Origin of the sequence: Vibrio amylolyticus, from assembly GCF_023145695.1 — a bacterium.
Lineage (GTDB): Bacteria > Pseudomonadota > Gammaproteobacteria > Enterobacterales > Vibrionaceae > Vibrio > Vibrio amylolyticus.
This window is the reverse complement of sequence record NZ_JAJHVV010000003.1, coordinates 230,685-288,355: the sequence shown is the minus strand read 5'-3', so window position 1 is coordinate 288,355 and position 57,671 is coordinate 230,685. Positions and strand designations below refer to the sequence as shown.

Here is a 57,671-nt window from a genome sequence, read left to right as displayed (position 1 = left end):
AGCCTATCCAAATAAAATCAGCTACCCTCGTCCCCCTGAGTTTCACGGAACTAGCTTTCTCAAATCGCTGTTAATTGAGTTAACAGATAATGACCCTGCGCTCTCAAAACCAACTACTGAAGCCGACTATGACGCTGTCACAGGTCCTCTTTGGTCTTATCTCGATGATCTACATAAAGTCGCATGGCGAGGGGGAAAGCAATTCCCATCAGGCACAACTGAAACCATTCAACTTCTCGATGACGGTCAACTCGACCTCGCAATAAGCTTTAATCCAAACGCGGTATTTTCGTCTCAAGCAAGTGGAAAACTTGCGCCGACAACCAAAGCCTATGCCATGGATAGCGGCGCTTTATCAAACATTCATTTCTTGGCAATTCCGTGGAATGCGAAAGCGAACGCTGGGGCTCAAGTCGCTATCAACTTTTTGCTAAGCCCAGAGGCTCAGTCTCGCAAGGGTGATTTGTCCGTATGGGGCGATCCTTCTGTGCTGAGTAGCCAATACTTAACAGGGAGTGCTAAAAAGACACAACAATTTAAGTCTGTTTCTGAGCCACACCCGAGTTGGCAAACAGCTCTTGAGGCGTCATGGCTTGAGCGATACGGAAACTAGCCATTATGGTCACTAAATAACAATGTTAAGAGCGCTGTATCCTTTTATCATCCTCATCTGTTTTGCCCCCACTATTCCCGGAATAGTGGGGCTTCTCTCTTCATCTCTTGGTTACCTTCCCGCTATCAACATGCATACGCTATCGTGGGATGGATTTAACTTAGTATTTGAATGGCACGGCGTTTGGCAATCCATTGGGCTGTCTCTTTTTTCTTCCATGTTTAGCAGCTATGTCGCTTTGTTGCTGACCTTTGGCATTTTACTCTCTTGTTGGGGATCGAGGCATTGGAATAAGGTCGAGCTTGCGCTTTCACCGCTTCTAGCCCTTCCTCACGTCGCATTCGCAATCGGTTTTGCTTTTTTGTTCGCGCCGACAGGCCTACTATCCCGAACCTTATTTAGCGCTTTTGGTTATAACGCTAACCACCAATCCGTTAATGACCTGCCTATACTCATTAATGACCCCTATGCCCTTGGGCTTGTCGTTATGCTGGTGCTCAAAGAGATCCCTTTTCTCCTACTAATGAGTATGGCAATTCTAAAACAACTGAACATTCAGAAAATCGAAAAGGTCGCGTCGTCTCTAGGCTATAACCGTACTCAAATGTGGTGGAAAGTCGTCTTTCCACAATGGTTGAATAAAATGCGTTTTCCTATTCTTGCCGTTATCGCTTATAGCCTATCTGTTGTTGATATTGCCTTAATCATTGGACCGACAAACCCACCTACTTTCGCGGTACTCGTTTGGCAATGGTTCAGCGAGCCTGAATTAACGTTGTTACCTAGAGCGGCGGCTGGTGCCATGGTGCTATTTTTATTAGCATCCCTATTAATGGTTACGGCTCGACTAATAGAATGGCTGCTCATTCAAGGGATGCGATCGTGGCAAGTATCGGGACGCTACGGTAGAGCCATTGCAGGACGCGCTACTTTAGCCTCTGTAATTTTTGTTTCTATTATAATTTTTCCATTAATGATGGTCTGGAGTTTCGCTCAACGTTGGCGCTTCCCTGATTTAATTCCAAGCCAATTCACCATAAGGTACTGGCAATATGAGTGGTCAGCACTATTTAGCAATATACAACATAGCCTTTCTCTTGCTATCGCCAGCGCATCGATTGCCCTTATCTTGGCTATCGTAGCTCACGAGTATCGACTTAAACATCGTTGGGCACTTCCGGATTATTTAATAGCGCTTCCCATGTTACTGCCTCAATTGTCTATTCTGTTTGGCATTCAAGTTGCGACGCTCTATATCAACCAAAGTAGCTACTACTTATGGACGTTATGGGCTCACGTGTTCTTTGCTTTTCCATTTGTCTATTTAGCACTTGATGGCCCTTGGCGAAGCTACGATATGAATTTAACTAAGTCAGCGCTCAGTCTAGGCAAAAGTCCATTGCTCGTTTGGTGGAAAATCAAAATGCCAATACTGTCTTTAAGCATCGCGTTTGCTTGGGCGATTGGTGCTAGTGTCAGCCTTGCTCAGTACTTACCGACACTCATGCTGGGTGGGGGGCGAATATCCACCATCACAACTGAAGCCGTTGCTCTGTCGAGTGGTTTTGACAGACGTGTCACCGCTATCTATGCACTTTGGCAAGCTATCTTACCGCTGTTAATTTTTTCCTTTGCTATCGCTATAGGCCGACTGAACCTTCGCTCTCGACAACTTTCTATTAAGGGTCTAATTACTAATGAGTCTTTGCCTCAAAAACCTTTCCATTCACAACCGTAACGGTGACTCACTGTTTCCGTCTTTGACTATTTCAATAGACAATGGCGAGATAGTTACTCTTATGGGGCCAAGTGGATGCGGTAAATCGACACTACTCGATCTGATTGCGGGCCACCTTGCTGATGATTTTGAATACAGTGGAGAGTTGTCTCTAAATGACGTCGATATTTCTAAGCTAGAGGCCCATAAACGTCAAGTCGGTATTTTGTTTCAAGATGACCTGTTATTCCCACATCTCAATATATGGGAGAACTTAGCTTTCGCACTGCCGAATGAAGTAAAAGGAAAACAAAGAAAGCTAAAAGCGATGGAGGCACTTAAAGCAATCTCTCTATCTAAGATTGCTGACTCTTTCCCGCAACAAATATCTGGCGGTCAGCGCGCCCGTATCAGTCTAACTCGCATGCTACTTGCAAAGCCAAAGCTGGCACTGCTCGACGAACCTTTTAGTAAATTAGATAAAGAGCTACGAAGCCAGTTTCGTGACTGGGTAGCCGCAGAGCTTAAAGCGGCCAACATACCAGCCTTAATGGTCACTCACGACAAAGAAGATATGCCTATAAATGGTAGAGTATTAAACTGGCCTTGGAGTGGTAATCATGCTTGATCGAATTAGTATAAAGGTCATTCGTTGGCCTCTCGCCAAAGTTGCAACAGGATTAGACGCTCTGGGTCTTACAGCCAATCAAATTACCCTGTTTGGTTTTGTGATGGGTTGTTTAGCTTTACCAGCTCTTGTGCTTGAACAATACACATGGGCACTATTTTTCATCTTACTCAATCGTAGTTGTGACGGTTTGGATGGCGCACTTGCTAGAATCCAAGGCATCTCCGATGCGGGTGGCTTTCTAGACATTAGCCTAGATTTTATTTTCTACTCGCTGATCCCCTTTGGCTTTGTGTTAGCCAATCCAGATCAAAATGCCATTGCTGGCGCGTTTCTAATTTTTACGTTTGTCGGAACGGGAACAAGCTTTTTAGCCTTTGCTGTAATGGCAGGGAAACAAGGTATTGAGAACCCCGTTTATAAGCATAAGTCTTTGTATTATATGAGCGGGTTAACCGAAGGAACTGAAACGATAGGGTGCTTCATACTGTTCTGTTTATTCCCTATGCACTTTGCAATTATTGCTTATTTATTTGCTGCTGCCTGCTGGTTTACCACCGCCACCCGTATCTATTCGGGGTTTCAAACCTTGAAAGCCACACATAAAAAAGTAGAGCCTTAAAGCTCTACTTTTGGTTAATTCATAATGAAATAGGATTACTTAAAGACTAACGCTTTCAAGCTCGCTTCAGGATCGGTATCAATAAACTCTGGTGGATTATCCAAGCGGTACTGGAAGCTCAAAGAAGGCGCTTCTTCTTTCATGCTATCGATTAAAAACTCACTATGAACAACCGGAGAGTTGACGCAAGCCAACACTTCGCCACCTTCAGTCAGTAGGTCTGGCAATCGACGAAGAATCTTTTTGTAGTCTTTGGTTAATGCAAAGCTGCCTTTTTGGAATGATGGCGGATCAATAATGATGAGGTCGTATTGCCCCATCTTTTTAATCTTGCCCCATGACTTAAAGATGTCGTGTCCTAGGTAGTTCACTTTACGGGAATCATGCTCATTTAACTTGTGGTTCTCTCTTCCTTTGCTCAGTGAAGACTTAGCCATGTCAACGTTAACCACTTTATCAGCGCCACCTTCAACCGCAGCGACAGAAAAACCGCAAGTGTAGGCAAATAGATTTAGTACGTTCTTTCCTTCAGCTCGCTCTTTAACCCAATCACGACCTAACCGCATATCAAGGAATAAACCAAAGTTCTGGTTGCGGCCAATATCGAGTTGGTATTTCAAACCATTTTCTTCAACAACTGGGCGCGTATTTAGCTCACCAATTAACACTTCAGACGGAGCACCTTCTGCATAGCGGTGTTGAATAACGATACAACTACCCTGCTTTTCTAGCCAGCAGCTAAGGTTTGTTAATTTGATAAGGCCATCTTTTAGCTCTGAAAGAAACGTTTCATCGACCTCTTTAAATAGATTGACGATCATTTGTCCTTGCAGCCAATCACACGTTAGCTGTTCAAGCCCTGGCCAGTGATGTCCTCGACCATGAAACAGACGTCGAAGCTCATTGGGAACCTGGTCTAGTTCTGATTCGATATGTTCAAAAAACAGGGGTAATTGAGATGCTACCATTTCTTATTCTTCTCTATGATTTGTTAAGTTTAGGCCAAGCTAAAGTGTGAGGTTCTAGCCAAACGTCAATGCCTTCACTGACCTGCTGCTCTTGCCATTTGCAGCCTAACGCTGGGTAATCACGAGGGTCACAAATAAACTGATGTTTCTCGTGATTAAATGAGAATCCAATTGCAAATGCATGAAGATACCCACGATCGGCGTCGCTGCTTGGGCTATATATCGGATCACCTACGATACTCGAGCCTATCGAGTTCAATGCGACTCTTATTTGATGCGTTTTTCCAGTATGAGGCTTGCATAAAAACAACCTCTCGCCAGGTGTCGCTGACAAAGAAATAAACTGAGTGATGGCAGGGTTGTTTTGCGACTTAATCAGCTTCCAACTAGAACGGCGAGAACGCTCCATATCACCGCTAATGAGGCCTTGTTTTTTCTTAGGCTTCTTAGTTCCTATGGATAAATAGTATTTCTCTACATCGCGATTCGCAAATGCCTGAGATAGACGACTTGCAGCTTCATGGTTACGCGCCAACAGTAGAATACCCGACGTCATTTTATCTAAACGATGCACTAGGTAGAGCTGGCTATCACCACTCACTTTCGCTACTTCTTGAAGCAGCATGGTATCTCCATCATCTTTATGTACCGATACATTGGGGTGTTTATTGATCACTAAAAAGTCAGGGGATGTATGAAGAATATCGAACATGAGTGCGCTCCGTTATAGAGCGAAGGAGTATACCGTTTCTTAGTAGATATTCCACTCTCCTACCTATTCAACATCACCAAATAACTATCGATTCGAATAGGTAGGAGAATCTGATTTATGACAGCTTGAATTTACTGATCAGTTGCTCAAGCTCTGTAACACGGGTATTCAGACCACTGGTACTTTCCGAGCTTCGATTTGCCAGCGCTAATGATTGCTCTGAAATATCACTGATAGCGGTAATATCAGCGGCAATTTCTTTCGTTACCGCAGTTTGTTCTTCTGCCGCCGTTGCTATCGAATTGACCATGCTCTGCACATTTGCCGCTCCTGATACAATTTCTTCCAGCGCTGTCACCGCACCGGAGCTTTGTTTTACCCCTATTTCAACAAGCTGACAATTCTCTTCGGTAAAGGTTACTGCCTCTTTCGTACCCGATTGAATCGACTGAATGATGCCAGAAACCTCTTGAGTCGCGTTTGTGGTTCTTTCAGCAAGTGCTCTCACTTCATCCGCAACTACTGCAAACCCTCGGCCAAATTCACCAGCACGGGCCGCTTCTATCGCTGCATTTAAGGCTAACAAATTGGTTTGCTCTGCGATGTCTTCGATAACCTTGATAACGCTTCCTATTTGCTCACCATGCGATCCAAGTGTATTCATCTGGGTCGACATGTCACTCATTTGGTTTGAGACTTGTTGGATACTCTCCACCATCTCAACGATCACACTTCGTCCTTCCTCAGCGGATTTTTCAGACCTTTGTGCTTCCTCAAAGGTTGAGTTCCCTTGCTGAGCGACTTCCGAAATAGTCAAACTTAACTCTTCAGCAGCCGTGGCGATTAATGATGCCTTATCGGCTTGAGATGACGCGCCTGAGACAATATCGTTACTTATCTGGAAGAGATCAGAAGTGACCATTTTGACTTCCGTACTAACAGTAGAGATTGAACCCAGCAAACTCACTAAAGAGGCTTGCATTTTATTGACTGATTTCGCCAAGTTACCAAGCTCATCGCTCGATGCGTCTTCAATTTCCGCGGCAGTTAAGTCTCCATTCGCCACTCTAACCGCGACTTCATCTAGGCGCGTTAAACGAGTCGTAATCGAATGTGACAAAAAGTAGGCAACAGCAGATGAAGATAAGATGGCAATAATGGTGAGAATAAAAATGGTGCTATTGATTGCAGTGAATGAATCATTAAGTGTAAGTAAAGCTTTTTCAGCTTCTGCACTTTCAGACAATGACGCTTCATCCAACAAGTTTTCTACCATGACAAGGTGCTTATCATAGAGTTGATCAAGCTCTCGAAACAGTGCGTCAGAGTCTTGCGAAGGATTAACTTGGGGTAGTACGTTTCGCTCAAACTCACTGGTGTAAAGGTTAAACAATGCCTCTATTTTTTTTAAACGTTCATTATCTACTGCACTGCTTTTCTCTAATGCGACAATTTTCGTATATGCGTCTCTAAATTCGGTTTTATTAGATTCATAATCACGTCTAGCACCGGGGGTATTAGCCACTATCTTAAGTGAATCTCGGTACACATCACCGACTTCATCTATCAATATTAAATAAAGCTCAACGCCTGGGACATCGTCTACACGTATTTCTGTCGCGACATCGTGTGACTCTTCAACTTCCCACCAAATGACCCCCATCGCGATCATAACAACGGCTAAAATACTGGCAAATCCACTGTATAACTTGTTTCTTACCGACATATAACTCCCCTTACCTATTAGGCAAATCGACACAATTAAATACGGCAAGAGAAACAGCCGTTGCATCCTGATGCTGTGTTATTGGCTCTTAGCTTGGTAAGTATGGGAGATATTTAAGAAAGTGAGAGAATAAAAAAGGCGAGAAACTCATAAGTTTCTCGCCTTTACAATAATTATCGTTAGTCGGTATATACTAAGTTATTGATCTATTTATAGCTTCTTAGAGATAATACCTGAAACAGCTATCACACCAAGACCAACCAACATGATTTCACCTTTTCCAGATTCAAATCCAGAGTAAACGCCTGCAATCGCAACGATTGCTACAGCAAAAGGAATCACGTATTTAACTAGGTTGTACCAAAGACCGAACAGTGGGAACTTGATGTCGCCATCGTTAGTGATCTCTTTCTCAAGCTCTTCACGATTTAGTCTCCAACCAGCGAAGATACACACAAGCATACCGCCAACCGCTAGGAAGATCTTATCAGTTAGTAGGTCGAATACATCAAATGCACCCGTACCGAACAGTTGTGGACCTAGACCACCTAGAGAGATAGAAGAGAACACACATAGTACGCCCATTACTGTTGCAGCAAGAGCTACAGCTGTCGAACGCTTCAAGCCTTTCTCATCAATCAGGTACGATACAACAACTTCCAGTAGAGATACTGAAGACGTTAGAGCCGCAACACTTAGGCCAACGAAGAACATCAGAGCGAACATTAGGCCAATAGCGCCCATTTCAGCGAATAGCTGAGGAACAACAACGAAGACTAGACCCGGACCAGCAGCAGGTGCCATGCCGAATGCGAACATTGCAGGGAACATTGCTAGACCAGCAAGGATGGCAACACTGGTATCCATTGCTGTTACCATTGCAGTCGTTTGAACTAGGTTCTCTTTTTTCTTCAGGTAGCTACCGTATGTGATCATACAACCCATACCTAAACTTAGTGAGAAGAACGCTTGACCTAGCGCCGCTAGAACTACACCACTATCCACTTGAGAGAAGTCAGGTTTAAATAGGAACTCTAGACCTGCGCTTGCACCCGGAAGCATCATACCTTTGATAGATACGATGATAAGGATAATGAACAGCATAGGCATTAGAACTTTACCCGCTTTCTCGATACCACCAGAGATACCGCGAGCAACAATGGCGATATTCAATAGTAGGTAAAGACCCATCCACATAAGTGGTTCAATTGGGTTAGAGATAAAGCTACCAAAGCTATCACCGATAGCTTCTGGTGCACTCAATAGTCCCGTTGCCAGTTTGTAGATATAAGCAATTGCCCAACCACCTACAACTGGATAGAAACCCATGATCAATAGACCACTGAATACCCCAATAACGCCGACGAACGACCAACGGCGGTCGGTTTTCTTAAACGCACCTACTGCAGAAACGCCTGTCTTACGACCAACAGCGAATTCAGTCAGCATTACACTAAAACCAATAAAAATAACAAACAGTAGATAAATAAGAACGAACGCACCGCCGCCACTTTCACCTGCTGTATACGGGAATTTCCAAATGTTACCTAAACCTACAGCTGAGCCAGCTGCGGCCATTACGAATCCAAGTTTCGAACCCCAGGTATCACGGGGTTGTGTGGTTGTACTGCTAGTCGCCACGGTGTATCTCCAAAATTTATGTTGTGTTTATCTGAGCTGCATCTGTGTACTTATTTGCATCGTGCACTGGGCGTCTAAAGGGTTGAGTGTAAATACAAACTGTAAAGTTTACCTTACACCTTATAGTGTTTTAGTGACGCTCATGTATGGTAAGTAAACCAGTTTACGATTAAAATTGAAACCCCGCATAGTATATATTTCGGTCAAACCTCAATATTTCCAGTTCATTTGTTTCATTTATGTACAAATCGTTACATTCACAGCTAGAAAATATGACTATCTAGCAATTATCTACTGTTACTAATTTCATATATATCGAATAATCCGTTCCTAAATCGCTCGATTCCCATTACTATCCTAATTCCACCTTTTTACTTTTGTCTGCCTATATGGATAAGTTCTACCACTTCCTTACTCTAGTAAGTATCGGGCTTTATTGGTTTCTAGTTGCCGGGGTCACGCTACGAATAGTACTTAAAAGAAGAGCCGTTAGTGTTTCTTTAGCATGGCTAATGATCATCTACATCGTCCCTGTTGTTGGTGTCGGTTGTTATTTCCTTTTTGGCGAGCTCAATCTAGGTCGAAAACGAGCAGAAAGAGCAAGAGAGATGTTTGGCCCATTTCAGCAATGGTTTAGGCAGCTGAATCATTGTCAAGCCCACATACCCGATGCCTTGGGTGGTCACATATCTAAAATTGATGACCTTTGTAATAATCGAATGAGTATTCCGGCCCTTAGTGGTAATTCTCTTTCATTACAAAACTCTACTGACGAAATCCTACGCTCCATTATTCAAGATATCGAAAAAGCCGAGCACAGTATCAGCATGGTATTTTATATTTGGCACCCTGGCGGTCTTGCAGATTCAGTAGCGAGCGCTCTGATTCAAGCTTCCAAACGAGGAGTAAAAGTTAAACTACTGCTCGATTCAGCAGGTAGCCCACGATTTTTCAGGAGTTCGTGGTACCAAATGATGAAGAACTCTGGTATCGAAGTCGTTCAAGCATTAGAAGTGAGTCCTTGGCGTATTTTCTTACGTCGACTCGATCTTCGTCAACATAGAAAAATTATTGTTATTGATGATGCTATTGCTTATACCGGTTCGATGAACCTTGTCGACCCTGCTTATTTCAAACAGAACTCAGATGTAGGCCAATGGATAGATATCATGGTTCGAATTACTGGACCTACCGTAAATGTTTTGTCCGCCATTCATAGTTGGGATTGGGAAGTTGAAACGGGTCAGCGCCACTTGCCTAAACTCCCAGAGTGCCAGATCGATCCTTCCGAACAACAGCACCCAATTCAAGTTGTTCCGTCAGGTCCAGGTATGCCAGAAAACTTGATTTTACAAGTTCTCGCACTCGCTATGCACCAAGCAAACCACTCTGTAAAAATAACCACACCCTACTTTGTACCAAGTAATGACTTACTAGAAACGATTAAGTTAACGGCTCAACGTGGCGTCGCAGTGGATATTATTATCCCTCATAAGAATGACTCCTTAATGGTAAAATGGGCATCAAGAGCTTTTTATGGTGACCTTCTTTCCGCAGGTGTAAAAATTCACGAGTTTCATGGTGGACTACTTCATACGAAATCGGTCGTTATCGATGACCACTTCTGCCTTGTTGGAACCGTTAATATGGATATGCGTAGTTTGTGGCTTAACTTCGAAGTTACCTTGGCAGTAGAAGACCAAGCCTTCACACAAGAAATGCTCTGGCTACAACAACAATACATCGATCAGTCTTACCCAGTGAATAAAGAACAATGGAAATCACGCCCGATTCGTCACCGTTTTTTAGAAAGGGCCTTCTTTTTATTCAACCCACTTTTATGACAAAAAAACTTCTTTACATATAAATGCCTTCAAGGGGTTGAAACTAACCACAACTCCATGCTTTAAATAGGTATATCTCAAGTTAGTAGACAAGGAAATTCTATGTCGGAAGGCAAAAAGACTCGGCTGATCACGGCCGGACGTGATAAAAAGTGGACCAATGGTGTGGTTAACCCACCCGTTCAAAGAGCATCAACTATCGTTTTTGATACTGTGGCCGAAAAGAATGCCGCTATGCTAAAACGCGCTGATAAAACTCTTTTTTATGGTCGCCGTGGGACCAACACACACTTTGCATTCCAAGACGCGATGGTCGAACTCGAAGGCGGAGCAGGCTGTGCACTATATCCATGTGGTACTGCCGCCATTTCGAACGCAATATTGTCATTTATTGAAACGGGTGATCATATCTTAATGGTCGATACCTGTTACGAACCTACACGAGACTTTTGTGACTCGATCATGAAGAAAATGGGCGTTGAGACCACCTATTATGATCCAATGATTGGGGAAGGTCTCCGAGATCTTATCAAGCCAAATACTAAAATTTTGTTCACCGAGTCACCTGGCTCAGTCACAATGGAAGTACAAGATATCCCTACCTTGTCTCGAATTGCACACGAGAACGAGATTATCGTTATGCTCGATAATACATGGGCGGCTGGTGTGAACTTCTCTCCGTTTGATTTTGGTGTCGACATTTCTATTCAAGCCGCAACTAAGTACATTGTTGGCCACTCTGATGTCATGCTAGGAACTGCTGTTGCAACAGAAAAGTACTGGCCTCAATTAAGAGAGCAAAGTTACCTTATGGGGCAGTGTGTCTCTCCTGATGATGCGTATTTAGGTTTACGTGGTATTCGTACTCTCGATGTTAGGCTTAGCCAACACGCGGAAAATAGTTTAAAAGTCGCTAAGTGGCTAGAAACGCGCCCAGAAGTGGACCATGTCCGTCACCCTGCCCTAGAAAGCTGTCCTGGACATGAGTTTTTCGCTAGGGACTTCACTGGTGGCAATGGCTTGTTTTCTTTCGTTTTAAAAGAGTCTCACCCTAAAGCAACAACAGAGCTGCTTGATGGAATGAACCATTTCAGCATGGGTTATTCGTGGGGTGGATTTGAAAGCTTAATTTTAGCCAATGAACCAAGGAGCTTTAATAGCCTTAGAACCGTCGCTAACCCTAACTTCTCAGGTACGCTTATTCGTGTTCATATCGGGTTAGAAGATGTTGACGATCTTATCGCAGACCTAGACTCTGGCCTTGAAAGATATAATGAGGCTGTCAAAACCACCTCTAAATAATAACGATTAATAGATTAAAAAATGCCAATCCTCATTGGCATTTTTTAATTCTAAACTCACTAAGCCGTATGTTTTATTTCCGATTGTAGGATTTGGTGTTTTTGTAGGTATTTGAATCATAATCTGGATAGGCTGCACTTCTCATTACCGTTGCAATCGTGTGATATATTTTCACCCAAGCATTACGGGTTCGATCATCAAAGCTATCGCCCAAACCTGTCTTTAATGTATAAATCAGAGCGTTACCCACCGGTGTATAATCATCCGCTTTAACCCCGTAACTTACATGCTGTACAGCAAGGTTTTGCAGCACTGGGACTAACGACTCAAGGTTATCTAACCCTTTTACCGCAACACCTAACGTGCTCATTAACTTACGTCCTTGAGTGCTCATGTCGCCTTTAAATAACACTTTTAACGAAGGGTCATACTCAAACAGCTTTGCATAAAATATCTCCGCTGCTTTATCTGCAATTGGCGCAACTTTAGCAAAGCTATCTTGTATTAATTTCTTTTCAATAACCGTAATAGACATATTACTCCCTAATCTTTGACGTTCTAGATTAATAGTAGAACGTCAATGTAGACTCGCCCAACTTTTATTGATTCGTAAAGTATTTTGGGCAATCAATAAGATGATCATTAACCATGCCAGTGGCTTGCATAAATGCATAGCAAATAGTTTCCCCAACAAATTTAAAGCCTTTCTTTTTTAAAAATTTGCTCATCTCTTTCGATATTTTTGTCGAAGCAGGGACTTGATCCATCGAAGACCAGCTATTAATGACTGGACGATCACCCACAAACTGCCACAAGGCGATAGATAGACTTCCAAACTCTTTCTGTAGCTCTATTGCAGCCCGAGCATTACCGTATACCGACGCAATTTTTCCTTTATGCCTAACAATGTCAAAGTTTTCGATTATGTTAGGTACATCCGTTTCATCTAACTTAGCCAGTTTCTCCAAATCATAATTCAGAAAAGCCAAGCGATAACCTTCTCGTTTCTTTAATATTGTAATCCAGCTCAATCCTGCTTGAGCCCCTTCTAACGTTAAAAACTCAAATAGGGTTTGATCATCATAAACAGGCACGCCCCACTCACTATCGTGGTAGGAACGCTCCAATGGGTGTTTCATCGCCCATGCACATGTTGTTTCCGTCATATTCTTTCTCCTTAAAAGTGAGCCGTAACATGAAAGGTGTGCTTCACCTAGAAAACGCCCCTGAATTATCAGAGGCGTTTCCACAGAGTTAAAACCTGTAATCACTTGTGATTGAAATAGGCCTGTTACTGCTGTGGTATTTTCAGACCGTGGAACAGTCTGTATAAAACAGGAACCACGATAAGAGTTAACACCGTTGCAAACCCCAAACCAAACATGATGGTAACCGCCATTGGCTTAAAGAAAATATCCGGCAATAGCGGAATCATACCCAATATGGTTGTAATTGCTGCCATACACACAGGTCGAACACGACTTAGCGCAGCATCGACTACCGCCACATAAGGCTCTTTACCCGATTTCATTTCAATCTCAATTTGATCGAGAAGAACAATCCCGTTTTTCAACAGCATTCCAGAGAGACTTAAGAAACCCAATAGAGCCATAAAACCAAACGGTGTATTTAAGGCAAGGAGACCCGTAGTAACCCCCATAATAGCAAGAGGCACCGTTAACCAGACAATGAGAGGTTCCTTCACAGAGTTAAATAGGAACACTGTGATTAAGAACATAAATAGGTAACCCAATGGCATTGTAGTAAAGAGTGACTCTTGTGCATCTCGAGAAGACTCATACTCTCCGCCCCATTCTAAAGAGTAACCCGGTGGCATCTCAATCGCGTCAATTTGTGGCATTAAGCGTTTTTGTAACGTCGATGCCGTTTCCTCACCAAGTAAGTCTGGATCAGCAAATACCGTTAAAACACGCTTGCGATTTTTACGGACGATAATAGGGTCTTCCCATTGAAGTTCATAACCAAGAGTAACCTGCTGCAATGGAATATATTCGCTAAGTACAGGACTCCACATCTTCATCCCTTCAATATTACGAATATCGACCCGTTCTCCTTCTGGCAATCGTGCAATGATAGGCATCAACGTTGTACCATCACGATAGACACCCACTGACTTACCAGAGAAAGACATCGATAGGAAATCATCAACATCAGATTTAGTGATACCGTAACGTCTTGCTTGGCTCTCGTTAAACTGAGGCTCTAACACCTTTGTTCTTTCACGCCAATCGTGACGAATATTCGTCGCATTAGGATCGTCCTTCATTACATCAACAATTTGAGAGGCAATACCTCTTAAAATCGTCGGGTCTGAACCAATTACTCGAGCTTCAATCTTAGCGCCCCCGCCTGGGCCTAATTCAATCTGCTTAAGCTTATAGTTCACTTCTGGAAAGTTCTCTTCCACGTGAACTCTAAACTTCGCCATTAAATCATGTAAGGCGGCATAGTCGTCTACTCGGGTTGTAATCTCTCCATAGCCAGCGTAACTCTTCTCGGGCGCATACGTCAGCATGAAACGCTGCAAGCCTTTACCAGCCGTAGTAGTGACGTGCTCCACGTGGTTTTGCTCTGAAATCCACGTTTCTAACGCCTTGAGCTTCGTATTCGTCGCCCTAATATCGGTCCCTTCTGGTAGCCAAATATCAGCTTGGAACATTGGTGTAATCGACGATGGGAAAAATGACTGTTTTACTAAGGTAAATCCATACAAGCTTACCCCTAGGCCAACCACTAAAACGATAACCGTTAACCACGCTCGGTTCATACAAAACTGTAAGAAGTTTTTGTAGATGACGAACACAGCCCCTTTATACGGGTCACTATCATCACCGCCTTCTGGCTGCTTTTGTCCTTTAAAGAACATATCAGCAAAGAAAGGAGTAAGAGATATAGCCGTAAACCAACTGAGCATCAAAGAAATGAGAAGCACCGTAAACAGTGTTCCACAATATTCACCAGTGGCATCTTCTGATAACCCAATTGGTGCAAACGCGGTAACAGCAATAACAGTGGCGCCTAGTAAGGGCCATTTCGTTTGAGTAACGATATCTGTTGCGGCTTGTGTCCGAGTTCGCCCTTTTTGTGTTCCTATTAGTATCCCTTCAACGACGACAATGGCATTATCCACCAGCATCCCTAGTGCGATAACCAGTGCCCCCAGTGAGATTCGTTGTAGGTCGATTTTGAAGTACTGCATGAAGATGAAGGTACCAAATACCGTCAACAACAAGATGAGGCCGATCAGTAATCCAGAACGTAAGCCCATGAAGAATAGTAGAACGATAATAACGATGGCAACGGCTTGTCCTAAACTCACGACGAAGCCGCTTACTGACTTATCGACTTCTTTAGGTTGGCTATAAACTTCAGATATCTCAATACCAATTGGCTGCTGAAACTTCAACTCAGCTAAACGTCTATCAAAACGCTCACCCACTTCAACAACGTTCACACCACTAGCAAATGAAACGCCAACATTTAGCGCTAAATCACCGTTAAAACTAATAATGTTACTTGGAACTTCCTGATAACCACGTGTTATTTCAGCGACATCCCGTAAATAAATAAGCCCAGAAGCGCCGCTTTCATTAATGATCAGATCCCCAAGCTGATCAACATTTTCAAACTCGCCTGTGGGATGTATTCGAATATATTCATCGCCAATTCTCACGGCTCCAGCGTCAGAGACTAGGTTCTGTGTGGCAAGCAAATTAAATACGGTTGTCGGCGCGAGGCCAAGGCTGCTCAACCTTTTCATTGATATTTCAATAAAAACTTGTTCTTGTTGCTGCCCTGATACTGAAATTTTACTAACACCATCGATTAGTTCGAGTTCACGCCTTAAGTAATCGACATAATCCAATAGCTGCTTATATTCGTAACCGTCACCAGTAATCGCAAGTAAAATTCCATAGACATCGCCAAAGTCATCGATGACTTTAGGAGTACCAACACCCGGAGACAAAGAACCAGCTGTGTCGTTCACTTTCCGTCTTAGTTCATCCCATATCTGAGGGAGATCATCTGGACCATAGTTGTTTTTCATCGTCACCGTGATCTGCGAGAGGCCTCGACTCGATATTGAGTTAACTTCATCAACATAAGTCAGCTGTTGAATCACTTTCTCAAGGGGATAAGTCACTTCCTCTTCCACTTGCTGTGGGGTTGCTCCTGGATATTGAGTCACAACCATCGCATCTTTGATTGTAAACGCAGGGTCTTCTAATCGCCCCAAACCAAAGAACGCTGACACCCCCCCTATCAAAAAAATCAAAGCAATCATCCAGCTGATCACTCGGTTCTTTATAAAATAGACGGCAATGCCTTTCTCTTCAGCATCATTGGCTTGTGGAAGAGTGTTATTAGAATCATTCATTAACGGCTACCTCTGAAATCACTTCCACTTTCATTCCTTCTTTCAAATTAGAAAGCCCAGCTACAACAACGACATTACTACTATCAACGCCATCCAATACCTTAAAAGAATCAGATAACGCTTTTCCTAACACCACTTTTTGCTTTCTAACCGTATTATCTTGGTTAAGTACCCAAACATATTTATTGGCTTGATCTAAACTGTCGCCATCCGCATTAAATACCGCTTCAATTGGCACCGTTGCGCCACCAGCTAATCCTCGTCCAATGGTTGTTCCTCTTGCGGTTACCTCAACGGCCATACCATCAAGAATAAACTCATCATCAGGCATCGGTAGTGAAAGCGTCACTGTATATGTCCCTGTGGCTGGATCCGGCTCTGTCGTAAACTCTTTCACCTGTGCAGGGTAAGTATTACCACTTGGCACACGAACAATAGTTTGAATAGCATCAGCCATATTCCTTGTCGGCTGACTAACGTACAAGCGATCTGGAAGTTGAATCAAAACTTCGACGCTATCGACACTATGAATATTAACGATCTGTTGCCCAACTTGAATATTTTCAAACTGATCAATACTGACTCGTGAGATAATTCCATCAACAGGGGCTTCGAGTTTCGTAAATGAGAGCCTTAGCTTAGCGAGTTCCAGCTCTGATAATGCAATCATGCGTTGCGCTGCTATTTCGTCAAACTGGGACTTTGCTAGTAAACCTTTTTTAACAAGAGGCTTTGAACGGCGGAACTGGCTATTAATAACCGAATAGCGCGCAGACGCGTTATCGACCTCTAGCTGATAGTCTGTTGGGTCAATTTGAGCAATAACTTGACCTTTTTTGACTTGATCACCTTCTTTAACCAATAAGTGACTTATCTCTCCACTAACTCGGAAACTCAAATGAGAGCGTTCCGCTGCATTTGCGATGGCTGGAAAATATAAACTATCTCTAACTTGTCTAACGGATAAATCGGCAACCTTTACTCGAGCGGTGGTTTGGACTGACTCCACAGGAGCCTTACCACAAGCGGTCAACAAAACGGCTAACGCTAAGAGACCAACACTTAAAGACTGTTTCATATTAAAGCCCCCTTTCCTTAACCCACTCACGAACTTTGATGCCAGCTTCGATGCCACCAACCCCTGATATAACTATCTGGTCTCCATCATTCAAACCTGATAACACTTGCTGCTGTTCGTTGAGTTTAATCACCACTTTTTCAATCGCTCCTTTAGAGCCAACTCGCCAAACATTTGAGTTTCCATTTTCTTCAAACAACGCTGATGAAGGAATTTTGGTTGCATTCCCTGCATCTACCGTTGCATGAACACTGCCCGCCATTCCAGGTAAAATACCGGTATCTTCTGGTCGCTCCATCACCATGGTGACTTTATATGAACCTGTTTTTGGATCAGCTTCTGTATCAATCTCTTGGAAAAGCAGTGGGTAGCTCGCTTCAGGGAAAGCATCAAATGTCATCGTTACCGTCGGGTTACGATTTTGAGCAAAGCGATTAAGCAGATGATCGGGAAGTTGAAAGACGACTTTTAATAACTGATTCGTTTGAATATTCATGACGCCAACTTTATCGCCAACAAATTCAAAATTTTGCGCAGGAAGTAACGATATGGTTCCATCATACGGAGCGAGTAATTTGGTGTAATTTAGGTTCGCATTCGCTTGGGACAGGACCGCAATGGCGGAGTTATGATTCGCTTTCGCTTGGTCAAACTCTTGCTCTGAAACCACTTTATCTTTATGAAGCTTTTTATAACGTTCGTATTGAACATCAGCCAGTAGAAATTTAGCTTTTGCTTGTTTGGCCAGTAGGGCATATTCATCGGGGTTTAGGGAGGCTAATTGATCGCCTTTATTCACCATTTGACCGGCATTAACGTCAATAGTTTGCAATTGACCTGGCACTCTAAAGGTTAAAACGGCTTTATCGCCAGCCTCACTTGTCGCAGGAAAACTACGTTCAAACTGATTATTCCCTACCGATACGGTGAATAGCTTTGCAGGGCGAGACTCGGGTTCCGGTACGGGAGGAAGATCTTTACCACAACCGGTTAAAATTGCACTAAAGACAACTAGATGTGCAAACTTTTTCATGCGCTCAATCCATTTGTATCATTTAGTTACAAAGATAGATTAATGCTAGCCTTCAATCCAGTTAATATTAAGTTAATTATTTGAATTTAAATGAATAGAGAGCGACATTTGATGCCGCTCTCATTCTTGAGCCAAATAACTAAGTTCATTAGAGGTTTTTAAATTCACGGTTAACTTTAAACGCTTCAGATGTCACGTAAGCTTCCATTTTTTCCAATTTCCCGCCCATTGAATCAAAATCCTTCTCCAGTGTTTTAAGCAGTTCACTGGCTGACTGACCTTGCTGCCAAGGCTTACTTTTTAGTTTGTGTTCTTGCTTAGCTTTCAAATCTTCACTGTAGTTGAACGGCTGTTTCTCGAGCATTAGAGTCATCGCGACATAAGCTAAGATAACCAAAAAGCTACCGCCGAGTAACGCCGCCGAAATCACCAAAATTCGAACCAACCACACTTCAACACTGAAATAGTTCGCAAGCCCAGCACAAACACCAGTCAGTTTACTATTCTGTGTATCTCTGAATAACTCTCGATTAGTCATACGACGATCTCCAGTTTGGCGACTCTGCATCGAGTATTCTCTCTAATGTCACAACTCGTGACTGAAGCTTTTCCGCTTGCTCAGATAAGTTTTGTACCCGTTGATTGTCTTCCCTAGATAACCCGTTACCAGAATTACGCTTGCCTCGATAATGTAAAAACAACCATAGTGGTGCAACAAAGATTAAGAAGACCATTAATGGTCCTGCAATCAAAAACGATGACATAGTTTTCTCCTATTCCTTATCTTTTAGTTGTTGCTTCAGTTTATCTAGCTCTTGCTCTATTTCATCTTGTGCTTGAAGCTCTGCAAACTCTTGATCCAGAGATTTCGCATTACCACTTTTCGCATAAACATCCGCCTCTGCCTCAAGCTCATCTACCTTACGCGAATACTGTTCAAATTTCGCCATCGCTTCGTGAGTTCGACTTGTATGCAGATGTTTTTGCACGTCACGTCGACTTGTTGCGGTTTGATTTCGAATAGCAAGGGCTTGTTGCTTTCCTCGGGTTTCGAGGATCTTGCTCTCGAGCTTACCGACCTCTCCACCAAGCTTTTCAATTGTGTCTTCCACAAGTACTCGCTCTGTTTGAAGGCCTTTCATCATATCTTGTAGCTTTTGTTTTTCAATTAACGCTGCTCTTGCAAGATCTTCACGCTGCTTAGTTATAGCAAGTGTCGCTTTTTGCTGCCAATCGAGTATCTGATCTTCCATCGACTCAATTTTACGTACTAAATCTTTCTTATCAGCCAATGCTCTAGCAGAATTAGTTCTCACTTCTACTAAGGTGTCTTCCATCTCCTGAATAATGAGGCGAATCATTTTTTCAGGATCTTCAGCCTTGTCGAGTAACGAGCTAATGTTTGAATTGACGATATCTGCGAAACGAGAAAAAACACCCATGATAAATCTCCTATTAAACGATTGAAGTGCGCGACTTTTCACGCAATGACTCTTTTACTGTGTAAATAGATAACCAAGATGCGTGCCAACTTTTAAATACTAATAATCAATTACTTAACGAAACGCCAATCAATTCTCTAACTGTGTTATGATGAAAATAACCTACAGTTGGTAATTTTAACCTAATCTTTAAAGCTATGATCACCAACCAATGCAATGCGCTATCAACGGAGCCTACTCTATGCGTCAGAATTTGATCGGCGAATCTCCTGCTTTTCTTTCCGTACTGGACAAAGTCTCTCGCCTTGCTCCGATAGAAAGGCCTGTATTGATTATCGGAGAACGAGGGACTGGTAAGGAATTAATTGCTCAGCGGTTGCATTATCTGTCTAAACGATGGGAGCAAAGCTTAGTCTCTTTAAACTGCGCCACTCTTAGTGAAGGACTGATCGATTCCGAACTTTTTGGGCACGAGTCTGGCTCATTTACAGGCGCTAAGGGCCGTCATCAAGGGCGATTTGAACGAGCTGAAGGTGGAACTCTATTTTTAGATGAGTTAGCGACAGCTCCATTATCCGTCCAAGAGAAATTACTTCGCGTCATTGAATATGGACAATATGAACGAGTGGGCGGACAAAAAACACTGAATGCCAATGTCCGGTTAGTTTGCGCCACCAACGCGAATCTCCCTCAGTTGGCGAAGCAAAACAAGTTTCGAGCAGACCTATTAGATAGGCTAGCCTTCGATGTCATTCACATCCCACCACTTCGAGAGCGAAAGGAAGATATCCCGCTATTAGCTGAACATTACGCAATAAAAATGTGTCGAGAGCTTGAGCTTGAATATTTTGCAGGGTTTACCGAGAATGCAATGGAGCAACTGATTACGTACCCTTGGTTAGGAAATATAAGGGAACTTAAAAACGTTATCGAACGCGCTATTTACCAGCAAAATTCAGTTGAAGAGCCAATTGACTCCTTAATCTTTAATCCATTTGAAAACACCTGGGACGAAATCGACTCACCCTCGAACCTATCAAGTCCCGCTAACCAAACTCCCCCACTCTCAGATGACAATTTAAGTGTGACTACCAGCAGTCATGGACCGTTCGAAAAACCTGAAGACACCAGGAGTCTCTTGGTTGATTTCCCGATTGACTATAAGCAGTGGCAAGAGAAGCAAGATATTGACTTGTTAACATTGGCCCTAAAGGAAGCGCAATACAACCAACGTAAAGCGGCTGACTTATTAGGCTTGAGCTATCATCAATTAAGGGGCATGGTTCGAAAATACGACCTTATTGGACAAAATGAACAATAACCTCCTGGATTCAACTGTTTTCAGTTGGTTTGAGTCAATAAAAAATGGTAAATTGTTAAGATCTTACGGCAAATCATCGACATTAAATTGCCTTATTACCTCAACAAAGTTCTTTCTATGAAAGCTTTCTTACGACTTACATTTGGTTTCTTCAGCTTAAGCTTGTTAATTGGCTGCGGAGAAGACGTTGATCACGATAAAATCAGACAAAGCGGTTTTATTTTCTGTGGGCAAGGCAGTCTAACGACATTGAACCCGCAGCTTGTGGACAGTGGTATTACCTCTGAAGCCTTGAGCCCACAAGTATTTGATACTTTAGTGACGCTTCATCCAAAAACCCACCAACCAACTCCAAGTATCGCTTCTACTTGGTCTGTGAATAAATCACGTACCGAGTATATTTTTGATCTCAAAAAGAACGTTCAATTTCAAAGTACTCATTGGTTTACGCCTAGCCGAGCATTAAACGCAGACGATGTCGCCTTTAGTTTTCGTCGTATTATCGACCCTACTCACCCATACCATTATGTTGGGAATGCACAATACCCATGGTTTACCGGTATCGATTTCCACAACCTTCTAGTCGATGTACAAGCGTTGTCCGATCATAAAGTAAAGTTCACATTAAGCCGCCCTGATAATACGTTCTTATCAAATATTGCGACCAGCCACGCGGTCATTCACTCACTCGAATACGCAACAGAGCTAGAAAAGAACGACAATAAGCACCAAATAGATACGCTACCAATAGGTACTGGCCCCTTCTATTTTGATGAGCACCAAGTTAATGATTTAGTTCGTCTTAGAAGACACAATGAATATTGGAATGGCCCAGCTAAGCTTGAACAAGTTGTCTTTGACATTTCTCACCGAGGTACAGGGACATTTGCGAAGTTGCTTCGTAACGAATGTGACGTATTAAGCTCTCCGCTTTCGAGCCAAATTCCCATTATTCAACAGCAGGAATCGTTGGTGTTAACCGCTAAGCCCGCCATAAATGTCGCTTATATTGCCGTTAATACACTTCATCCAGCCCTAACCGATGTTCGAGTTCGTAAAGCACTCAACTTTTCAATAAATAGACAAAATATTCTCGATTCTGTCTATTATGGCACCGGCTCTTTAGCCTATACAATTTTGCCACCCACTTCATGGGCTTATCAAAAAGACAGCATTCAAATTCGTTATGACCGTAACTATGCCATTGCATTGCTTCGTGAAGCCGGCTATGAATCCGGGCTTGAGCTAACGATGGCAGTACCACTCGAGAGCAAGGCCTACAATCCAAGTCCGAGAAAAACGGCGGAACTGATTCAGGCAAACCTCGCTGATATTGGTATTACACTTCGCTTGATCACTGAAGATCGATTCAACCGCAGTGACGCAAGTAAGAAAAGTAACATCGACCTCTTCTTAACAGGGTGGTTTGGCGTGACTGGCGATCCTGACGGTTTTCTAAGACCTTTGCTCTCTTGTGACTCTGAACGAGCGGGACTCAACATGTCGATGTGGTGTAACCCTGACTTTGATTTCTTACTCGACTTAGCCCTTGAAGTAGACAAGCCACGATATCGAACAAACTTGTACAAACAAGCCCAAAATATTTTGAATGAAGAATTCCCAGTCATACCGATAGCTCATGGCATGCAATTTCATGTCTATCATAACTCATTAAAAGGACTTAAATTCAGCCCTTTTAATGTACCGCCGTTTAATGAAGTAGAGAGGGTGCGATAATGTTTTTATATACCCTTCGTCGGCTCAATCTATTTTTCATTACCTTACTATTGTTAACCATCATTGGATTTAGCATCGTGCGACTCGATTCTTTATCCCCGTGGGCTCATCTGGATTTTTGGAGTGGTTGGTTTAGTTATTTGGGCGAGCTGTCAAAACTAAACTTTGGTGTTAATCGAAATGGCGTAGAGATCATTGATGAATTGATCGTTGTGTTCCCCGCGACGATAGAGCTTTGTCTCATCGCCTTTTTAATTGCCATGTTTATTGGAATTCCCCTTGGAACCATTGCAGGGATGAGACAAGGAAAGTGGGTTGACACCATCATTTCTTTCACGTCTATGACTGGCTATTCAGCACCACTTTTCTGGGTCGCACTCATTCTTATTATGGTGTTCTCTTTACACTACCAAGTGCTGCCTATTTCAGGCCGATATGATCTGCTTTATCAGGTTGAACATGTTACTGGCTTTGCACTCATCGATGCCTTTTTCGTAGAAGGAAAATACCGAGCACATACCGTACAAAGTGTTCTAGAACACATGATTTTGCCATGTTTGGTTCTCGCTCTTGCTCCAACAACTCAAGTTATTCGTCTAATGAGAACCTCTGTGGCGGAAGTCATGACACAAAACTACATCCGAGCCGCTCGAATCAAAGGTCTATCCATCTTTGAGATCGTCATACAGCATGTTTTAAGAAATGCTATCCCTCCAATTATTCCAAAGATTGGCGTTCAGCTTTCCAGTATGCTCACCCTCGCCATAATTACCGAATCCATCTTTAACTGGCCTGGAATCGGGCGTTGGTTACTCGACGCGCTAGCTAACCAAGATTATGCGGCCATTCAAGCTGGTGTAATGGTCGTTGCTACACTTGTCTTAACCGCGAATATTGTCTCTGATTTATTCGGTGCGATGATAAACCCACTGGTGAGAAAGGATTGGTATGCTAACAAATAACGTTTATCAGGAAGAGCATATTCCCACTCAGTTTGAGCGTTTTTGGCGAAGCTTTCGTTCAAATAACCTCGCTATGTTTGGCCTGTGGTGTTTGATTCTGCTGCTGTTAATTACAATAGCCGCTCCGTTTATTACGCCGCACGACCCACAAGCTCAGTCGAGCCACCTTTTAATTCCACCTTCTTGGAATCCATCCGGAACCGTAGAGTATTTTTTAGGTACTGATGATTTAGGACGAGACATCCTTTCTAGACTGATAAAAGGTTCTCAACTAACGTTTGGCTCGGCCATCATTATTACGCTCATTGCCGCTTTGATTGGTTGTGTTATTGGGATTCTAGCGGGAATGACTAAAGGACTACTTTCAAGTACGTTAAATCACCTACTTGATACCATAATGTCGATTCCTTCACTGCTCCTTGCGATTATTTTTGTGGCGTTCCTAGGTTTTGGCGAATTCAATATTCTGTTGGCGATTTGTCTCGCGCTTATTCCACGGTTTATACGCTCCGTTTATATCGCTGTGCACAATGAGATCGAGAAAGATTATATTATGGCGGCACGGCTTGATGGTGCGAACGACTTCTATCTGCTTTGGAACTCTATATTGCCCAATATTCTTATTGTTATCGCCACCGAATTAACCTTCGCACTCTCAATTGCCATACTCGATATTACAGCGCTTGGTTTTCTAGGGTTAGGCGCACAAGCACCGAGCTCTGAATGGGGGGCGATTCTAGGTGATTCCGTCGAGCTTATCTACTTAGCACCATGGACAGTAACCTTACCGGGCTTAGCCATTATGGTCGCAGTAGTTATTGTCAATTTAGTCGGTGAAGGCGTTCAAGATGCGCTTAATGCGGGGACTGAATAATGCCCTTACTCGATATTCGTCATTTAACGATTGAAATCGACACGCCTCAAGGGCTTGTTAAAGCTGTAGATCGTATGAGTTTGACCCTAAATGAGGGTGAAATACGCGGTTTAGTAGGTGAATCAGGTTCAGGCAAAAGTCTTGTTGCGAAAGCCATTATTGGTGTTTGTAAAGAGAACTGGAACGTTACCGCAGATAGAATGCGTTACGGCAACATCGACCTATTGCAATTGACTCCGAGAGAGAGGCGTAAAGTGATCGCTCGTGAAATTGCGATGATATTTCAAGAGCCTTCCACTTGTCTTGACCCGTCAGAGAAAGTAGGCAATCAACTCATTGAATCCATTCCTTCAAAGTCCTTTACCGGGAGGTGGTGGGAACGATTGAAATGGCGTAAGAAGCAAGCTCAAGCGTTACTGCATAAAGTAGGTATTAAAGACCACAAAAGCCTGATGGAAAGCTACCCTTATGAGCTTACCGATGGAGAGTGTCAAAAGGTAATGATTGCGATGGCTATAGCGACCAAGCCCAAAATCCTAATCGCAGATGAACCCACCAATGACCTTGACCCTATTACTCAATCTCAGATTTTACGCTTATTAAGCCGAATGAATCAGGTTAATAACACAACTATCCTACTTGTAGGACATGACTTGACCACGATTACACAGTGGGCAAGCCGTATTACCGTCATGTATTGTGGTCAATCTGTAGAGTCTGCAAGCACGAAGAAAATCATGTGTGCGCCAAAGCACCCTTATACAGCTGCACTGCTTAAGGCGGTTCCTGACTTTAGTGACTGGATTCCTCATAAACAAAAACTGCAGTCTCTACCGGGTTCAATTCCTCCACTCCAACACTTACCAATTGGCTGTCGACTTGGCCCTAGGTGCCCTTATGCACAGAAGCAATGTGTCGAAATGCCACAGAGCCAAAGAGTTAAGCAACATAAATTTGCTTGTCACTTCCCTCTCAACATGGAGAAAAAGTCATGAGTTCTTTATTAGAAGTCAATGGACTTAAAAAGGACTTTGTGACTCGCTCAGGGTTCTTTAACAAGAAAATTCAACATGCCGTTAAGCCTGTCAGCTTTTCACTGGATGCCGGGCAGACTATCGGATTTATCGGAAAAAATGGTTCCGGTAAGTCAACATTAGCTCGAATGCTGTCAGGTATGGTAGAGCCCACGGCTGGTACTATCAGAGTTAATGGGGAGTTACTCGAACATAAAGATTACACAACACGTTGTAAGCTCATACGGATGATCTTCCAAGACCCTAATACCTCTTTAAACCCTAGAATTCAGGTTGGACGTATTTTAGAAGGGCCACTAAAGAGAAATACTAATATGCCGCCTGAAGCGCGCATGAAGCGAGTTAAAGAGACGCTAAGGCGTGTAGGCCTACTTCCTGAGCACGCGTATTTTTACCCTCAAATGCTCGCTACAGGTCAAAAACAACGTGTTTGCTTAGCTAGGGCGCTTATCCTCCAACCATCAATTATCGTCGCTGACGAAGCACTGAATGGTTTAGATATGGCAATGAGATCACAAATCATTAATCTTTTTCTAGAGCTTCAAGAAGAGATGGGGGTGTCGTTTGTCTATGTATCCCAACATATTGGGATCATTAAGCATATTACCGATAAGATAATGGTCATGCATGAAGGGAGTGTTGTTGAATCGGGGGATACGCAAAAAGTACTTGGTAACCCGCAACATCAGATAACTCAGCGCATGATCGAAAGCCACTTTAATAAAGCGCCTTGTTTTAAGTAATTAAAATATCACGGAGAACACAAGTTATGCGTTCTCCGTGATAAAAACTTTCAGCTTTTACTAACGCTTCGCAGCCTGTTTCTTCAGTTCGAAATCAAACTCATCAGGGAAGACGATAACGCCCTCTTCTTTCTCATTTGGAAATACTACGATCGAAAGCTCGTCATCTTCCAACCCTTGCGTCCAGCGGCTATGCCACTTATTGATTGAAATCGATTCAGCTTTACACTCTTTCCAATCGTCTGTTGCCCAAGCCGTTGCGAACTCTTCGTTCGGCCATACTGGTACACAATCGTCTTCTTCTGTATTCAACATCACACAACCATGTTCATCGGTCAGGATCCAGACTTGTCGATTCGATACGATCTCTTTGATGCAATAGTTAAAACGTTTCTCATCGTTATAGCTGTTGATCGTCGAGATTTGATCGGCGCTTAGAGCTGTCGTCATATTTTATTCCTCAGCTTTACTTTACTAATTTTGTTTTTAGCAATAAAAACGCCCACAGAAAAAATCTGCGGGCGCCTAATTTTATCGAATTCGATTACACTAATTCAGCTTGTAGCCAAGGCCAGCCTTGCTTCTTACGACTTAGTGTATTTTCCATCATTAGGAAGCCATCTTTTTCATGCTTCACTAATTTCTCAGCCCACTCACCTTTGTAAAGAAGACGAGTTTGAGCCGTTGTGATGTCAGTTAACATAACAGCAGCGAAAGCTAGGCCATCTTTCTCACAACGAGCTTCAAGGTCTGCTTCAAGTGCTTCAATCATGCCATCAACTTGATCTAGAGTTGCTAATTCAACTTGACCAACAACAACGTCACGACCGTTGAATGGGTAGCCTTTAAGGTCTTTCTCTACTAATTCAGCAGCAGATAAGCCTTCAATGTTCGTTTTTGCAATCAGAAGATCTTTAATGAATGCATCAACATCTTGTACGTCAGCGATTTCTGCAAGCTCAGCAACTGCATCTTTATCTTTTTGAGTACAGGTTGGAGAAGCAAAGCCTACTGTGTCAGAAAGGATTGCTGACATCATTAGCTTAGCGATCTGTTGAGAGATTGAGTGACCTTCAATCTTAAACATGTTGAATAGAACTGTGTTTGTACAACCGACAGGCCAGATCCAAGCTTCCATTGGGTTAACTGTCATCACATCACCTAGACGGTGGTGATCAACAATACCTAGAATCTCAGCATCTGCTACATCGTCAGGTGCTTGAGCTAGATCAGAGTAGTCTACTAGCCAGATCTTTTCACCAGCGACAGATGTGCGTAATTCTGGAGATTCAGCATCAGCAACTTCTAGAATATGTTGAGTTTCGCGGTTAATTTCACCTTGGCGAATTGGCATCGCTTCAAGGCCACGAGACTTTAGTAGCTCAGTTGCTACTAGCGCACTACAAATACTATCACTATCTGGGTTCTTATGACCGACAACTAGAATCATCTTTCTTCCTGTACATTTAGTTTATTCACCCTTCATTGGGTGAGATTGCTCACAAAGGCGTTACTTTACCTGAATTTTAGAATTTGTCATTCCTTAACCGCTTAAACCCCGAGTGATTCCACTTTGTACTTCGTTGCAAATCGTATCATTTATCCGTCAAACGTTTATTTTATCGTCTAAACTAAGAAGGTTTTCAAGGAGATCTCTATGACAGTGCGTCTAATTTTACTGGCTCTTTGTTTTATTTCATTTAGTTCTCTCGCTTCCAATAAAGTCATCTTCGCAACCCAAGCTATTTGGCCTCCTTATGTGTTCAATAATCCTAATTCAGGATTAGCTGTGGATATTGTAAAGGCAGCCTACGAATCCCAAGGCTATCACCTCGATTTGCAAGTCAAACCATGGTTAAGGGCCTTGAAAGAGGTTAATACCAAGCATAAAGATGCACTCATATCAATCTGGTGGGCAGACTCTCGTACCGAGAATTTAGCATTTAGCGTGCCTTACCTTTTGGTGCAGTTAAAGTTTATTGTTTTGAAAGAAAACAAATTTCACTATTCAGGCCTATCATCACTCAATGGGATGAAAGTAGGCGTCATTGAAGATCATGGATACGATACTGAATTTACTCAATCAACGGACTTTAGACGTATCGCCGAGCCTAATCTAGAAACAAACATTCGCAAACTGAAAGCAAAAAGAGTAGATACAATACTCGCTGATGAACGAGCCGCTAGGTACACCATTAAAACGCTAGGTTTAGACATTGACGATTTTCATTTTGTTGACCTTAGTTTGATCATTAAACCGATTCACCTTGCTATCAGTAAACAACACCCTGATAAGGATAGGTTGCTGGTTACGTTCATGATTGGCCTACATACAATAAAGCAAAATGGCATTTACGATTCGCTATTGGAAAAGTACTACTAACGCTGTATTTCCAAAAACACAGTTGATAATGATTATCATTTGCATATAATGAGAATTATTATCAACTACTGGGCCTTTGCCATGAATACTTCTAGCGCTCTTATTAAATACCCCTCTTGGCTCTCTAGCTCTCAATTTCGTCTGGCTTATAAACGGCTCATACTACCTATCGCTCTTATTGCTCTGATCGCATCAAGCACGACCAGAGAAATCACCGTGACTACGTTATCCGACGCGTTCTGGGCTGTCTCTTGCTATGTTGCATTCACCCTTGCGATTTACCATTACCTATCAAGCTATATGAGTAAAGGAAATGCGCTTGTTAAGCTTTACGCTCGCTCTCGTACCCACCAAGTGTTCTTTGCCTCACTACTAGGTGCCCTACCCGGTTGTGGTGGTGCAATCGTCGTGACGACACAATTCATAAGTGGTCGCGTTGGTTTCGGAGCAATCGTTGCTGTTTTAACCTCAACAATGGGAGATGCCGCCTTCCTTCTACTTGCTAGTAAGCCAGATGTGGGGTTCAGTGTCATCTTGCTCGGAATTGCGGTTGGATGTCTGTCTGGCTGGGTAGTTAATAAATTTCATGCTGATGACTTTTTGAGACCGAAGGTATCAGACTCAGACGATGTGGCTGTTTGTTCAGGAGAGGTAGAAATACAGCGGTTAAATACAAACACCATTGAGAAAAAAGCAATTAACTTACAAGGGATATTTTGGAAACTGTTACTGATTCCGGCTATTGCCATTGCAGCTCTTGGCTCTTTTCAAGTCGACATTAATGAGTTGTTTTCACTTCCTTCAATGACCATCGAATGGCTAGGAACCGGATTGATTCTATTAAGTATGTTCTTGTGGTCGTTAACCAAAGAGCTTAAAGATTATCAATCGACGGTTTCTGAGGATCAAAAGTATTCAGGCTCTCACCCTATTCAAAAAGCCGCGCAAGATACAAACTTCGTTACCGCATGGGTTATTGTTGCTTTCCTCTTTTTTGAACTTACAACCTTCTTTGCTGAGATTGATATCTCTCAATTGGTTTCGGGTTGGGGGATGTGGATGCCATTGGTTGGACTGGCCGTCGGAATACTACCCGGCTGTGGGCCGCAGATACTGATCACCAGCCTATATATTTCAGGTACAGTACCGTTATCAACACAGTTGGCCAATTCAATTTCAAATGACGGTGACGCCCTATTCCCAGCAATAGCGCTAGCCCCTAAAGCAGCGCTGGTTGCTACGCTCTATTCCGTCATTCCCGCTTTCTTTGTCGGTTATGGCTACTACTTCTTATTTGAGTAACGCCAATTTCTCTCTCAATACTACAAAGTAGTGCGATTAACTTGCCGTAATAATCGCCCTACTGCTTAACCCTTTTTCTAAACTGACTTCAAGAAGCAGAACGGGTTCTGGAGTCAGTTTCTGCCCTGTCCAATAATCGTACCAATAAACGGGCCGGTTTGAAGTGAGCGTTATGTCTTTTTCATCGTCTTGGTAGTTAAACAAGCAATGAAGATCATTTCTCGCTGTAATGGGCAGAAACGCATGAGATAAGGACAGTGATGTAAATTTTGCCGCGTGCTGATTGTGTTTCTGTCGCAGCACCAATTTTGTCAGGCTCGACTTAGCAAACGGCGTGATCTCAGGTAAAGGGTCACCTGAAAGTAAAAGCCCACCACTAGCCAATAGCGCCGTTCGATGAAACTCATAATATTGGCGTTCTGTAGATTGATTCGCCAGTGAAACAAAAGTCGCGCAGTCTGGATCGATATGCCATAACTTACGATGCTGCCAACTTCGGAAAAATGTCTCTTTTGCTATTTGATTAAAACGATCTGGCGAACGTTCCACATCATCCGAAACTCTCATCGCGTCGACTAAACCGAGAGACGGCCACATTGGCGCATTACAGCCTAAGACCCAAGCATCGCCTGCTCCTTTAGTAATAGCTTCCATACCCATCCGATACGCTTGCACACCCGTCACACCAGATTGAAAGCGTTGGCCTCTTAAACATCCCCAGTAATTGGCATCAAGTTTAAACAGTTCAACACCCCACTCTTCTCTCATGGTTCGTATGACCGACGTTAAATGTTCTTGCACTTCTGGGTTCGACGCATCCAGAATATACCATGGAGTACAGCGCCATCCGCCGTAGGTTATATCTTCAGCCTTTAATAGCTCACCCGAACCATGCCTAACAAACCACTCAGGGTGTTGCTTAAAGACCTGAGATTCCGCTTGTGCAATAAAAGGGGCGATCCAAATAGCCGGCTTTTTCCCTTGTTTCAAGATATCCTGAATTAGAGGTTTTATACCGCCAGAGAATTTTTTTGATGGTGTTAGCCAGTCTCCCATGAACGCTTGATAGCCATCGTCCAATAGCACCCACTCTAGGTACTGTAGGTCGTCTTGCATCGACAAAAGATTGCGTCGAATATTGTCTTCAGTTACATCCGCATAGTAGGCGTACCATGAGCACCAACCTATTGGAGATTTTTGATGCAAAGTATTTTTAACGGGATGATGGGTAGAAATTAACTGGGTGTATTCTTCAAACAGCAGAGACAACGATGGGCCACTTAATACCGCAACAGATTCTAGTCTCTGGCTATCCCATTCTAATGGGTAGGTATTTTCTCCATCGATATTAGCGACAATCTTACGCTGTTCCTCTTCTTCAACAATAATGAAGTAGCCTGCGAAGCGGTGACAACTCGTGAAGCCAAGCAGGGTGTAACCTGTCGACTCCTCGATAACTAAATAGTTGTAATAACGTTTAACATCGGTTTGAGGGTAAATACGATAACTTGAATCATTATCTGAGCATCGCCCGATATCTGTAGGATCATCGCAGTTGCCCGATGTTTGCGAGAGCATTTGAAAGCCATCACCCACTAAGGTTGCGGATAGTTCAAAATCAAAGGGCATGGTGAACAGGCGGTATTCAGTCGGTATCTCGTTGTTGTGTATACCGATAAAGCGAAATGTTAGCTCTTGATTGGCGAGTGAAACCGACAAGTCTTTGTTCAATACCGATACTTCACGATGACAAGCCAATGTAATAAGTTGTGGCATAGTGACGACTTAGCCTCTCTCGTTGTCGTGATAAGACCTCTCATCACCAATCAAAATTACTATCTACTTGGATTTTAATACAAAAATGCCAATCCTGTTGGATTGGCATTCAATTATTTCGGTTCTGTAAGCAATTAACTCACTTCAATCGGCCCACCGAACGACGTTACTGGTGGTACTTTACCAGTGAACTTCTCGAAGTCGACTTGACAGGTATTCGCTGACGTTGCCTGAGCAAGCTCTGACGTTGGAATATCCTGAGTCAATGTATTCGGATCACCATAAGTATCCAGCGCACCTACTTTCTCGTTCATTGGGCCATACCAAGCCCCCTCTTCGATACGAACAACGCCTGGTGCGTAGCTATCCATTAATACTGCGCCCGCTAACAACTGACCTCGGTCATTGAAGACTCGAACTATATCACCATCTTTAATGCCTTTTTTCTTCGCATCAGTCGGGTTGATATAAATAGGCTCACGGCCTTTCACAGTATAAGTAGCACGGAACTCTTCCGATTCACACATCTGTGAGTGCAAGCGCTTGTCTGGGTGACATGATTGCAGCCAGTAAGGGTGTTTATCTGAACCTGGACCGCCATGTGAACGCTCTGATTTTTCAAACCACATCGGGTGATTCTGACACTTTTCATATCCCATATTACCGATGGTACGGCTAGAGATCTCGATAAAGCCAGATGGTGTACCTAATGCATTGATTTCTGGGTCTTCACGGAATGCAGCATGACGCGTCCATGGTTTTCCTTTACCAAAGTCAAGGAAGCCTTTTTCCCAAAACTCGTCAAACTCAGGCATTTCAAATGCGCCTTCATTCGCTTTGCGGCAATCATCGTACAAAGAGCGTACCCATTGCATTTCATCCATACCACGTGTGTAGTCATCATGACGGCCCCAACGGCGAGTTAGGTTTCTCATGATGTCAAAGTCAGATTTTGACTGGAACAGTGGGTCCACCAACTTCTGCATTGCGATTAAACCACGACCTGAGTATGAACCATAGCCATCGATATCGTTACGTTCCCACTGCGTACAGGCAGGAAGTACAATATCAGAGTGACGACACGTTGCTGTCCACGCAAAGTCTACGGCAACAACCGTTTGCAGTGCTTTAAACGCTTTACGCATCTTGTTGCGGTCTTGGTGGTGATGCCAAGGGTTATTACCACTAAACACCATCATCTTGATGTCTGGCAGTGTCACTGTCGAACCATTGGATTTGATCTTTTTACCTGGCTCTATCAAGCTATCTACCCAGCGAGCAACAGGGATAACTCGGCTATAACCATTAAAGTCATTGTTCGTGTACTTAGGCTGTTGTCCTTGATCGATATTCAGCGGGAACGAACCCGGTGCGCCGAAACCAGTCGAAGAGACACCGATACCAGAATAATGGTGACCGTAAGAGATACCACCGCCCGGTAGACCAATCTGACCTACCATTGCTGCGAGTACTGCACACATCCAGTATGGTTGCTCACCGTGCTCTTGGCGTTGAATACTCCAACCCACCATAATTTGAGTACGGCCATTAACCAACATATGTGCGAATTCACGGATTTTCTCAGGGCTAGCACCACAAATCTTCGCTGCCCATTCCGGTGTTTTTTCAACTTTATCTTTCGTTTCGCCTTGTACGTACTGAATAAAGTCATCAAAACCTAAGCAGTAAGTATCAATGAACTTTTGATCATGTAAGCCTTCGTTATAAAGGACATGAGCAACACCCAGCATGAAAGGAACATCAGTTTGCGGGTTAATGTACATCTGATCGCTATCAAGGAAGCGGCCTGTTTTATTTTGAACAGGGTCAACAGAAATGACATTAATCTCTTTTTTCGCGACTTTTTCTTTTAGCTGCTCTAGATATTCAAATGACTCATGCGTTTCACAGTTCCAGCCAACCTGAAGGTTTTTAACTGGATCGTTACCCCACATGATGATGTTGTCACTGTTCTCTAAAATCAGTTCCCAAGACGTGCCTTGAGCATAAACTTCCGTTGAACCCAATACGTAAGGAAGAATTGTTTGACCAGCACCCGTAGAGTAGTCACCAATTTTCTTCACAGAATTACCATGCAAACCCATTGCACGCATCATATGGTTAGTACAGCTGTGGAACTGACCCGTTTGACGCCAACCAGTTTGACCTGTATGGAGAGCCCAAGGACCATAATCTTTCTGTACACGCTCTAGTTCGCGATAAACAAGATCGAGTGCTTCATCCCATGTAACACGTACAAAACGATTATTACCACGTGTGTCGGCACTGTATTTATGCTTCTTCAGCCAATCAAGACGTACCATTGGGTAACGAACGCGTGAAGGACTATAGATGATCCCTTTAATACCGTTAATCATCTCGGTTGGGTGCTTATCAAGCTCTAGCGGTTTAATCTCTTGTACTTTACCCGCATAAACTCGAGCTCGGAACGCCCCCCAGTGAGAACCAGAAACACGCCAAGTACCTTCTGTTTCAGCCGCCATTGCAGACGTTGAGGCCAGCAAGCTCGGGCCGATAACAGAAGCTGCACTCGTTGTTGCGACGCCTTTTAGAAAACTTCTTCTTGAAATTGCCATTTTAATACTCCAATTGACGTCGATTAGTGGTGATCATCAGAAAAATCTGAAGAGTGCTTCTGTAGGTACTTAAGCACAAGGGCTTCTGTATCTGTATCGAAGTTTACGAACGCGATCATACCATCAAGCATACCTACCCAACCGTTAGCACTAAAGTGTGCTTCTTCAGGCTGTGAGTGACACGTTGAACAGTTACTTGTGTAAGCACCTTCAGCAGCGCTCCAGATTGGCGTGAAGTCTGAAACCATTGACTCTTTCTTCATCCAAAGTGATAGGCTCACTTCTTCCCAAGGTAGACCCGTTAGCTCATCTTCTTTCTTCTCACCAACGGTAATGACGTCGCTTTGAGACACTTCACGAGTAAGAATGGCTGTAGAGATGTTCATACCGAAATCTTCTTGAATAACTCGACCAAAGCCTTTTGCTTTACGCCAGCCATCAATCTGAATCTCAATCATATCGCCGCGCTCAGCAATAATTGAAACTTCACTTGCAGGGCTAAGTAGGCCCGCTTCTGTTTCTGCAGTTTGATCGGTGTAAAGTGGTAAGTGACGAATCGAAATGACATCGCTACCATTCGAGTAACGAGTACTATTCGCTATTTGCTCTAGATCACCTACGATACCGCTTGCTGCTGCCATATCTTGTGGTAAGTGGTGTGCAATACCTTTATGACAATCAACACAACTTTGGTCACGTTCTGCGGCTTGCTTCATTTGAATACGTGCCGTTGGTGACATTTGCTCAAAGTCCATCGACTCGTAAGCGTGACAGTTTTTACATTCTAGTGATCCATTTGCCGAGAATCGATCCCACTCATGACGAGCTAACTCAAGTCGACGAGCTTCAAATTTCTCAGGCGTACCCAGGTCACCAAATATTTGAGCGAAAACTTCTTTAGACGCTTGCATCTTACGCGCTATTTTTGCCGTCCATTCATGTGGAACGTGACAGTCAGGACAAGTTGCTCGAACACCTGAGCTATTTTTCCAGTGCGCCGTTTCTTGCAGTTCAACGTACACATTTTCACTCATGGTATGACAGCCAATACAGAACTCTTCCGTATTGGTCGCTTCTAAGGCTGTATTGAATCCACCCCAAAAGATCACACCAGCAATGAAACCGCCCATTGTCAGCACACCTAGGCTGATATGGACTGCAGGGCGAGTCATGGTCCGCCACAGTTTAGTAATCGTAGATTTCATGTTTTGCTCTCTTAAAATTCTAATCAAAAGTTGGTTGCGAGGTTTTATCGTTAGCCGTGAACACCAGGAGGTCCAAGGAAAAAGACTTGAAGCATCCAAACAATGAATCCATAGCCACCTACGAAGGCGACACTTAAGACTGGAAAGAGGATTACCGTAATAAATAGGAATGACTTCCACTCCATCGTGCGTTTTTCGACGCCTTGATTGCTATTAACATCACTCATACATTTACCTGCATTTTATTCGTTAATTTTTAGTTGCTCGGTTTTAGACTGACTTAAAACCTACTTTTGTTATGGGCAATTTTAGTCGATATTTTTGCTCCAATTCAACGAGAACGGCCCTTTATCTTCGATTAATCAACACTTTCTTGCGCTCATCCAGAGATGTGATTGATTAACAATCCATGTATAAAATTATGAACAAATATGACAACTTGTACATGTTGCGATCAAGTTAATTTTACACAATGCGATTACATTATTACTTTTGGGATGCAAAAATCGGTGAGGTTTGGGGGATTGGGAAGACTGGTTTAGGCTATCGGAGAGATGAAAGATGTCTTAACGGAATACGAGTTGATGGTTCTGATGTACAATCATTGGGAATTCTTAGGAGCGACACATGGACTCAATCGTTGATATAACGCTTTGGCATCTCACACTATTTAGTACGATACTCATGATTCCATTTGCGATTAACCACTACTATCGCTTAGCGCTTGGAAAAGAGATAACGATCGCTATAGGTCGAATGTCGTTGCAGCTGATGGCCATCGGTCTTTATCTTGAGTACTTGTTTTATTTGAACAGCCTGCTGATAAACTTAGTGTGGATTGGTTTAATGATCCTGATTGGAACACTGTCGATCATTAACAAAGCAAAACTGCCCTATCGCAATTTATTCGCGCCTGTATTCACAGGCCTCTTTATCGGTTTATTACCTCTCTTGGTACTTATTTGTCTTACTTTGATTCAACCGACTCCTCTGTATAACGCTCAATATCTTATTCCATTGGCAGGAATGCTTCTTGGCAATAGTCTCAGTGGGAATATTGTCGCATTACAGAATCTCTTTTCAGCTTATGAAGACCGTAAATCAGAATACGAAGGCGCTATCTCATTAGGTGCTTCGCCTGTCTATGCGTCAATGCCTTTTTTTAGAGAAGCGATACAAAAGTCGTTTGCCCCGATCCTCGCTTCAATGGTAACCACAGGGCTCGTCACTCTACCAGGCATGATGACCGGGCAAATACTGGGTGGTGTGGCGCCGTTCGTCGCGATTAAATATCAACTGATGATAATGATAGCGATTTTCGTCATGATGAGTATATCCGTCACACTTTCCCTTAGGCTGACCTTAAATAAAGCCATTAACCCGCAAGGACGTGTCTTAGTGAGTAAGGCGAAATAACGTTCATCGAATATAGCACCTTACAGAGAAATTACTCAATTCAGTGGGTTAGAAACACTTTATCCACAGAAAATGTGGATAACCTGAACTTTGAATATGAAACTCTCACCCTATTGCATACTTCATTCATCTTCTTCGAAAGAATCGTTTAATCTCTCAAATAGATCAGCCAGTACCACATTCCAACAAAAACACCGCCACCAATGATATTCCCTATTGTCACGGGAAGCAGATTATTGACGATAAAATCAACCAAATTAAGATCAGCGTAATCGGCGATACTGGCCCCCGTTATCTGCCAAAACTCCGTAGGAGCGAAGGTTTTAATCCCGATTGCTAACGGAACTTGGAACATATTAGCGATACAGTGTTCAAACCCTGCAGAAACAAACATGGCAACCGGTAGGATCATCACTATGATTTTATCCGTGAGTGTTCTTCCGCTAAATGTCATCCACACAGCAATACAAACTAGGACATTACACATAATGCCGAGCGCGATCGCTTGAAAAAAACCATGGTGCATTTTGTGCTGAGAGATAGCCATGGCATTGAGCCCGACCTGACCGCCATCAAACATGTATTGCTTGGTGATCAACATACAGATAACCAGCAAAATGGCACCGACGAGATTCCCTAAATAAACCACACCCCAGTGTTTAATCAGCATCAGCCAAGAAATTTTACCTCCTGCTTTCGCCACTAGCGTTAACACAGAGCTAGTGAATAACTCTCCTCCAGTAATAATGACTAAGATAAGCCCTAAACTAAAAGCAAGCCCTCCAATCAATCTCACTATGCCCCACGCCATGTCTTCGGTACCTGTTGTTACCGTTGTATAAAAGACAAAAGCGATACCAATATGGATGCCAGCGGAGATCGCCAGTAAAAATGATTTCATCGGATCTTTTGTCGCTTTTCCAACACCGATTTCAGCGGCACGCTCCGCCATTTGTGGCGGTAAAAGAGAGTCAAATTGATTTAGGTTCATTGTGGTTATAATTTGTTACATTTAAGAGGGGCTGAATATTCCTCCTAATTCCTTATCTATTCAAGGGATAATTTTAATAGTAACGAAATTTATTGATAAAGAGATCTAGAGCGAGACCTTTCTAGGTGCGAAACTTTTCATCGAGATGGAGCCTAGTCAGAAACGACCAAAGATTACGAGGAAGTTACACAGTAAGAATTTTACATTGGCGTAACCTCATATTGAATAAAAATAAGCCAATTTGGTTCTATATAACACTTCTTACCATCGTTGTTTGCAGTGCTAGGAATGCTTGCTTAATGTGTAGCAAAGAGCACGATAAAGGATAATATGATGAAATACTCTCAAGAACACTTAGCCGAACTTAACCTTCTCCTTCAGTTTGATATCAGTAGCTCAGCAACTGGAATCAAAGTTCATCAAGATGCCTCTGAAGATGTGCAAAGTGCAGTTAGCCGTTTATACGAAAAAGGGCTATGCACTCAACCTGATGGCGGGTATCTCACTGACGAGGGAATTGAAACAGCAGAGAAAGTAGATAAGGTTATCCGCGTACTTAACGCTTAATATCAAACCAGCGGCATATTAAAAGTCGATGAAAAATATAACCATTATTGGAGCGGGCTGGCTCGGTCAACCTCTCGCCACAACGCTCCTTTCTAAAGGCTACCGTGTTTTCGCCAGTAAAACGTCTCAAGCCAATTGCCAATCACTCCATCAGCTTGGCATTAAGGCGTTTCAATGCAACTTACTTCACCCTAAAACTCTCGAAACTGATCTAATAGAGCAGCAACCAGATATTGTCATTGGCTGTTTTCCTCCCGGTTTCCGCCGTGGGCTGACCGATGAATACCAATTGATGTGGAAATCGATCACACAAGCAGCCCTAAACTCCAAAGTCAAAAAGATCATTATGATCAATTCGACGGCCGTCTATCCTTCAACATTACCTGATTTAGCACTACCTGAATTAATAATGACAGAGGAAAAAGCCAGCTATAGTCTCGCTCTCGAGAACAGCCAATTTACGGACAATGCTAAAGTATTACTACGTGCAGAGAAGCACATTATTGACTCTGGAATCGACTTTTCTATTCTTCGTTTTAGTGGATTAATTGGACCAAATCGACACCCGGCTCGTTTTGTCAGTAAGTTAAAGCAAATCAGTCAATCGGCTCCGGCTAACATGCTTCATCTAGATGATGCAATAGGTTCCGTTATCTTCGCCATTGAACAATTAGATAACCAGATCGTTAATGTCACGACACCGGATGTTATGTCTAAGCAGCAGTTTTATCAGATGGCTTTAGAAAGTGCCAACCTTCCCTCTTCACTGCTACCAAGTGTTGTCGATTTGCCTGATAAAAAGATCGAGACAACTAAGCTTGTCGCGGCAGGCTACCAGTACCAATATCAAACGCTAAAGCAAGCGCTCAACGCAATCCAATTTGACCTACCACTTGTTTAACCTAATTTTAAGCGTCTATCTATGACAATCAGTAATGTGCAAAAAAGACTCTACCAACACTTAGAAACGTTATGGGCCTATATGCAAATGGGACATAAGCCTGCAGCCTCTGACATCATTTTCGTATTATGCAGCAACGACCTGCGTGTCGCCTCACATGCTGCCGATCTGTATCATCAAGGGCTTGGTTCAATTATCTTGTTTTCAGGCGGTATAGGGCGGTTCACAGACGGTCTGTTCGAAACAAGTGAGGCGGAGGCCTTTGGATCTATCGCAAAGGATTGTGGCGTGCCGTCTGAGGCGATTTTTTTAGAAACCAAAGCGACCAATACTGGCGAGAACATCACGTGTGGTTACGACGTAATCAAGCAGCTTGGTCTACCACATCAAAAAATTCTTTTGGTTCAAAAGCCATTTATGGAAAGACGAAGCTACGCCACGTTCATGCAACAGTGGCCTGTTTCTTGTGACCAAGTTTTAGTCAGTTCTTCAGGTGAAAACCTTTTTGATTACATCAGTGAAGAAATGCCCTTAGATATGGTGATCCTGGCATTGATGGAAGACTATGAGCGAATTAAAAAATACCCCGACCTAGGGTTTCAAACCGAACAAGTCATTCCAGACGACGTTGAGCTCTCTTATCAATATTTAATAAAGCACTACGTATCAAAACACAAATAATGCCGCAAATAATGTGCAAATAACACTCCAATAACGCGGTCGTCGTTATGGGTAAACCTACGGTTCTTATCCTGAAAAAGAAAAACCAGAGCTAAATGCTCTGGTTTTTTATAGTGCTTAAAAAGACTTAACGGTAGATGGTGACATCAACACATCCAGCTAAATCGATTAATGAAGTGCTTCTTCTTTCTCGGCTAGGTAGTTAAATGAGATAGCGTCTTTCTTCAAACCAACTTTCACCGTCCCGCCGTTCACCAATGAACCAAACAACAGTTCATTCGCTAATGGTTTCTTCAATTGCTCTTGGATGACACGTCCCATAGGACGGGCTCCCATCGCTTTATCGTAACCTTTAGCCGCTAACCAGTGTCGAGCGTCTTCAGAGACTTCTAAAGACACGCCACGAGCATCGAGCTGCGCTTGAAGCTCGACAATAAACTTATCAACGACTTGGTGAATAACCTCTTCATCTAAGCTATTAAACCAAATAATGTTATCTAAACGGTTTCTAAACTCTGGCGTGAAGACTTTCTTAATAACCGCCATCGCATCAGGCGCATTATCTTGCTGAATCAGACCAATCGATTTTCTTTCAGTTTCCTGAACACCGGCATTGGTCGTCATGACTAAAATAACATTTCTGAAATCCGCTTTTCGTCCATTGTTATCTGTTAAGGTTCCGTTATCCATCACCTGCAGAAGTAGGTTAAAGATATCTGGATGCGCTTTCTCAATTTCATCGAGTAAAACAACGGCATGTGGGTGCTTAAGAACCGCGTCAGTTAGTAGTCCGCCTTGGTCATAGCCAACATAACCTGGAGGTGCACCGATCAAACGACTCACAGAGTGACGCTCACCGTATTCAGACATATCGAATCTAAGTAGCTCAATACCCATCAGTTTTGATAGCTGTACGGTCACTTCTGTTTTACCAACGCCAGTTGGACCGGCAAATAAGAATGAACCGACTGGCTTGTTATCAGCGCCAAGCCCTGCACGAGTTAACTTAATCGCCTCGCTCAGTACATCGATAGCTGGGTCTTGCCCAAATACCAACATCTTCATCTTATCATCGAGGTTTTGCAGAATATCTTTATCTGACGATGATACTGACTTCTCAGGAATACGTGCCATTTTTGCAACCATAGACTCAATATCGGCAACACCAACGGTTTTCTTACGTCGACTTGCAGGGGCTAAACGACTACGCGCGCCGGCCTCATCGATAACATCTATCGCTTTGTCAGGTAGGTGACGCTCATTAATGTATTTGGCTGAAAGCTCTACTGCAGCTCGAAGTGCTTTATTGGTATAACGCACTTCATGGTGAGCTTCATATTTTGGTTTCAGGCCAATAAGAATTTTGGTTGTATCATCAAGTGAAGGCTCTACAACATCAATTTTTTGGAAACGGCGAGAAAGCGCTCGCTCCTTTTCAAAAATGTTGCTGTATTCTTGATAAGTCGTCGAACCGATACAACGAAGCTTGCCGCTGCTGAGTAGCGGCTTAATTAAATTCGCTGCGTCAACTTGACCGCCTGATGCCGCCCCTGCGCCGATGATGGTATGTACTTCATCGATAAACAGAATCGCGTCATCTTCTTTTTCTAGCTGTTTTAAAATCGCTTTAAAGCGTTTCTCGAAATCACCACGATATTTGGTGCCCGCAAGCAGTGAGCCAATATCTAATGAATAAATAACGCTGTCTTGAATGACCTCAGGTACTTGCCCTTCAACAATTCTCCACGCCAAGCCTTCGGCAATCGCCGTTTTACCCACACCCGCTTCACCAACAAGTAGAGGGTTATTTTTTCTGCGTCGACATAGCACTTGAATAGTACGCTCAAGTTCTTTGTCACGACCAATTAATGGATCGATATGACCTTGCTTCGCCACTTGATTCAAGTTGGTTGCAAAGCTTTCTAGACGCTCTTCAGAGTTTGGTTCTTCCGCGTTTTCAGAGCCAAAAGATTCAGAAGAGGAATCATCATTTGAGCTAGAAGATTTAGTAATGCCATGAGAGATGAAGTTCACGATATCGAGTCGGCTGATATCATTTTTCTTCAAGAGGTAAGCAGCATGAGATTCTTGTTCGCTAAATATCGCAACGAGAACATTTGCTCCAGTAACTTCACTGCGTCCTGAAGACTGAACATGGAAAACGGCGCGTTGAAGTACTCGTTGAAAACTTAAAGTAGGTTGTGTTTCGCGAGTTTCATCATTTTCAGGAATAAGAGGTGTGGTTTGATCAATGAATATATCGAGCTCTTGCCTCAATGATTCGAGGTCAGCCTGACACGCAGACAACGCCTCTTTCGCTGCATCATTCTCTAATAATGCAAGTAGGAGGTGTTCGACAGTCATAAATTCATGTCGTTTATCTCGGGCACGAGCAAATGCACCATTTAGACTCGTCTCTAATTCTTTATTAAGCATAAGTACCTCCTAAAAGAACAACCGGGTTGTTCATGCAAGCGCTACGCTTGCTCTAATGTGCAAAGCAGTGGATGCTCATTTTCCTTGGAATACATCGTGACTTGCGCCACTTTTGTTTCAGCTACTTCGGCGGTAAACGTTCCGCATATTGCTTTTCCTTCGTAATGCACCTGAAGCATAACCTGCGTTGCTCTATCTATATCCATAGAAAAAAAACGCTCAAGGATCTCTATCACAAAGTCCATCGGCGTGTAATCGTCGTTATTTAACAGAACGTGATACATCGCAGGTGGTTTGATGCTTGTTTTCTCTTTCTCCAGTAAATCTGAGTCTGGAGTTACCCATTCAAAGTTTCGGCCCATGATCCATTCAATATTTCAAGATTTCTAAATTCAATTTTACCACTTTGTACAGGTAATGTTTTAGATTTATCTCTTACGCTGATAAGAAAAATTGTGACCAGAAAAACATCTCTTACTTAGAGACTATGCCACCAATTCAATCGCTGCAAATAAAAGATGATGTTCATTAGAGATGAATTATCTAATTGATTAAAAAGCAAACAGTTTCGTAAGTTTCATGAATCAAATTCAACAAACGGTAACTTGTCAAGTTGCAGAAATGTAAATCTCAAAAGTGATTTGTTTGCAAATATGTAGCATATTAGACCTTTTGACTATTGACTGTCGCCAATCATTGGCTACATTGGTCAATTAGTGAATGAATATTTATAACCGCATGAATTAAAAGTCACTAACAGATAGGTGTCATCATTAAGATGTAACCTTCTTAACACAACATCAGTATTAAATGCATGAGGGATGTATAGCATGGCTACAGGTACAGTAAAATGGTTTAACAATGCCAAAGGATTTGGTTTTATCTGTCCGGAAGGTGAAGACGGAGATATTTTCGCTCATTACTCTACAATTCAAATGGACGGCTATCGAACGCTCAAAGCTGGGCAGCAAGTCGCCTATGAAATAGAGCAAGGACCAAAAGGCTCTCATGCAAGCTCTGTCGTACCCATAGAAGCACAGATGGCGAAATAACCATTAGGCTTCAAAATAGCTAGTCTCAAAGTAATACGACATTTCTAAAGAATAAAAAATAACCCCGCCATTTAGGCGGGGTTTTTATATTATCTAGTACTTAATAAGCAACTATGCGTTGATCACATTGTTTAGCGTTTGGCTTGGTCTCATTAGTGCAGACACTTTGTCGTCATTAAGTGCGTAGTAGCCACCTAAATCTCCAGCAACGCCTTGTGCATCATTTAGTTCAGCCACAATCGTTGCTTCGTTTTCAGATAACGCTTTCGCAATTGGAGCAAACTCTGCAGAAAGCTCAGCATCAGCTGATTGCTCTGCTAGTGCCTTTGCCCAGTAACTTGCTAGGTAAAAATGGCTACCACGGTTATCAAGCTCATTCACTTTACGTGATGGTGACTTATTCTCGTCTAGGAACTCGCCCGTCGCTTTATCCAGTGCATCAGCAAGAACCTGCGCTTTTGCGTTACCTGTTACCGTGCTTAAGTGCTCCAGAGAAGCCGCTAGAGCCAAGAACTCACCTAAAGAGTCCCAACGTAGGTGGTTTTCTTTTTCTACCTGTTGAACGTGCTTAGGCGCTGAACCACCTGCTCCCGTTTCAAATAGACCGCCACCATTCATTAGCGGAACCACTGACAGCATTTTCGCTGACGTGCCTAGTTCAAGAATTGGGAATAGATCCGTTAGGTAATCACGAAGAACGTTACCCGTTACAGAGATAGTATCTAGACCTTCTTTAATGCGCTCTAGTGAGAACTGACACGCTTCTAGCGGAGCTAAGATCTTAATCTCTAAACCTGCTGTATCGTGATTAGGCAAGTAAGCATTAACTTTTTCGATCAGTTGAGCATCGTGAGCACGATTGCTGTCTAGCCAGAATACCGCTGGTACGCCCGTTGCACGAGCACGCGTTACCGCTAGCTTAACCCAATCCTGAATAGGCGCATCTTTCACCTGACACATACGGAAGATATCGCCCGCTTCTACTGATTGCTCAAGCAACGTAGCGCCTGATGCGTCAACAACACGTACTGTACCCGTTGCATCTAGAGTAAACGTTTTATCATGCGAACCATACTCTTCAGCTTTTTGAGCCATTAGACCAACGTTAGGCACACTACCCATTGTCGTTGGGTCAAAGGCACCGTTCTTTTTACAGAACTCGATAACCGCTTGGTAGATGCTTGCATAGCTGCGATCAGGAATCATTGCTTTAGTATCTTGCAGCTTACCTTCTGGGTTCCACATTTGACCAGAAGAACGCAGCATTGCTGGCATAGAAGCATCGACAATCACGTCACTTGGTACGTGAAGGTTAGTAATACCGCGATCTGAATCAACCATCGCTAGAGCTGGTTGAGTTTCGTAAACCGCTAGAATTGCCGCTTCAATCTCTTCTTTTTGTGCTTGTGGTAGCGATTCAATTTTTGCGTAGACATCGCCAAGGCCGTTATTTACATCAACGCCTAGTTTTTCAAATACGTCACCGTATTTAGCGAATACATCTTTATAGTACACCTTAACCGCATGACCAAAGATGATTGGGTCTGACACTTTCATCATTGTCGCTTTCAAGTGCAGTGACAATAAAACGCCTTGTTTTTTAGCGTCTGCAATCTCGTTTTCAAAGAATGCTACTAACGCTGATTTATTGAGTACAGAGCAATCGATAATCTCTTTATCAAGCAGAGGGAATGCTTTCTTCAATACTTTTACTGAACCGTCAGCCGCAACAAACTCAATTTTAACGTCTGTATCACCAGAAATAGTGGTGGATTTCTCACTACCGAAAAAGTCTTTTTCAGACATGCTTGCAACATGAGATTGAGACTCTGAAGACCAAGCTCCCATTGAATGTGGGTTTTTCTTTGCGTAGTTCTTAACGGAAAGTGGTGCTCGACGGTCTGAGTTCCCTTCACGTAGCACTGGGTTTACCGCACTACCTTTGATTTTGTCGTACGTTGCTTTAATGGCTTCTTGTTCGTAAGTGCTAGGCTCTTCAGGGTAATCTGGAAGGTCGTACCCTTTTGCTTGAAGCTCTGCAACCGCTGCTTTTAACTGCGGGATTGATGCCGATACATTTGGCAACTTAATGATATTTGCTTCTGGCGTCTTAGCCAATTCACCTAGTTCAGCAAGTGCGTCTTCGATTCGCTGATCTTCTTTTAAATGCTCAGGAAAGTTTGCAATGATGCGTCCTGCAAGTGAGATATCACGAGTGTCTACATTGATGCCTGAAGAAGCAGTAAATGATTGAATGATCGGAAGTAGCGAGTAAGTCGCTAGCGCTGGAGCTTCGTCAGTAATGGTATAAATAATCGTCGGTTTTTCTGTAGGCATGAAATTTCCCTATTGTTCTAAACAGCGTCTATTCTCTCAATAGTGCTGTGTGAATGTCCGCATCCTATTTGATACGATTTTATCACTCTTTTAAACTTCTTAGGTTAATCACGTTGAGTAGTGATCTCCTAAGTCCTTGAGTGTTGATACTTATAATTAAACAAAATCGCGAGAATAGTCTATTATCTTGTGCGTTATTCTGTTTTTGGGCGCGCAAATAATAGCTCATTTACGAAATTGACAAAACTTTTTAACACTCTTTATTTACATTTTTGCAAGGTAGTTAACATGCAGCCGCGTTCTCGTGATAAGCAAGGTCAGCGTTCGTCCACCAAGTCCAGTTCTCATTTTAAACAGCGTGATACTTCTAAGAGTGCGAAAAACAGACGCGTTAATCGTAAAGATGATGCAAGCAAAACCAAACGAATTCGGCCAGAAGATCGTAAAGTCATCATCTTCAACAAGCCCTACGATACATTGAGCCAATTTACTGATGGGGACGGCCGAAAAACACTGGCTGATTATATTCCGGTAAAGGAAGTGTATGCCGCAGGGCGCCTTGACCGAGATAGTGAAGGTCTAATGATTTTGACTAACGATGGTATTTTGCAAGCCCGATTGACACAACCGAGTTCGAAGTCACCTAAAACCTATTGGGTTCAAGTTGACGGCGCACCAACAGAAGAGAGCCTACAAAAGCTAAGAGACGGTGTAGAGCTAAAAGATGGCCCGACCCTCCCCGCAAAAGTAGAAGTCATGCAAGCACCTTCAGTATGGGATAGAACGCCCCCTGTACGCGTACGCGCTAAAATCCCAACCACATGGTTATCCATTACAATTATTGAGGGTCGAAATCGACAAGTGCGACGTATGACGGCGAATATTGGTCACCCTACCCTGCGTCTTATACGCTATTCAATGGGAGACACTCAACTTGGCGATCTTCAACCCGGTCAATGGCGTGAAATCACCTTGTAGCCCTCCTAGTCTTTCTTAGAATTCGAACAAATAAAAAGGTCAGTGCATGAATACACTGACCTTTTATGTTCCTAACGAACCTTTGTTTCAATAGTAACGGGGATCTAAATCTATTTATGGCGCTCTTTTAGCTTATTGACCACATCATTCATGGATAAGCCTTGATCTTGCAGTAACACCATCAAGTGATAGATAAGGTCTGCCGATTCACACACTAACTCCGCCTTATCGCCCGACGTTGCCGCAAGCGCGACTTCAACGCCCTCTTCGCCAACTTTCTGCGAAATACGCTTTGTGCCACGAGCGTATAAGCTAGCAGTGTAAGAGGACTCTGGATCGGCGTCCTTGCGGGCAGCCAGTAGCTGCTCAAGTTGATGAAGCCACACCATCTGCGACTCCTCTTGCTTGTCTGCATCCCAGCACGTTGTCGTACCTGTATGGCACGTTGGGCCAATAGGGTTGACCTTAATCAGTAGCGTATCGTTATCGCAATCTAGTGAAGCGTTCACAAACTGAAGTACGTTGCCAGATGTCTCACCTTTGGTCCATAAGCGCTCTTTGGTACGCGAGTAAAACGTCACTTGCTGCGTTTCTGCTGTTTTTTGCAGAGCGGCTGGATTCATATAGCCCATCATAAGCACTTGGCTTGATTGAAAATCTTGTACAACTGCAGGAACTAAACCATCTACTTTTTCCCAGTCGATACGCTCAGATAAGCTTGTTACATCTGATACATTAAAACTCATATTCTTACCTCAACACCTTCTGATTCTAGGTACTGTTTCAATTCACCAATATTGATGACCTGCTTATGAAATACCGATGCAGCGAGTGCGCCATCGACATTGGTTTTTTTATACGCTTCAGAGAAGTGCTCCATGGCACCCGCGCCACCTGACGCAATCAAAGGTACATGGCATACTTCTCGAACCATATTCAGCTGTTCAATATCGTAACCATTACGTACACCATCTTGGTTCATCATATTCAATACGATTTCACCCGCACCACGTTTTTGTACCTCTTGAACCCAATCTTTGGTTTCCCATTTGGTCGCTTTCGTGCGCTCTTCATCACCCGTAAACTGATAAACCTGATATTTCCCAGTCTCTTTGTCGTGGTATGAGTCGATTCCGACCACGATACACTGAACACCAAACTTATCGGCTAAGTCAGTGATGAGCTGCGGATTCGCCAGTGCTGGTGAGTTAATTGATACTTTGTCTGCACCAAACTCTAAAATACGTGCTGCGTCTTCAGCAGATTTAATGCCCCCAGCGACACAGAAGGGAATATCAATGACTTCCGCTACGCGAGCAACCCAGCTTTTATCGACAACTCGACCATCGCTTGATGCGGTAATATCGTAAAACACTAGCTCATCTGCACCTTCTTCAGCGTAACGCTGAGCCAATGGAACGATATCACCAATAATTTCATGGTTACGAAACTGGACGCCTTTAACGACTTGCCCATCACGTACGTCAAGACAAGGAATTATTCGCTTTGCCAACATGCAAATGCCTCCTCTGCAGTAAATTTGCCATCAAGCAGTGCTCGCCCGACAATAACGCCCGCAACACCACTGCCTTTCAGCGCTTCAATATCCGCTAAGCTGCCAATACCGCCTGACGATTGAAATTGCACTTGAGGGTACTGCTTACAAAGGTCGATATACAACTCGACGTTTGAACCTTCTAAAGTACCGTCACGTGAGATATCAGTACACAGGACATGCTTAAGGCCCACGGTTAGATAGTCATCCACCAAGGCTTCGATGGTGACACCCGAATCTTCTTGCCACCCGGAAATAGCGACACGTCGAACGCCTTGCGCATCAATGTTGATGTCTAATGCTAGAACGATCTTTTCTGCACCGTATTTTTCCATCCAACCTTTTACAAGGTCTGGTTGTTTTACTGCGGTAGAGCCGACAACAACGCGCTGAGCACCTGCTTCTAACAAATCAACTACGTCTTGCTCATTACGCACACCGCCACCAATTTGAATGCTTGCCGGTGTGCTTTCTAATAACTTGGCAATCAAATCAAGCTGACGTGCCGTCGTATCTTTCGCTCCGGTTAAGTCCACTAAGTGCAACCAGTTAGCACCCGCTTGGTGGTAAAGGTTAAACTGCTCAGCAGGGTCTACTTTATATTCGGTTACCTGACCATAATCACCTTGAAACAGTCGAACCACTTGACCTTCAATTAAATCTAATGCTGGAATAATCACGATAAATTCCTTTTCTCTTTCGTATGAGCCGCTTGCTACAGCTCTAAGAAGTTCTGAATAAGTTTTGAACCTGCTTTACTAGAGCGTTCTGGGTGAAATTGAACGCCATAATAGTTGTCACTTTGTAGTGCCGCAGTAAATGGGTTGCCGTAGTCACATTGACCTATCGTGTAATCACCTACGGGCATAGCGAAACTATGAACGAAATAAAAATACTCGTTCATCTCAATGTCTTTAAACAGTGGATGCCCTGAAGCGGCTTCAACCGTGTTCCAACCCATATGAGGTAGAGGTAAATCGCCTGTTTCCATGCGTTTTACCTCACCATCACAAAGACCTAAACACTCAACAAGAGAGTCCGCTTTTTGGCCCTTCTCTTGTGATGCTTTGCCTAGTAGTTGCATACCTAAGCAAATACCCAGTAAGGGTTTATCAACCTTTTTCACCAAGTCGATAAGCTCACGCTGCTCTAAGTTTTTCATCGCTTCGCTCGCCGTTCCAACGCCTGGCAGAAACAGTTTGTCGGCGGCCAAGACAATCTCAGGATCTTTTGAAATGGCGACTGTATAGCCCAGACGCTCAATAGCAAACTTCACCGAAGAGACGTTGGCACATCCAGTATCGATAATAACGACTTTTTGATCTGACATGGAGCTTCCCTTCTAAAGTACGCCTTTGCTGCTTGGCAATTCAGTTCCTTCCACTTTAATCGCCTGACGTACGGTACGTCCGAACGCTTTAAACAGACTTTCAATGATGTGGTGATCGTTGTTGCCAGAAGATGATAAGTGCAGCGTACAAGCTAGCGTATCCGTCAGTGAGCGGAAGAAGTGCACAACCATTTCTGTTGATAAGTCGCCAACCTGCTCTCGTGAAAATTCAGCATCGAACTTCAAGTAAGGACGACCTGATAAATCGAGCGCACACTGAGCTAGACATTCATCCATTGGTAGACTGAAACCAAAACGGCCAATACCGCGTTTATCACCCAGTGCTTCTTTTAGCGCTTCGCCCAGTGCTAAAGCGGTATCTTCAATCGTGTGGTGATCATCAATGTGAAGATCCCCTTTCACGTTAAGCTTTAATTGGAAGCCACCGTGCGTTGCGATTTGGTCTAACATGTGGTCAAAGAAACCCATGCCAGTATCAATTGTATTTCCACCTGTTTCATCAAGATTAACAAATACATTGATATCCGTTTCTTTGGTTGTACGTACGACTTGAGCAGTGCGCGCATTCACGGTGAGATCTTTAAGGATCTGTTTCCAATCCATTGCTTCAGGGTTGTACTGAATACCACGAATTGCCATGTTCTCAGCCAGCTGAAGATCTGTTTCTCTGTCTCCAATCACAACTGATTTAGCAAAATCAACTTTGCCACCTTGAAGGTATTCTTTCACCATCCCCAGTTTTGGTTTGCGGCAAGAGCAGTTGTCTTCATCGAAATGCGGACAGATAAGAACGTCATCGAAGATCACACCTTGAGATTCAAATATCCCCATCATCATATTGTGCGGCGCATCGAACTCATCTTGAGGGTAGCTATCGGTTCCAAGACCATCTTGATTTGTCACCATCACTAGGCGGTAGCCTGCATCTTGGAGTGATAATAAGCTTGGGATAACAAATGGTTCTAATTTCAGCTTATCTAAACGGTCAACTTGAAAGTCGACAGGAGGCTCAACAATTAAGGTGCCATCACGGTCGATAAATAGTATTTTTTGTTGCTTACTCACACGAACTTCCTTTTAAAAATAGTAATAAGGCGAAAGCGTCTCGCCTCAAAATTGTCTTAAGCGAATGGGTTGGGGCTATGAATAATAATTTCTTATAAAGCCCAGTGTTTTCTCACACTCTTCGCGATTACCAATACTAATACGAACGCAGTCTTCGATAGGTGAATTACGTAAAATAATGCCACTATTCCATGCTGCTTTAAATAGTGCATCGCCATCAGGGAACTTCACTAACAAGTAGTTTCCCCAACCTTCAAAGATGGTTAATTGCGGAATAACCGATAAACCTGCCTGCAAATAAGCTCTATTCGCACTGAGATCCAATACTTGATATTTCGCTCTTGCAAGCCCAGCTTCCGAAAGCGCTTGTTGTGCAATTTCTGCTACAGGAACAGGCACTGGATAAGGCGCAATAACTTTAAGTAGAACATCGATAATAGATTGATTTGCCAACGTAAATCCACAACGTAACCCGGCCAATGCAAAAGCTTTCGACAAGGTACGCAGTATCGCTAGATTTGGGTACTGTTCAAGCAAGTCAACCGTCGACGCTTCAGGACAAAAATCGATATAGGCTTCATCCATCACGACAATCGCACGATCTTTCGTCATTTCTAGCAAAGAGATAATATCCTCTCTTTTTACCAAATTACCCGTCGGGTTATTTGGGCTACAAACAAAGACTAATTTTACATTGTCTAAGCTCTGCTTAATACTCTCAAGGTCCAACTGCCATTCGTCAGTTAGTGGCACAACCTTACGGTCAACACCAATCGTTTCAGCACTGATTGAGTACATTCCGTATGTTGGAGGACAGTAGAGAATCGCATCTTCATTTGGTTCACAAAAAGCGCGAATGAGAAGTTCAATACCTTCATCGGCTCCACGTGTTGTTAACGTTTGCTCTGGGTTGACGCCTGCATACGCAGCATAAGCTTCAATCAATGCTTTAGGCTGACACTCACTGTAGCGATTTAAACGTGCAAAATCGGTTTTATATTCGTTATTAAATGGAGACTCGTTAGCGTTTAGCCACACGTCTCCAGTTCCACCAATACGTCTTGCCGATAGATAAGGCGTTAACGCTTGTACTTGTTTACGAGCGAGCTTTTCCATTAGCTTTCCCCTGCCGCCAGTTTCTCAATTCGAATGGTTACCGCACGTTTGTGTGCATCTAGGCCTTCAGCTTCTGCCATTGTAACAACCGTCGGTGCTAGGATTTTTAAGCCATCAGCACTTAACTCTTGAACTGTCATGCGCTTAGAAAAATCAGCTAGACCTAAGCTAGAGTATGTTTTGGTATAACCGTACGTTGGTAAAACGTGATTGGTACCTGACGCGTAGTCGCCTGCCGACTCTGGCGACCAATCGCCTAAGAATATCGACCCTGCGTTATCTAGTAGAGGCAGCAGTTCACGAGGGTTCTTAGTTTGAACAATCAAGTGCTCTGGGCCGTAGTAGTTCGAGATTGAGATCGCTTGCGTTAAAGAGTCTGAAATGATCACAAGGCTCGATGCTAATGCTTTTTGTGCGATGTCTGCACGTGACAGCTCTTTCAACTGACGCTGAACCGCATCGGTCACTTGATCGGCCAAGACTAATGATGGCGTCACTAATACCACCTGAGAGTCAGGACCATGCTCAGCTTGGCTTAGAAGATCCGCTGCAATAAAGTCAGCATCGGCGGTTTCATCGGCTAACACTAACACTTCTGAAGGCCCAGCTGGCATATCAATCGCTGCACCACGGAAATCATTACTCACTTGCCTTTTAGCTTCCGTCACATAAGCATTGCCAGGGCCAAAGATCTTATCAACCTTAGTGACGCTTTCAGTGCCGTAAGCCATTGCAGCCACTGCTTGACCGCCACCAACGCTATAAACTTCATCAATATTGCATAACTGCGCAACGTATAATATTTCATCCGCGATAGGCGGAGGAGAGCACAATACAACTTTGCGACAACCCGCAATCTGTGCTGGAGTTCCTAGCATCAATACCGTTGACGGTAGAGGCGCACTACCACCTGGAATATAAAGACCAACCGTATTAATTGGACGCGTAACCTGCTCACATACAACGCCCGGCTGAGTCTCAACTTGTAACGGCTGTGGTATTTGCGCTTCATGAAACTTAGTTATATTGCTATGCGCTTGCTCTAGAGCGGCTTTCATCTCTTCGCTAAGTCTTGCCGAAGCGCATTCGATTTCTGCAGAGGTGACACGAATAGAATCCAGTTTCACTCCATCAAACTTTTCAGTCAGTTCAATAAGAGCCTTATCACCTTCAGCTCGAACATTTTTGATCACTTCAGAAACCGCAGCGGTAATATTTGCACCTTCAGTAATTGCTGGGCGCTCTAAAACAGAGTCTTGCTGTGATTCACTCAATGATTGCCAAACAACAGTTCTCATGGCGTTACCCCATCATTTTTTCGATTGGAAGAACAAGAATCGAGCTAGCACCTAACTCTTTCAGCTGTTCCATTGTTTCCCAGAACAAGTTCTCAGTACTTACTAGGTGAATAGCCACTTTCTCTTTATCTGTAGATAGAGGTAATACCGTAGGATCTTCAGCGCCAGGCAGTAACGCTTTGACTTGCTCAAGCTTAGAAACTGGAGCGTGTAACATAATGTATTTTGACTCTTTCGCTTGCTGAACACCCTGCATACGTGTCAAAAGCTTTTCAATAAGCGCTTGTTTATCAGCGTCGAACTCACCTTTACGTTGGATTAACGTCGCTTTCGATTTGAAAATAACTTCCGCTTCCTTCAGACCATTTGCTTCAAGCGTTGCGCCAGTTGAAACAAGATCTGCAATAGCATCGGAAAGACCAGCGCGAGGGGCAACCTCAACTGAGCCTGTTAACATACAAGCGCTGTAGTCGACGCCTTGCTCATCCATAAACGCTTTTAATAGTTGAGGGTAAGTCGTCGCAATACGTTTGCCAGCGAGATCTTGAGGGCCGTTGTACTCTTCATCTTTATTGATGGCGATAGATAAACGACAGCCACCAAAGTCAAGACGACGAAGCGGAACGTACTCATTTGGCTTGCCTAGTGCTTTTCTATCTAAACGAACTTCTTCAAGCTCATTTTCACCAATAAAGCCTAGGTCGACAACGCCGTCCATGATCAAACCAGGGATATCATCATCACGAACGAGTAACAAATCAATTGGCATATTTAGTGAATGAACGACAAGACGCTCACCCATTACGATAAATTTAACTCCACACTTTTTAAGTAGGTCCTGACACTCTTTACTTAAGCGGCCTTTCTTTTGGATTGCGATTCTTAGACGTGGTGTTTGCATTGCTTCTTCCCTGTACAAATTGTTGTATTCATTAAAAATTATTCGAGCTAAAACTAAAAAACCCTCGGGGACTTTTGGTCTCCCGAGGGTTTGAATCTTGTTTTGCAGATTTCACCTCCGGGAGCCTGTGCCTCCCGGGTATGCGTATATCTCCCCGAAAGACTAGATAGGGTGATGATGGTGATGAATATTAATATTTAAATAACGCATACTTATTGGCTCTGCTAGTGTTGCTTCGTTGATAACCACACTAACTAAGCTAGTTATCATTTGCAACCTTTTATTAGCACTTTTCTACTTTTATTTTAAGACAACAAAAGTCTTATATAAAACAGTTAAAAAAGGAGGCCTAAGCCCCCTTCTGATATATCAAAGTGAATAGATTAAACGCTCTGACAATTTTCCAGTTTTGATTTAGCGATCAGCGACATTGCAAAGCAAACTAGCGTAAACGTCATTAACGCCGCTAAGAATGAGAACAGAACTGACGCTGTCATTCCTAGAACGATAAAGCCAACACAAGAAACCAATGCGACAGATAACGCATAAGGCAGTTGAGTGGCAACGTGGTCAATGTGGTTACAACGAGCACCTGTTGAAGACAAAATTGTGGTATCAGAAATCGGTGAACAGTGATCACCAAACACAGAACCAGCCAACACTGCACTTAACATAGGAAGCATCAGTGCTAAGTCAGTTGCTCCAGCCATGTCACCGGCAATCGGAAGCATGATGCCGAATGTGCCCCAAGATGTTCCCGTCGAGAACGCCATTAGACCCGCTAACAAGAACAGAATGACAGGTAACCAAGTCGAGCTAATAGTGCCTTCGATTTGAGAAGACAAATAAGTACCCGTTTTCATGTCACCGATGACAGTACCAATCGTCCATGCGAAAACTAGAATTAAGATTGCGCCAAACATAGACTTAGCACCAATCCAAAGCGTTACGCCGATGTCGCTTGGAGACAATTTTTGTTTTAGTACGGTAATTAACGCAACAGCAAGGCCAGTTACACCACCATAAATAAGTGACATACCAACATCAGTATTTTCAAACGCGCCTAGAAGAGAGAAAGCTTCGCCATCTGCTTTAAGTGCTTGACCACCGGTATACAGCATAGCAACAACCATCGAAGCAATTAAAGCAACGATTGGCAGTATAAGGTCAGACACCTTACCGTGTTCACTTTCTTTAATATCCAACTCTTCGTTCAGCTCATGTGCTTCTGGAAGGTCAGTCTCTTTATCTTTATCAAACCCGCGACCTTGAGAAGCGCGAATTTCATGTTTACGCATTTGGCCAACATCAAGTTGGAACCAAACAACCGCAAATACCATTAATAGTGCGAATACCGCGTAAAAGTTCATTGGAATCATACGAACGTATGCGCCAATCGCTGAGTATTCAGTCACACCGTGCGAGATTAAGATACCGCCAACGATAGTCATGATGTATGCACCCCAGCTTGATGCTGGCATCAACACACACATAGGAGCAGCGGTTGAATCAAGAATATATGCAAGCTTTGCACGAGAAACGTAATAACGGTCAGTAACAGGGCGAGAGATCGCCCCAACCGCTAAGCTGTTGAAGTAATCATCGATAAAGATGAACACACCCAGACATGCGGCAAGTAATTTTGATCCACGTTTACTCTTAACACGAGTCTGAGCCCATTCCGCGAATGCACGCGTGCCGCCAGACATAGATAAGAGAGCTGTCATCATACCAAGCAGCAGTAGGAAACCAACAATACTCATATTCCAAGTATTAATACCACCATCTTCAATAAAGACGCTGGATACAGTCGTTCCAATGTAACCAAATAAGTTACCAATGGAGTAATCAGTAAGTAGCAACGCACCAAGAACGATACCAACCCCAAGGGAGATCAATACACGACGCGTTATGATCGCTAGAGTTAACGCCACAAGTGGTGGCAAAAGTGACAAAGGGGATGATGCAAAATCGATTAAATTCATGATCTTCAAAAACCAGTTAGTAATAATGGCAAGAGATCTACTGTAGAAAAATCACGTGAAATCATTTCATCGAGATTTTGATAGTCGAAGTGAAAGGTTCAATAGAATGAAACCTAACTCTACAGTAGCGCTCCATAGTTTAAAAAATTATAGACTATGGCAGTGTCGTACCTATTGAGTACAACCCCAGCGAAAGGTGCTGATGACACATTCTCACTTCGGCGAAACACCCTTTCACTACTATTCGTTGGCATCACCCCAATAACAGTTACTTTTGTGTTTCGCTCCTCTACCGCACCAAACATGAAAAAACTGTCGTTACGTCATATTAACAACAATTTAACCACTTAAGCGCTTAAAGTGCGGCCATTGTACCGACAGGCAAGCTCATTGCAATATATAACTCGAAAAAACTTATGATAGAGGAAACTGGTACAACCAAGTTAGCAAATCGTTCTGTTTTCTACGTGTGGCAAGTAAAGTAATGTAAAGTCGATTGAATTTGTTTAGCTGTTCTTTTGGTTTAGTGTTTTAAAATCTATTTCATTTATTTGCATAAATCTAACTATTTATATTTTTTAAATATGCTAATATTTATTCTGTCGAAAATATTGTATTCAATCTATTTGCAGATTAATATTATCCAATCAAAATTACTTTCATAGGAATAGACATGTCGGATCTATCAAAAACACTATTAAATATTCGTAGCCTTCGTGCCTTTGCTCGCGATTTAACTCTTGAGCAACTTGAAGAAGCATTAGATAAATTAACAATTGTTGTACAAGAGCGTACAGAAGCAGAAGCAGATGAACGCGCAGCGAAAGCAGAACAAGAAGCTAAGCTAGCAGCAATTGCAGATCAGATTTCAAAAGACGGTATTGATGTTGAAGCACTTATCTCTGCATTATCAGGCGAGACTAAGACTAAAACAGGTAAAGTAAAAACAAAACGTGCTCCTCGCCCTGCGAAATACAAATACGTTGATAATAACGGTGAAGAAAAAACGTGGACTGGTCAAGGTCGTACACCTTCAGCAATCCAAGCACAGCTTGATGCGGGTAAATCATTAGAAGAGTTTGCTCTTTAATTTATACGCACACGTTCATTCGTTAGTTTCTTTACTAAACACTAGTTGAAAAGAACATTTAATAAAAAAGGCTCCTTACGGAGCCTTTTTTATTTATCTTTCCCAGTAAGATTCTTCCAAACTGTCTTCCCTTTCAGGTAAACCTTTAGATAATCGTGGAGAGTGCTGAGCTAATACTTCATAACTCGCTCTGTTTGAATACTTACAAACTTGAGAAAATGAAGAATAAGTTAAGAACGCATGAGCATGCTTACTTGAATTAGGGATATTCTCTCTGTGGTATTTATTGGCT

53 protein-coding genes, 1 riboswitch and 1 other annotated feature (2 of these 55 cut by a window edge) are annotated in these 57,671 nt (G+C 43.1%); of the genes, 21 read left to right on the top strand and 32 right to left on the bottom strand.

What is annotated here, in order from left to right:
• The 4 genes in view from KP803_RS06390 to KP803_RS06375 are tightly spaced (at most 22 nt apart) and all read left to right on the top strand, a layout consistent with a single transcriptional unit that may run on beyond the window.
• Positions 1-613, top strand: the 3' portion of a protein-coding gene (locus tag KP803_RS06390; RefSeq protein ID WP_427916923.1) for an ABC transporter substrate-binding protein. Its footprint begins 551 nt before the window's first position; the window shows 613 of its 1,164 coding nt (coding positions 552-1,164); the start codon falls outside the window, past its left edge; it ends in the stop codon at positions 611-613.
• A 22-nt stretch (positions 614-635) separates the two neighbouring features.
• Entirely contained in the window at positions 636-2,351 is a 1,716-nt protein-coding gene (locus KP803_RS06385) for an ABC transporter permease (RefSeq protein WP_248008013.1), read from the top strand.
• The gene (locus KP803_RS06380) at positions 2,311-2,958 is read left to right on the top strand and encodes an ATP-binding cassette domain-containing protein (RefSeq protein WP_248008012.1); all 648 of its coding nucleotides are present in this window, start codon (positions 2,311-2,313) and stop codon (positions 2,956-2,958) included. The genes KP803_RS06385 and KP803_RS06380 overlap by 41 nt, the downstream gene beginning before the upstream one ends.
• Complete coding sequence (locus tag KP803_RS06375) at positions 2,951-3,580, top strand: CDP-alcohol phosphatidyltransferase family protein (protein WP_248008011.1); 630 nt, start codon at positions 2,951-2,953, stop codon at positions 3,578-3,580. Before KP803_RS06380 ends, KP803_RS06375 begins: the two co-directional genes overlap by 8 nt.
• Before the next feature lie 35 nt (positions 3,581-3,615).
• Here KP803_RS06375 and KP803_RS06370 read toward each other — a convergent pair whose 3' ends face one another.
• From KP803_RS06370 to KP803_RS06355, 4 genes are all read right to left on the bottom strand, one after another.
• On the bottom strand, positions 3,616-4,548 hold the full coding sequence (locus KP803_RS06370) for a class I SAM-dependent methyltransferase (protein WP_248008010.1): 933 nt from the start codon (positions 4,546-4,548) through the stop codon (positions 3,616-3,618).
• A 13-nt stretch (positions 4,549-4,561) separates the two neighbouring features.
• Entirely contained in the window at positions 4,562-5,260 is a 699-nt protein-coding gene (locus KP803_RS06365; protein WP_248008009.1) for a TIGR01621 family pseudouridine synthase, read from the bottom strand.
• Between the two features lie 115 nt (positions 5,261-5,375).
• The gene (locus tag KP803_RS06360) at positions 5,376-6,986 is read right to left on the bottom strand and encodes a methyl-accepting chemotaxis protein (protein WP_248008008.1); all 1,611 of its coding nucleotides are present in this window, start codon (positions 6,984-6,986) and stop codon (positions 5,376-5,378) included.
• Between the two features lie 210 nt (positions 6,987-7,196).
• Positions 7,197-8,627 carry a sodium-dependent transporter gene (locus tag KP803_RS06355; protein WP_248008007.1) on the bottom strand — a complete coding sequence of 477 codons (1,431 nt, stop codon included), beginning with the start codon at positions 8,625-8,627 and terminating at the stop codon, positions 7,197-7,199.
• Positions 8,628-9,016: 389 nt separating this feature from the next.
• Here KP803_RS06355 and cls point away from each other — a divergent pair, with 389 nt between their 5' ends.
• Both cls and KP803_RS06345 read left to right on the top strand, forming a co-directional pair.
• Positions 9,017-10,471: a cardiolipin synthase gene (gene cls / locus KP803_RS06350; RefSeq protein ID WP_248008006.1), complete on the top strand. Its 1,455-nt coding sequence runs from the start codon at positions 9,017-9,019 to the stop codon at positions 10,469-10,471.
• A 102-nt stretch (positions 10,472-10,573) separates the two neighbouring features.
• A complete protein-coding gene (locus KP803_RS06345; RefSeq protein ID WP_248008005.1) occupies positions 10,574-11,773 on the top strand; it encodes a cystathionine beta-lyase in 1,200 nt (399 codons plus the stop codon).
• A gap of 73 nt (positions 11,774-11,846) precedes the next feature.
• Here KP803_RS06345 and KP803_RS06340 read toward each other — a convergent pair whose 3' ends face one another.
• The 8 genes from KP803_RS06340 to pspA form a co-directional block, all read right to left on the bottom strand.
• A complete protein-coding gene (locus tag KP803_RS06340) occupies positions 11,847-12,308 on the bottom strand; it encodes a globin family protein (protein WP_248008004.1) in 462 nt (153 codons plus the stop codon).
• A gap of 64 nt (positions 12,309-12,372) precedes the next feature.
• Positions 12,373-12,939, bottom strand: a complete 567-nt coding sequence (locus KP803_RS06335) for a DNA-3-methyladenine glycosylase I (protein WP_248008003.1) — start codon at positions 12,937-12,939, stop codon at positions 12,373-12,375.
• 125 nt (positions 12,940-13,064) lie between these two features.
• Positions 13,065-16,172, bottom strand: a complete 3,108-nt coding sequence (locus KP803_RS06330; RefSeq protein ID WP_248008002.1) for an efflux RND transporter permease subunit — start codon at positions 16,170-16,172, stop codon at positions 13,065-13,067.
• On the bottom strand, positions 16,165-17,250 hold the full coding sequence (locus tag KP803_RS06325) for an efflux RND transporter periplasmic adaptor subunit (protein WP_248008001.1): 1,086 nt from the start codon (positions 17,248-17,250) through the stop codon (positions 16,165-16,167). The genes KP803_RS06330 and KP803_RS06325 overlap by 8 nt, the downstream gene beginning before the upstream one ends.
• A gap of 1 nt (position 17,251) precedes the next feature.
• A complete protein-coding gene (locus tag KP803_RS06320; RefSeq protein ID WP_248008000.1) occupies positions 17,252-18,283 on the bottom strand; it encodes an efflux RND transporter periplasmic adaptor subunit in 1,032 nt (343 codons plus the stop codon).
• Between the two features lie 148 nt (positions 18,284-18,431).
• Positions 18,432-18,821: an envelope stress response membrane protein PspC gene (pspC, locus tag KP803_RS06315; RefSeq protein WP_248008108.1), complete on the bottom strand. Its 390-nt coding sequence runs from the start codon at positions 18,819-18,821 to the stop codon at positions 18,432-18,434.
• Positions 18,814-19,047, bottom strand: a complete 234-nt coding sequence (gene pspB, locus KP803_RS06310; protein WP_248007999.1) for an envelope stress response membrane protein PspB — start codon at positions 19,045-19,047, stop codon at positions 18,814-18,816. The genes pspC and pspB overlap by 8 nt, the downstream gene beginning before the upstream one ends.
• Positions 19,048-19,056: 9 nt before the next feature.
• A complete protein-coding gene (gene pspA, locus KP803_RS06305; protein ID WP_248007998.1) occupies positions 19,057-19,725 on the bottom strand; it encodes a phage shock protein PspA in 669 nt (222 codons plus the stop codon).
• A gap of 241 nt (positions 19,726-19,966) precedes the next feature.
• Between pspA and pspF the strand changes: the two genes are divergently transcribed.
• The 6 genes from pspF (at position 19,967) to KP803_RS06275 (ending at position 26,396) form a co-directional block, all read left to right on the top strand.
• Entirely contained in the window at positions 19,967-21,046 is a 1,080-nt protein-coding gene (gene pspF, locus KP803_RS06300) for a phage shock protein operon transcriptional activator (RefSeq protein WP_248007997.1), read from the top strand.
• A 117-nt stretch (positions 21,047-21,163) separates the two neighbouring features.
• Positions 21,164-22,783 (top strand): ABC transporter substrate-binding protein, encoded by a 1,620-nt coding sequence (locus KP803_RS06295; protein ID WP_248007996.1) that lies wholly within the window; start codon positions 21,164-21,166, stop codon positions 22,781-22,783.
• Positions 22,783-23,745 (top strand): ABC transporter permease, encoded by a 963-nt coding sequence (locus tag KP803_RS06290; protein ID WP_248007995.1) that lies wholly within the window; start codon positions 22,783-22,785, stop codon positions 23,743-23,745. Before KP803_RS06295 ends, KP803_RS06290 begins: the two co-directional genes overlap by 1 nt.
• A complete protein-coding gene (sapC, locus tag KP803_RS06285; protein ID WP_248007994.1) occupies positions 23,732-24,619 on the top strand; it encodes a putrescine export ABC transporter permease SapC in 888 nt (295 codons plus the stop codon). The genes KP803_RS06290 and sapC overlap by 14 nt, the downstream gene beginning before the upstream one ends.
• A complete protein-coding gene (locus KP803_RS06280; protein WP_248007993.1) occupies positions 24,619-25,614 on the top strand; it encodes a peptide ABC transporter ATP-binding protein in 996 nt (331 codons plus the stop codon). The genes sapC and KP803_RS06280 overlap by 1 nt, the downstream gene beginning before the upstream one ends.
• Positions 25,611-26,396: a peptide ABC transporter ATP-binding protein gene (locus tag KP803_RS06275; protein ID WP_248007992.1), complete on the top strand. Its 786-nt coding sequence runs from the start codon at positions 25,611-25,613 to the stop codon at positions 26,394-26,396. The genes KP803_RS06280 and KP803_RS06275 overlap by 4 nt, the downstream gene beginning before the upstream one ends.
• A gap of 60 nt (positions 26,397-26,456) precedes the next feature.
• Here KP803_RS06275 and KP803_RS06270 read toward each other — a convergent pair whose 3' ends face one another.
• Entirely contained in the window at positions 26,457-26,846 is a 390-nt protein-coding gene (locus tag KP803_RS06270) for a DUF2750 domain-containing protein (protein ID WP_248007991.1), read from the bottom strand.
• A 94-nt stretch (positions 26,847-26,940) separates the two neighbouring features.
• The gene (locus KP803_RS06265) at positions 26,941-27,846 is read right to left on the bottom strand and encodes a manganese-dependent inorganic pyrophosphatase (protein ID WP_248007990.1); all 906 of its coding nucleotides are present in this window, start codon (positions 27,844-27,846) and stop codon (positions 26,941-26,943) included.
• Between the two features lie 207 nt (positions 27,847-28,053).
• Between KP803_RS06265 and KP803_RS06260 the strand changes: the two genes are divergently transcribed.
• Together KP803_RS06260 and KP803_RS06255 are read left to right on the top strand one after the other, a co-directional pair.
• Positions 28,054-28,779 (top strand): transporter substrate-binding domain-containing protein, encoded by a 726-nt coding sequence (locus KP803_RS06260; protein ID WP_248007989.1) that lies wholly within the window; start codon positions 28,054-28,056, stop codon positions 28,777-28,779.
• 81 nt (positions 28,780-28,860) lie between these two features.
• The gene (locus tag KP803_RS06255) at positions 28,861-30,081 is read left to right on the top strand and encodes a putative manganese transporter (protein WP_248007988.1); all 1,221 of its coding nucleotides are present in this window, start codon (positions 28,861-28,863) and stop codon (positions 30,079-30,081) included.
• 36 nt (positions 30,082-30,117) lie between these two features.
• Here KP803_RS06255 and KP803_RS06250 read toward each other — a convergent pair whose 3' ends face one another.
• The 4 genes from KP803_RS06250 to torE all read right to left on the bottom strand — a co-directional run bounded on the left by KP803_RS06250 (position 30,118) and on the right by torE (position 35,886).
• A complete protein-coding gene (locus tag KP803_RS06250; protein ID WP_248007987.1) occupies positions 30,118-31,857 on the bottom strand; it encodes a glycoside hydrolase family 36 protein in 1,740 nt (579 codons plus the stop codon).
• A gap of 134 nt (positions 31,858-31,991) precedes the next feature.
• Positions 31,992-34,454: a trimethylamine-N-oxide reductase TorA gene (gene torA, locus KP803_RS06245; protein ID WP_248007986.1), complete on the bottom strand. Its 2,463-nt coding sequence runs from the start codon at positions 34,452-34,454 to the stop codon at positions 31,992-31,994.
• A 23-nt stretch (positions 34,455-34,477) separates the two neighbouring features.
• On the bottom strand, positions 34,478-35,659 hold the full coding sequence (gene torC / locus KP803_RS06240; RefSeq protein ID WP_248007985.1) for a pentaheme c-type cytochrome TorC: 1,182 nt from the start codon (positions 35,657-35,659) through the stop codon (positions 34,478-34,480).
• Positions 35,660-35,709: 50 nt separating this feature from the next.
• The gene (gene torE / locus KP803_RS06235; protein WP_248007984.1) at positions 35,710-35,886 is read right to left on the bottom strand and encodes a trimethylamine N-oxide reductase system protein TorE; all 177 of its coding nucleotides are present in this window, start codon (positions 35,884-35,886) and stop codon (positions 35,710-35,712) included.
• A gap of 400 nt (positions 35,887-36,286) precedes the next feature.
• Here torE and KP803_RS06230 point away from each other — a divergent pair, with 400 nt between their 5' ends.
• Positions 36,287-37,075: an ABC transporter permease gene (locus KP803_RS06230; RefSeq protein WP_248007983.1), complete on the top strand. Its 789-nt coding sequence runs from the start codon at positions 36,287-36,289 to the stop codon at positions 37,073-37,075.
• A 148-nt stretch (positions 37,076-37,223) separates the two neighbouring features.
• On the opposite strand, the gene focA is transcribed toward KP803_RS06230, so the two are convergent.
• Positions 37,224-38,066, bottom strand: a complete 843-nt coding sequence (gene focA, locus KP803_RS06225) for a formate transporter FocA (protein ID WP_248007982.1) — start codon at positions 38,064-38,066, stop codon at positions 37,224-37,226.
• 333 nt (positions 38,067-38,399) lie between these two features.
• Between focA and KP803_RS06220 the strand changes: the two genes are divergently transcribed.
• Genes KP803_RS06220 through KP803_RS06210 form a run of 3 tightly spaced genes read left to right on the top strand, consistent with a single transcriptional unit; the run spans position 38,400 to position 40,215 of the window.
• Positions 38,400-38,633 (top strand): TIGR02647 family protein, encoded by a 234-nt coding sequence (locus tag KP803_RS06220; RefSeq protein ID WP_248007981.1) that lies wholly within the window; start codon positions 38,400-38,402, stop codon positions 38,631-38,633.
• Between the two features lie 28 nt (positions 38,634-38,661).
• Entirely contained in the window at positions 38,662-39,534 is an 873-nt protein-coding gene (locus tag KP803_RS06215) for an NAD(P)H-binding protein (RefSeq protein WP_248007980.1), read from the top strand.
• 36 nt (positions 39,535-39,570) lie between these two features.
• Positions 39,571-40,215 (top strand): YdcF family protein, encoded by a 645-nt coding sequence (locus tag KP803_RS06210; protein WP_248008107.1) that lies wholly within the window; start codon positions 39,571-39,573, stop codon positions 40,213-40,215.
• A gap of 168 nt (positions 40,216-40,383) precedes the next feature.
• Here KP803_RS06210 and clpA read toward each other — a convergent pair whose 3' ends face one another.
• Both clpA and clpS read right to left on the bottom strand, forming a co-directional pair.
• A complete protein-coding gene (gene clpA / locus KP803_RS06205) occupies positions 40,384-42,651 on the bottom strand; it encodes an ATP-dependent Clp protease ATP-binding subunit ClpA (protein WP_248007979.1) in 2,268 nt (755 codons plus the stop codon).
• 41 nt (positions 42,652-42,692) lie between these two features.
• Positions 42,693-43,013, bottom strand: a complete 321-nt coding sequence (clpS, locus tag KP803_RS06200; protein WP_248007978.1) for an ATP-dependent Clp protease adapter ClpS — start codon at positions 43,011-43,013, stop codon at positions 42,693-42,695.
• 468 nt (positions 43,014-43,481) lie between these two features.
• On the opposite strand from clpS, the gene cspD reads away from it, so the two are divergent.
• Complete coding sequence (gene cspD / locus KP803_RS06195) at positions 43,482-43,703, top strand: cold shock domain-containing protein CspD (protein WP_248007977.1); 222 nt, start codon at positions 43,482-43,484, stop codon at positions 43,701-43,703.
• Positions 43,704-43,814: 111 nt separating this feature from the next.
• Here cspD and KP803_RS06190 read toward each other — a convergent pair whose 3' ends face one another.
• Positions 43,815-46,040, bottom strand: coding sequence for an NADP-dependent isocitrate dehydrogenase (locus KP803_RS06190; protein WP_248007976.1), 2,226 nt, complete (start codon positions 46,038-46,040; stop codon positions 43,815-43,817).
• Positions 46,041-46,328: 288 nt separating this feature from the next.
• Here KP803_RS06190 and KP803_RS06185 point away from each other — a divergent pair, with 288 nt between their 5' ends.
• Positions 46,329-47,018: a pseudouridine synthase gene (locus tag KP803_RS06185; protein ID WP_248007975.1), complete on the top strand. Its 690-nt coding sequence runs from the start codon at positions 46,329-46,331 to the stop codon at positions 47,016-47,018.
• A gap of 110 nt (positions 47,019-47,128) precedes the next feature.
• Here the strand turns inward: KP803_RS06185 and hisIE are convergent, their stop codons facing one another.
• From hisIE to KP803_RS06140, 9 genes are all read right to left on the bottom strand, one after another.
• The gene (hisIE, locus tag KP803_RS06180) at positions 47,129-47,764 is read right to left on the bottom strand and encodes a bifunctional phosphoribosyl-AMP cyclohydrolase/phosphoribosyl-ATP diphosphatase HisIE (RefSeq protein ID WP_248007974.1); all 636 of its coding nucleotides are present in this window, start codon (positions 47,762-47,764) and stop codon (positions 47,129-47,131) included.
• The gene (hisF, locus tag KP803_RS06175) at positions 47,761-48,534 is read right to left on the bottom strand and encodes an imidazole glycerol phosphate synthase subunit HisF (protein WP_248007973.1); all 774 of its coding nucleotides are present in this window, start codon (positions 48,532-48,534) and stop codon (positions 47,761-47,763) included. Before hisF ends, hisIE begins: the two co-directional genes overlap by 4 nt.
• Positions 48,516-49,253, bottom strand: a complete 738-nt coding sequence (gene hisA / locus KP803_RS06170; protein WP_248007972.1) for a 1-(5-phosphoribosyl)-5-[(5-phosphoribosylamino)methylideneamino]imidazole-4-carboxamide isomerase — start codon at positions 49,251-49,253, stop codon at positions 48,516-48,518. Before hisA ends, hisF begins: the two co-directional genes overlap by 19 nt.
• Positions 49,254-49,288: 35 nt before the next feature.
• Entirely contained in the window at positions 49,289-49,903 is a 615-nt protein-coding gene (gene hisH / locus KP803_RS06165) for an imidazole glycerol phosphate synthase subunit HisH (protein ID WP_248007971.1), read from the bottom strand.
• A 12-nt stretch (positions 49,904-49,915) separates the two neighbouring features.
• Entirely contained in the window at positions 49,916-50,989 is a 1,074-nt protein-coding gene (gene hisB / locus KP803_RS06160) for a bifunctional histidinol-phosphatase/imidazoleglycerol-phosphate dehydratase HisB (protein WP_248007970.1), read from the bottom strand.
• 75 nt (positions 50,990-51,064) lie between these two features.
• Positions 51,065-52,105, bottom strand: coding sequence for a histidinol-phosphate transaminase (gene hisC, locus KP803_RS06155; protein ID WP_248007969.1), 1,041 nt, complete (start codon positions 52,103-52,105; stop codon positions 51,065-51,067).
• Positions 52,105-53,403 (bottom strand): histidinol dehydrogenase, encoded by a 1,299-nt coding sequence (gene hisD / locus KP803_RS06150; protein ID WP_248007968.1) that lies wholly within the window; start codon positions 53,401-53,403, stop codon positions 52,105-52,107. The genes hisC and hisD overlap by 1 nt, the downstream gene beginning before the upstream one ends.
• A 4-nt stretch (positions 53,404-53,407) precedes the next feature.
• Positions 53,408-54,304, bottom strand: coding sequence for an ATP phosphoribosyltransferase (hisG, locus tag KP803_RS06145; protein ID WP_248007967.1), 897 nt, complete (start codon positions 54,302-54,304; stop codon positions 53,408-53,410).
• A 52-nt stretch (positions 54,305-54,356) separates the two neighbouring features.
• Positions 54,357-54,491: a sequence feature (His leader region), on the bottom strand.
• A gap of 196 nt (positions 54,492-54,687) precedes the next feature.
• Complete coding sequence (locus KP803_RS06140) at positions 54,688-56,289, bottom strand: Na+/H+ antiporter NhaC family protein (protein WP_248007966.1); 1,602 nt, start codon at positions 56,287-56,289, stop codon at positions 54,688-54,690.
• Positions 56,290-56,406: 117 nt separating this feature from the next.
• A riboswitch (Lysine riboswitch) is annotated at positions 56,407-56,589 on the bottom strand.
• 373 nt (positions 56,590-56,962) lie between these two features.
• Between KP803_RS06140 and KP803_RS06135 the strand changes: the two genes are divergently transcribed.
• Positions 56,963-57,379: an H-NS family histone-like protein gene (locus tag KP803_RS06135; protein ID WP_248007965.1), complete on the top strand. Its 417-nt coding sequence runs from the start codon at positions 56,963-56,965 to the stop codon at positions 57,377-57,379.
• A gap of 93 nt (positions 57,380-57,472) precedes the next feature.
• On the opposite strand, the gene KP803_RS06130 is transcribed toward KP803_RS06135, so the two are convergent.
• Positions 57,473-57,671: the 3' end of an inosine/guanosine kinase gene (locus tag KP803_RS06130; RefSeq protein ID WP_248007964.1), read on the bottom strand. The gene runs 1,106 nt beyond the window's last position; only the last 199 of its 1,305 coding nucleotides appear in the window; the start codon falls outside the window, past its right edge — the gene reads right to left on this strand; the stop codon is at positions 57,473-57,475.

Bases quoted from the DNA above. Each gene is read 5' to 3' on its own strand.
- KP803_RS06385 (WP_248008013.1), top strand. From the start codon at position 636: ATGTTAAGAGCGCTGTATCCTTTTATCATCCTCATCTGTTTTGCCCCC.
- KP803_RS06380 (WP_248008012.1), top strand. From the start codon at position 2,311: ATGAGTCTTTGCCTCAAAAACCTTTCCATTCACAACCGTAACGGTGAC.
- KP803_RS06375 (WP_248008011.1), top strand. From the start codon at position 2,951: ATGCTTGATCGAATTAGTATAAAGGTCATTCGTTGGCCTCTCGCCAAA.
- KP803_RS06370 (WP_248008010.1), bottom strand. From the start codon at position 4,548: ATGGTAGCATCTCAATTACCCCTGTTTTTTGAACATATCGAATCAGAA.
- KP803_RS06365 (WP_248008009.1), bottom strand. From the start codon at position 5,260: ATGTTCGATATTCTTCATACATCCCCTGACTTTTTAGTGATCAATAAA.
- KP803_RS06360 (WP_248008008.1), bottom strand. From the start codon at position 6,986: ATGTCGGTAAGAAACAAGTTATACAGTGGATTTGCCAGTATTTTAGCC.
- cls (WP_248008006.1), top strand. From the start codon at position 9,017: ATGGATAAGTTCTACCACTTCCTTACTCTAGTAAGTATCGGGCTTTAT.
- KP803_RS06345 (WP_248008005.1), top strand. From the start codon at position 10,574: ATGTCGGAAGGCAAAAAGACTCGGCTGATCACGGCCGGACGTGATAAA.
- KP803_RS06340 (WP_248008004.1), bottom strand. From the start codon at position 12,308: ATGTCTATTACGGTTATTGAAAAGAAATTAATACAAGATAGCTTTGCT.
- KP803_RS06335 (WP_248008003.1), bottom strand. From the start codon at position 12,939: ATGACGGAAACAACATGTGCATGGGCGATGAAACACCCATTGGAGCGT.
- KP803_RS06330 (WP_248008002.1), bottom strand. From the start codon at position 16,172: ATGAATGATTCTAATAACACTCTTCCACAAGCCAATGATGCTGAAGAG.
- KP803_RS06325 (WP_248008001.1), bottom strand. From the start codon at position 17,250: ATGAAACAGTCTTTAAGTGTTGGTCTCTTAGCGTTAGCCGTTTTGTTG.
- KP803_RS06320 (WP_248008000.1), bottom strand. From the start codon at position 18,283: ATGAAAAAGTTTGCACATCTAGTTGTCTTTAGTGCAATTTTAACCGGT.
- pspC (WP_248008108.1), bottom strand. From the start codon at position 18,821: ATGACTAATCGAGAGTTATTCAGAGATACACAGAATAGTAAACTGACT.
- pspB (WP_248007999.1), bottom strand. From the start codon at position 19,047: ATGTCATCGTTTTTGATTGCAGGACCATTAATGGTCTTCTTAATCTTT.
- pspA (WP_248007998.1), bottom strand. From the start codon at position 19,725: ATGGGTGTTTTTTCTCGTTTCGCAGATATCGTCAATTCAAACATTAGC.
- pspF (WP_248007997.1), top strand. From the start codon at position 19,967: ATGCGTCAGAATTTGATCGGCGAATCTCCTGCTTTTCTTTCCGTACTG.
- KP803_RS06295 (WP_248007996.1), top strand. From the start codon at position 21,164: ATGAAAGCTTTCTTACGACTTACATTTGGTTTCTTCAGCTTAAGCTTG.
- KP803_RS06290 (WP_248007995.1), top strand. From the start codon at position 22,783: ATGTTTTTATATACCCTTCGTCGGCTCAATCTATTTTTCATTACCTTA.
- sapC (WP_248007994.1), top strand. From the start codon at position 23,732: ATGCTAACAAATAACGTTTATCAGGAAGAGCATATTCCCACTCAGTTT.
- KP803_RS06280 (WP_248007993.1), top strand. From the start codon at position 24,619: ATGCCCTTACTCGATATTCGTCATTTAACGATTGAAATCGACACGCCT.
- KP803_RS06275 (WP_248007992.1), top strand. From the start codon at position 25,611: ATGAGTTCTTTATTAGAAGTCAATGGACTTAAAAAGGACTTTGTGACT.
- KP803_RS06270 (WP_248007991.1), bottom strand. From the start codon at position 26,846: ATGACGACAGCTCTAAGCGCCGATCAAATCTCGACGATCAACAGCTAT.
- KP803_RS06265 (WP_248007990.1), bottom strand. From the start codon at position 27,846: ATGATTCTAGTTGTCGGTCATAAGAACCCAGATAGTGATAGTATTTGT.
- KP803_RS06260 (WP_248007989.1), top strand. From the start codon at position 28,054: ATGACAGTGCGTCTAATTTTACTGGCTCTTTGTTTTATTTCATTTAGT.
- KP803_RS06255 (WP_248007988.1), top strand. From the start codon at position 28,861: ATGAATACTTCTAGCGCTCTTATTAAATACCCCTCTTGGCTCTCTAGC.
- KP803_RS06250 (WP_248007987.1), bottom strand. From the start codon at position 31,857: ATGCCACAACTTATTACATTGGCTTGTCATCGTGAAGTATCGGTATTG.
- torA (WP_248007986.1), bottom strand. From the start codon at position 34,454: ATGGCAATTTCAAGAAGAAGTTTTCTAAAAGGCGTCGCAACAACGAGT.
- torC (WP_248007985.1), bottom strand. From the start codon at position 35,659: ATGAAATCTACGATTACTAAACTGTGGCGGACCATGACTCGCCCTGCA.
- torE (WP_248007984.1), bottom strand. From the start codon at position 35,886: ATGAGTGATGTTAATAGCAATCAAGGCGTCGAAAAACGCACGATGGAG.
- KP803_RS06230 (WP_248007983.1), top strand. From the start codon at position 36,287: ATGGACTCAATCGTTGATATAACGCTTTGGCATCTCACACTATTTAGT.
- focA (WP_248007982.1), bottom strand. From the start codon at position 38,066: ATGAACCTAAATCAATTTGACTCTCTTTTACCGCCACAAATGGCGGAG.
- KP803_RS06220 (WP_248007981.1), top strand. From the start codon at position 38,400: ATGAAATACTCTCAAGAACACTTAGCCGAACTTAACCTTCTCCTTCAG.
- KP803_RS06215 (WP_248007980.1), top strand. From the start codon at position 38,662: ATGAAAAATATAACCATTATTGGAGCGGGCTGGCTCGGTCAACCTCTC.
- clpA (WP_248007979.1), bottom strand. From the start codon at position 42,651: ATGCTTAATAAAGAATTAGAGACGAGTCTAAATGGTGCATTTGCTCGT.
- clpS (WP_248007978.1), bottom strand. From the start codon at position 43,013: ATGGGCCGAAACTTTGAATGGGTAACTCCAGACTCAGATTTACTGGAG.
- cspD (WP_248007977.1), top strand. From the start codon at position 43,482: ATGGCTACAGGTACAGTAAAATGGTTTAACAATGCCAAAGGATTTGGT.
- KP803_RS06190 (WP_248007976.1), bottom strand. From the start codon at position 46,040: ATGCCTACAGAAAAACCGACGATTATTTATACCATTACTGACGAAGCT.
- KP803_RS06185 (WP_248007975.1), top strand. From the start codon at position 46,329: ATGCAGCCGCGTTCTCGTGATAAGCAAGGTCAGCGTTCGTCCACCAAG.
- hisIE (WP_248007974.1), bottom strand. From the start codon at position 47,764: ATGAGTTTTAATGTATCAGATGTAACAAGCTTATCTGAGCGTATCGAC.
- hisF (WP_248007973.1), bottom strand. From the start codon at position 48,534: ATGTTGGCAAAGCGAATAATTCCTTGTCTTGACGTACGTGATGGGCAA.
- hisH (WP_248007971.1), bottom strand. From the start codon at position 49,903: ATGTCAGATCAAAAAGTCGTTATTATCGATACTGGATGTGCCAACGTC.
- hisC (WP_248007969.1), bottom strand. From the start codon at position 52,105: ATGGAAAAGCTCGCTCGTAAACAAGTACAAGCGTTAACGCCTTATCTA.
- hisD (WP_248007968.1), bottom strand. From the start codon at position 53,403: ATGAGAACTGTTGTTTGGCAATCATTGAGTGAATCACAGCAAGACTCT.
- hisG (WP_248007967.1), bottom strand. From the start codon at position 54,304: ATGCAAACACCACGTCTAAGAATCGCAATCCAAAAGAAAGGCCGCTTA.
- KP803_RS06140 (WP_248007966.1), bottom strand. From the start codon at position 56,289: ATGAATTTAATCGATTTTGCATCATCCCCTTTGTCACTTTTGCCACCA.
- KP803_RS06135 (WP_248007965.1), top strand. From the start codon at position 56,963: ATGTCGGATCTATCAAAAACACTATTAAATATTCGTAGCCTTCGTGCC.